A 55,414-nucleotide genomic window follows, 5' to 3' on the forward strand; every position below is an offset into this window, starting at 1 on the left:
TGTCGTGCGCCATGGTGGTCAGCCTCTCGTCCGGATGCCGCCAGCGTGCGCCGACGCACCGCCGTGGGGCCACTGTCCTTGCCGTAGCGGCAAAAGCGGAGCAGTGAAACGGCGGAGCGGTGAAGAGGGGGACCACTCGGCGGTGGGGGTCGCGACCCGCCGGGCCCGGCCCGGGAGGAGGGGCCGGGACCGGCGGGCGCGGATTGAGGGGGTCAGGACAACGGCGGGTACGCGTTCTGCATCAGCTGCTGGAACTGGGCGGAGAACCAGTGGCCGGACAGCGGGGCGTTCGGCAGGGCCCCGGACATGTTGTTGTTGTTGCGCGGGTTGCCCGTGTACGTCGGGTCGCACATCCGGTCGAAGCCCTTGCCCTCGTCGTTCGGGATGGCGCTGCTGGCGCCGTCCGACTCACCCGGGGGCTTGATCCACACGTAGGCGTCGATCCCGGCCGCCGGGCTGGCCTGCGGACGCTCGCCGAGGCCGGCGCCGGACTGGTTGCACCAGTTGCCGGTGTTGATGCGCCGGTCGATGCGACCGCCGTTGACGTAGGTGTCCACGTCCGTCATGGCGCCCGGACCGGTCGGCCGGGCGCTGCCGCCCCAGCCGTTGCGGGAGGTGTCGATCAGCATGCCGACGCCCGAGGGGAAGCCCTGGTTCACGGCCTCCGCCCGGAAGGCCTGGGCGTAGGAGAGCTCGTCGACGTAGCGGTTCCAGTCCACCCACTTCGACTCGCGCACGGACTTGCCGTTCACGGAGTCGTTGATGGTGAAGTACTGCTCCTTGAGCGCGCTGTAGTTGGCGGTGTTGGTGATGAAGCCGGCCACGTCGTTGACCGTGGCGCCCTCGGCGGTCGCCGCCTGCTTGATCGTCTGGATGCTCGGCTTGAAGTTGTCGTCCCAGCCGAGCCAGCCGTGGTGCCCGGCGTCCACGTAGTTGTAGACGTTGGGGACGTCACCGAGCTTGTTCAGCGCGTAGCCGACACCCTTGATGTAGTTGCCGTTGGCCTTCATCGTGTCGCAGTTCGGGGTGGCGGTGACCCGCGGCGAGACGTTGGTGACCAGGTTCGGCAGTGAGTCGAGTTCGACCGTGTTGACGATCCGCAGCGAGGCGTACTTGGGATCGGCGAGGATCGCGGCGATCGGGTCGATGTACTGCGTCTTGTACTTGTCGATCTCCGTCGGCCCGAGCTCACCGTTGGAGGCGAGCGCGGAGCAGTCGCGGCCCGGCAGGTTGTAGATCACCAGCTGGACGACGAGCTCGCCGCTGCCCTTCTGCTTCAGGGCCTCGTCGAGGTGGGCGCGCAGGCCCATCTTGCCGCCGGCGCCGTTGATCGCGGCGATCCGGTCCAGCCACACGCCGGTGGGCTGGTTGGCGATGCGGCTGCCGCCCGGCTCGGCGGCGGCGTTGGCGGACCACTCCGGGTTCACGTACACCTTGGCGCCGGAGTAGGGGTTGTCGGCCTTGGGGCCGGTCGGGTCGGGGTCCGGCGGATCCGTGGGGCCGCCGCTGCCGTCGTCGACGTTGCAGGTCACGCCGTCGAGGGTGAAGGTGGCGGGGACGGCGTTGGTGCCGCTGTAGGACGCCTGGAAGCCGAAGCTGACCGAACCGCCGGTCGACAGCGTCCCGTTGTAGGTCTCGTTGGCCGCGGTGACGGCCGTGCCGCTCTGGCTGATCTTCGCGTTCCAGCCGTTGGTCACCTTCTGGTTCCCGGCGTACGACCACTTCACCGACCAGTTCGACTTGGCGGCGCCCTGGTTGGTGACCGTCACGGCGGCGGTGAAGCCGGTGTCCCACTGGTTCTGCACCTTGTAGTCGACGGTGCAGGGCACGGCGGCGGTGCCGATCGCGTCGGGATCCGCGGCGAGCGCGGTCCCCGAGGCCCCGGCGACCAGCGCCGCGGCGGCAAGCATCGCTGTTCTGGTACGACTCATGAGTGGGGGTGTCCTATCCGTCGAGGGCGCGCAGGTGATCGCGCAGCCCGATGCCGTACGACGTGGGGGTTCCGTCGTAGTGCGAGATCAGGGACGGCCCGGACGAGCAGTCCCAGGTGTTCCAGGTCCAGCCGAGGTAGGAGAGGTCGCGCGCGTCGAACCACGTCATCACGCGGTCGACGAAGGAGTGCGAGCAGGTGTTCTCGCCGATCTCCCCGGCCACCAGCGGCACTTGGGCCGCGACGGGGGCGAGCGTGGAGTCCCAGCAGCTCTCGTTCGCGCAGGTGTTGAAGTTGTAGACATGCCAGGCGGCGGCGAGATTGCCCGCCGGGTCGGTGGGCCTGTACGCCGGCCACTGGCTCAGGTCGTTCGAGTACGCGAGCCCGCCGAGCAGGATGAGGTTCGTGGCGCCGGTGTCCCGTACGGTGTCGACGAGATCCTGCATACCGGCGACCTCGTACCCGATGCCGGGACAGGTGCCGCCGTCCCGCCAGCACTGCCACGCCTGGGTGGTCGTGGCGGTCGCGCGGTCGGGGTAGGGCTCGTTGAACAGGTCGAAGACGACGGTGGGGTCGTCCTTGAAGGTGCCGGCCACCGACGCCCAGAAGGCCGGCGCGTACCGCATGTCGGGCATCGGCTTCTGACAGGTGGCGTGCACGTCGGAGCAGCCCGCGGAGTTGCCGGTGTACTGGCCCCAGGACCAGTGGAGTTCGAGCATCGGCGTCATGCCGTGCGCCTTCACCCGGGCCACCAGCTCCTTGACGGCACCGATGTAGTTCGCGCCGCCGTACTCCGGCCTGACGTTGGACAGGCCGAGCCAGCACTCCTCGTTCAGCGGGATGCGCACGGTGTTGGCGTCCCAGTCGGCGATCGCCTCGACCGCGGCGTCGTCGACCGGCCCGTCGAAGATGCCGCGCCCCTGGACGCACATGAACTCGCCCCCGGAACGGTTGACGCCGAGCAGGCGGCGGGTCTTGCCGTCGGCGTCCACGAGCTTGTTCCCCAAGACGTGCAGGGCCGGCACCGTGCCGTCACCGGGACCGTGCGGATCCGTCGGGTCGGTCGGCGTCGGCTCGGTGCCGGCGTTACAGGTCGTGCCGTTGAGCTTGAACACCGCCGGTACGGCGTTGCTCCCCGACGACGAGGCGATGAACCCGGCGCTGACGCTCGCGCCGGTTCCCAGGGAGCCGTTCCAGCTCTCGTTGACCGCGGTCACCGTCGCACCGGACTGGGACCACTTGGCGTTCCAGCCCTGGGTGACCTTCTGGCCGCCCGCGAAGTCGAAACTCAGACTCCAACTGCTCACGGCGGCAGCGTTGTTGGTGATCTCCACGGCACCCTGGAAGCCGCTGTCCCACTGACCGGTGACGGAATACTCCACCGTGCAGGCGGGCGTGGCTCCCTGCGCCGTGACCACCGGCACCGTCACGGCCGCGAGGAGGGCGACCGCGCCGGTGACGGCTAAAAGTACTGAACGCGGGGGGTGTCGCATGAGCGACTCCTTGCAGATCAGGCGCGCCGTGACGGACGCGCCGACTGATGGAATCGCTCCCACTGGTGTCCATGAAGCTAGCGCCAAGTGACGGTAAAGGACAGAGGAGTTGCTGACTTTCCCTCAACCGACGGCGTCGAATCTTTTCGACTCTTCAAGCGTCTTGACCCCTTGCACCCCCATCCCCACTATGGGAGCGCTCCCACTGGTTCAAGCCTTGACTTCTCCGAGCCGCAAGGAGGAACCAGCACGTGCATCCCCCACGCAGACGCAAAGCCGTACGGCGGTTGTGGACGGCCGTCGTCGCGGTCCTGGCGCTTCCTCTCACCATGTTGAGTACGGGTTCGACTACCGCCCAGGCAGCCGCACTTCAGTGCAGTGTCGACTACAAGACCAATGACTGGGGCTCCGGCTTCACCGCGGATCTGACGATCACCAACCGCGGCACGGACGCGATCGACGGCTGGACCCTGACATACGACTACGCGGGCAACCAGAAGCTCAGCAACGGCTGGAACGGCACCTGGTCGCAGTCCGGCCAGGCGATCACCGTGAAGGACGCCGGCTACAACGGGCGGATCGCCGCCGGCGCCGCCGTGTCGACCGGCGCGCAGTTCACCTACAGCGGCACCAACGCCGCCCCCGCGAACTTCGCGATCAACGGCACCAGCTGCACGGGCGCCCACCAACCCCCCATCACCGTGCTGACCAGCCCGGCGGCGGGCGCCGTCTACTCACAGGGCGACGCGGTCCCCCTCGCGGCCACCGCCGCGGCCGCGGACAACGCCACCATCAGCAAGGTCGAGTTCTACGACGACACCACACTGCTGGGCACGGACACGACGGCGCCGTACTCGCTCTCGGTCTCAAGTTTGACCGTGGGCAGTCATTCGCTGCTCGCCAAGGCCTACGACAGCCTGGGCGCGTCCGCGGAGTCGACGCCGGTCGGCATCAGGGTCGCCTCGGGTCCCGCCGTGGTGGCCTCGCCGACGCAACTCCCCGTCCAGCAGGGCAAGACGGCCACGTACGACGTCAAACTGTCGACCCAGCCGTCGGCCGACGTGACCGTCACCACCGCCCGGACGAGCGGCAATTCGGGCCTGTCGGTGACGGGTGGCGCCTCGCTCACCTTCACCCCGTCGAACTGGAACACCGCCCAGAAGGTGACCATCACCGCCGACAGCTCGGGCACCGGCGCGGCGACCTTCGAGTCGACGGCCACCGGCCACGCGAAGGCCTCGGTGACGGTGACCCAGATCGCGGCGACGAAGGCGTACGACGCCCGCTTCCTGGAGCTGTACGGCAAGATCACCAACCCGGCGAACGGCTACTTCTCGCCCGAGGGCATCCCCTACCACTCGGTGGAGACGCTGATCGTCGAGGCTCCGGACCACGGCCACGAGACGACCTCGGAGGCCTACAGCTACCTCCTGTGGCTGCAGGCGATGTACGGCAAGGTGACGGGTGACTGGTCGAAGTTCAACGGGGCCTGGGATCTGATGGAGAAGTACATGATCCCCACCCACGCCGACCAGCCGACGAACTCCTTCTACAACGCCTCCAAGCCGGCGACGTACGCGCCCGAGCTGGACACCCCGAACGAGTACCCGGCGAAGCTCGACACGTCGGTCTCGGTCGGCTCGGATCCGATCGCCGGTGAGCTGAAGAGCGCATACGGTACGGACGATGTCTACGGCATGCACTGGCTGCAGGACGTCGACAACGTCTACGGCTACGGCAACGAGCCCGGCAAGTGCGAGGCGGGCCCGACGGCCACGGGTCCGTCGTACATCAACACCTTCCAGCGCGGCGCGCAGGAGTCGGTGTGGGAGACGGTGCCGCAGCCGACCTGCGACCAGTTCAAGTACGGCGGCAGGAACGGGTACTTGGACCTCTTCACCGGTGACGCCTCGTACGCCAAGCAGTGGAAGTTCACCAACGCCCCGGACGCCGACGCGCGTGCGGTGCAGGCCGCGTACTGGGCCGACAAGTGGGCCGACGAGCAGGGCAAGGGCAGTGCCGTCTCCGCGACGGTCGCCAAGGCCGCGAAGATGGGCGACTACCTGCGGTACGCGATGTACGACAAGTACTTCAAGAAGATCGGCAACTGCGTCGGCCCGTCCACCTGCCCGGCCGGCACGGGCAAGGACGCCTCGGCGTACCTGCTGTCCTGGTACTACGCCTGGGGCGGCGCCACCGACACCTCGGCCGGCTGGGCCTGGCGCATCGGCTCCAGCCACTCCCACAGCGGCTACCAGAACCCCCTGGCCGCCTACGCGCTCAGCTCCTACGCCGACCTGAAGCCCAAGTCGGCGACGGGACAGGCGGACTGGGCCAAGTCGCTCGGGCGGCAGCTGGAGTTCTACCGCTGGCTGCAGTCGAACGAGGGTGCCATCGCGGGCGGTGCCACCAACAGCTGGGCCGGCCGCTACGCGACCCCGCCGGCCGGGAAGTCGACGTTCTACGGCATGTACTACGACGAGCAGCCCGTCTACCACGACCCGCCGTCCAACCAGTGGTTCGGCTTCCAGGCGTGGTCGATGGAGCGGGTCGCCGAGTACTACCAGCAGACGGGGAACGCCTCCGCGAAGGCGATCCTCGACAAGTGGGTCAAGTGGGCGCTGTCCCAGACGACCATCAACCCGGACGGCACCTACCGGATCCCGTCGACGCTCCAGTGGTCGGGCCAGCCCGACACCTGGAACGCGTCAAGTCCCGGCGCCAACAGCGGGCTTCACGTCACCGTCGCCGACTACACCGACGACGTCGGTGTGGCGGCCGCGTACGCCAAGACCCTGACGTACTACGCCGACCGCTCCGGTGACAGCGCTGCCGCGACGACGGCGAAGGCTCTGCTGGACGGCATGTGGAGCAATTACCAGGACAGCCTGGGCATCGCCGTGCCGGAGACCCGCGCCGACTACAACCGCTTCGACGACGCGGTCTACATCCCGAGCGGGTGGACGGGGACGATGCCGAACGGTGACGCGATCAGCTCGGCGTCGACGTTCGAGTCGATCCGCTCCTTCTACAAGAACGACCCGGCCTGGTCGAAGATCGAGGCGTATCTGAAGGGCGGGGCCGTGCCCTCGTTCACCTATCACCGGTTCTGGGCTCAGGCGGACATCGCCTTGGCCATGGGTTCGTACGCGGAGCTTCTCGAATAGTCCCCGCCAAGCGCTCCGCGGGTTGGGCCGTGTTCTGACTGCGGGTCCGTTGTGGCTGGTCGCGCAGTTCCCCGCGCCCCTCAGGGCGCTCCCCCGCACGGCGTTTCCTCGGAACCGCTTGAAAGCTCCGCGTGCGTGGCCTCGTCACCTGACGACGGGGCCAACCACCGGGCGGCCCCCACCCGCACGGGGGCCGCCCGGTCGTCGCGCTTTCCTCTTCCAGGAAGGACCCCACCGTGCGAAGAACCCGCATCCTTACGGCCGTACTGGCGCTCGCCGCAGGCCTCCTCGCGGGCACCCCGCCCGCACTCGCCGCCGGCGATGCCCCGGCCAAGGTGTCGATCGCCGCCGACACCTACACCTGGAAGAACGCCCGCATCGACGGCGGCGGTTTCGTCCCCGGCATCGTCTTCAACCGCAAGGAGAAGAACCTCGCCTACGCCCGTACCGACATCGGCGGCGCCTATCGCTGGCAGCAGTCGTCGAAGACGTGGACGCCGTTGCTGGACTCGGTGGGGTGGGACGACTGGGGGCACACGGGCGTGGTGAGCGTGGCGTCCGACTCCGTCGATCCGAACAAGGTGTACGCGGCCGTCGGGACGTACACCAACGGCTGGGACCCGAAGAACGGCGCGGTCATGCGTTCCTCCGACCGGGGCGCCAGCTGGCAGAAGACGGACCTGCCGTTCAAGCTGGGCGGCAACATGCCCGGCCGTGGGATGGGTGAGCGGCTCGCGGTCGACCCGAACAAGAACAGTGTGCTGTATCTGGGCGCGCCCAGCGGCAAGGGGTTGTGGCGGTCGACGGACTCCGGGGTGACCTGGTCACAGGTCGCCGACTTCCCCAACGTCGGTAATTACGTGCAGGACCCGAGCGACACCAGCGGGTACGCCAGCGACAACCAGGGGATCGTTTGGGTCACCTTCGACGAGTCGACGGGGAGCTCCGGGAACGCGACGAAGACGATCTACGTGGGGGTCGCCGACAAGGACAACGCCGTGTACCGGTCCACGGACGCGGGCGCGACCTGGTCGCGGGTCGCCGGACAGCCGACGGGCTACCTGGCCCACAAGGGCGTGCTGGACGCGGCGAACGGCTATCTCTACCTCGCCTACAGCGACAAGGGCGGCCCGTACGACGGTGGCAAGGGCCGGCTGTGGCGCTACGCGACGGCGACCGGCACCTGGACGGACATCAGCCCGGTGGCGGAGGCCGACACGTACTACGGCTTCAGCGGGCTGACGGTCGACCGGCAGAAGCCCGGCACGGTCATGGCCACGGCGTACAGCTCCTGGTGGCCGGACACGCAGATCTTCCGTTCCACGGACAGCGGCGGCACCTGGACGAAGGCGTGGGAGTACACGTCGTATCCCAACCGCTCGAACCGCTACACGATGGACGTCTCGTCCTCGCCGTGGCTGACGTGGGGCGCGAACCCGTCGCCGCCCGAACAGACACCGAAGCTGGGCTGGATGACCGAGGCGCTGGAGATCGACCCGTTCGACTCGGGACGGATGATGTACGGCACGGGCGCGACGATCTACGGCACCGAGAACCTCACGAACTGGGACAGCGGCAGCCAGTTCACCATCAAACCGATGGTGCAGGGGCTGGAGGAGACGGCGGTCAACGACCTCGCCTCTCCCCCGTCGGGCGCCCCGCTCCTGAGCGCCCTCGGTGATGTGGGCGGCTTCCGGCACACGGACCTCGCCAAGGTGCCGTCGACGATGTTCACGCAGCCGACCTTCACCACGACCACCAGCCTGGACTTCGCCGAGACGAACCCGAACACGGTCGTCCGTGTCGGCAACCTGGACTCCGGCCCGCACGTCGCGTTCTCGACGGACAACGGCGCCAACTGGTTCGCGGGGACCGACCCTTCGGGCGTGAGCGGCGGCGGTACGGTCGCGGCGGCGTCGGACGGCGGCCGGTTCGTGTGGAGCCCCGCCGGTACGGGCGTGCAGTACACGACCGGCTTCGGCACCTCCTGGTCCGCGTCGAGCGGCATCCCGGCGGGGGCGGTCGTCGAATCCGACCGGGTCGACCCGAAGGTCTTCTACGGCTTCAAGTCCGGGAAGTTCTACGTCAGTACGGACGGCGGCGCGACCTTCACCGCGTCCTCGGCGACCGGGCTGCCGAGCGGGGACAGCGTCCGGTTCAAGGCGCTGCCCGGCGCGAAGGGGGACGTGTGGCTGGCGGGCGGCGCGCCGGACGGCGCGTACGGTCTGTGGCACTCGACGGACGGCGGCGCGAGCTTCACGAAACTCTCCGACGTCGAGCAGGCCGACACGATCGGCTTCGGCAAGGCGGCGCCGGGAGCCTCGTACCAGACGCTGTACACCAGCGCGAAGATCGGCGGCGTACGCGGCATCTTCCGGTCGACGGACAAGGGCGCGACCTGGACCCGCATCAACGACGACGCCCACCAGTGGGGTTGGACGGGCGGTGCGATCACGGGTGACCCGCGGGTGTACGGCAGGGTGTACGTCTCCACGAACGGCCGCGGGGTGATCTACGGCGACACCTCCGACACCGGCGGCGGGGGCGGCGGAGGGGGTACGGACCCCACCCCCACCCCGACCGCCGCCTGCACGGTGTCGTACAAGATCACCAACCAGTGGTCGGGCGGCTTCCAGGCGGACGTCCAGCTGGCCAACACCGGCACCGGCGCCTGGAGCGGCTGGTCCCTCGGCTGGACCTTCGCGGACGGCCAGAAGATCACCCAGGCGTGGAACGCCGACCACACCCAGTCGGGCGCGGCGGTGACCGCGAAGAACGTCGGCTGGAACGCCAACGTGGCGGCGGGCTCCTCCGTGAGCTTCGGGTTCACGGGGAGCTGGTCGGGGTCGAACACGAAACCGACGGCTTTCAAGCTGGGCGACCAGAGCTGCACCGTGAGCTGAACGAGCCCGAGGGCGCGTGCCGTCGCCGGTACGCGCCCTCTGTGCTTCCTACAGCTTCCACTCCCCGATCTGCTCGGCGAAGCCGGAGTCCATGCCGAACGTGACGGTGGCCGCCTTCGACGCCTTCGGCACCTCGAAGACGATCCAGCCGAGCGCCTTCCCGCCGGGCTTCAGCCGGACGTCGGACGACATCGACGGGCCGGCCGTGATGTCGGCGATCATGGTCCCGAACTGCTGCCCCTGGTCGTCGGCCATCTTCGCCCCGTTCATGGGAGCGTCGGAGTAGACCTTGGTGCCGGTGTTGACGAGCTGGAACTGCACGCCGATCCACCGGTTGCCGGACTCGGGGGCGAAGAACTCGTCGCTGGACTTGGCGTTGTCGACGACCTTGAGGACGGTGACGTCGAGCTCGCTGCCCGGCTCCATGCCCTTGAGGCCGAGCGTGTCGCCGACCTTGGCGACGTCGGGCGCGGCGCTGCTCTTCTCGGCGGCGGGCTCCTTGTCGCTGCCGCTGTCGGCCTTGGCGGAGGCGGTCGCCTTGGGCTTGTCGACGATCTCGTCGCCCGAGCCGGCGCCACAGGCGGTCAGGGCCATCGCGGCCACGGCGACGGCCGCGGTGGCGGCGAGGCGTATGCGGGTGTGGTGAAGCATGTTCTCCCCAGGTGTTCGGTGGTACGCGTGTGAATGACCTGTGAAGAACCTGCATGGTTGTACGGCTCACCGAAAAAAGTCCGCGCCTTGAAGCAACCTGGCAGCCCGTCATGACGTCAGGGCTGCCGGGCCGGACGAGGTGGTCGCCGATGCTCAGGGCGTGTACACGGTCGGGCGGGGCGCCGTCGCCATGCCGTCGCCGATGAAGAAGCTCGGGTGGGGCGGCTGGTTGTAGGCGGTGTTCTGCCATGCGAGGCCCGTGCGGTACATCGTGTCGTGCAGCAGGGTCGTGATCCTGGTGTTCGTCTCGTACGGCGTGGAGTAGATCCGCAGTGCCGTGTTGTTCGACGTCGGCCAGATGACCTCCTCGCGCCAGTCGCCGAGGATGTCGCCGGACAGGGACGGCGTCGCCTTGGTGCCGTTGTTGGAGTGGACCGACGCGCCGGTCAGCAGCCGGGTGTCGGAGGACGTGCCGTACTTGTCGATGTGGGTGCCGTCCAGGAGTTCACGGACGGGGTCGCCGTCCCACCAGGACAGGAAGTTGACGGAGGACGGCTCGCGGCCCTTGGTGGCGCCGGCCTCGTCGCGGATGGAGGAGTCGGACGCCGACCAGACCTCGGCGCCGTCGTTGCCCGCCCAGATGTCGCCGGCGACACCGCGGCCGTTGTCGCAGCAGGCGGCGAGCTTCCAGTTCACCGTGCCGTCGGCCGGGTTGATGTACAGCTCGGCAGGCTGTGACGTGGACTCGGAGACCTTGAAGTACTCCAGGCCCGCGTGCGAGGGGTCCAGGTCACCCAGGTGCTGGGCGTCGCCGTGGCCGGTCTTCGTCGTCCACAGGCCGGAGCCGTTGTCGTCGACGGCCATCGCGCCGTAGACGATCTCGTCCTTGCCGTCGCTGTCGACGTCGCCGACGGACAGGCTGTGCGAGCCCTGACCGTCGTACCCCTTGCCGGAGTTGGTGGAGGAGTTGGTGTCGAAGGTCCAGCGGCGGGTGAAGGCGCCGCCTCGCCAGTCCCAGGCGGCGACGACCGTACGGGTGTAGTAGCCGCGGGCCATGATCAGGGACGGGCGGGAGCCGTCCAGGTACGCGGTGCCCGCGAGGAACCGGTCGACGCGGTTGCCGTAGGAGTCGCCCCAGGACGAGACCGTGCCCCGGGCGGGGACGTAGTCGACCGTCCCCATCGCCTTGCCGGTCTGCCCGTTGAACATGGTCAGGTACTCGGGGCCGGACAGGATGTACCCGCTCGAATTGCGGTAGTCGGCGGACGAACTGCCGATCACCGCGCCCGTCCCGTCGACGGTGCCGTCGGCGGTCTTCATGGCGACCTCGGCCTTGCCGTCGCCGTCGTAGTCGTACACCTGGAACTGCGTGTAGTGCGCGCCGGAGCGGATGTTGCGGCCCAGGTCGATGCGCCACAGCCGGGTGCCGTCGAGTTTGATGCCGTCGATGACCGTGTTGCCGGTGTGGCCGGACTGGGAGTTGTCCTTGGCGTTGGTGGGATACCACTTCAGGACGATGTCGAGGGCGCCGTCGCCGTCGAGGTCGCCGACGGAGGCGTCGTTGGCCTCGTAGGTGTACGCCACGCCGTCCGGGGTCGTGCCGCCGGCCGGCGGGCTGATCGGGACGTCCTTGTAGCCGGGGCGGAACTGGACGGCGTGCACGGAATCGCCCTGTTCGACGCCGTTCACGATCGCGCGGACGGTGTAGTCGGCCTGTTCGGGGGCGCCGGAGTGGAAGTAGTTCGTGGTGCCCGTGATCGGGGTCGGGTTGACCTTCGTGCCGGCCCGGTAGACGTTGAAGGAGACGTCGTTCGGGTCGGTGCCGAGCCACCTCCAGCCGACCAGGTTGCCGGCGGCCGTGTGGACGCTGACCACGCCCCGGTCGAGCTTCTCGACCTGGCGGGCGGTGGCGGCCATGGGGGCCCCTCCCGCGCGAGTGAGTTCGAGCGTGGGGGAAGTTCCGGCGCCGTTCATGGTGGTGATGCCGGCGGCGACCAGGGCGGTGACGGCGACGGTCGCGGCGAGGGCGGCCCGGCGTCTGCGGTGCTTGCGCGGGTGCTGCACGTGACGTACCTCCTCGGGAGGACGGACGGGTTCCGCTCCCTCAGTGGCCGCCGTGTGTCGCCGCGTTGCCGTATCTTTCGGCCAGTTCGGCCACCGTGCGGGCGATCCTCTCGCGCAGTTCCGGCGGTTCGAGCACCTCGATGCCGCTGCCCAGGCGCAGGAACTCGGCGTGGGCATGGTCGACGGACTCGATGGGGACGGTGGCCCGGGTCCAGCCGTCCTGCTCCGTGCGGTGCCCGGTCGTCCGGTCGAGGGTCACGCCGGGCGCCAGCCGGACCACCGCCTCGGCGGGCCGGAGCCGGTCGTGAAAGTCGCGCTGGTACGCCGCCCAGTAGGCGGCCAGGTCGAAGCCGTCGGGACGGGTGAACTCCTCGTCGGTGACGGCGAGTCGGAGGATCTGGTCCACGCGGAACGTACGGGGCCCGGGGCCCGCGATCACGTACCAGCGGCCCGCCTTGAGGACCAGTCCGTACGGCTCCAGGCGGCGCTCCACGTCGGTGGGCTCACGCCAGCGGCGGTACAGGATGTGCAGCACACGGCTGTTCCAGACGGCGTCGGCCACCGCGGTGAGGTACGGCGTCTCGTCGGCCTCGGCGTACCAGCCGGGGGCGTCCAGGTGGAAGCGGCCGCCGACCCGGTCGGCATGGGCGCGCAGTTCCGGGGGCAGGGCGGCGCGGACCTTGAGCTGGGCGGCGGCGAGCACCGAGCCGAGGCCGAGCTCGGCGGCCGGTCCCGGGACCCCCGCAAGGAACAGGGCCTCGGCCTCGTCGGCGGTCAGTCCGGTGAGGCGGGTGCGGTAGCCGTCCAGCAGGCGGTAGCCCCCGGCGTGACCGGCGTCGCCGTACAGCGGGACCCCGGCCGCGCTCAGCGCCTCCACGTCCCGGTAGACGGTGCGGACGGACACCTCCAGCTCCTCGGCGAGCTGGGCGGCGGTCATCCGGCCGCGGGTCTGGAGGAGGAGCAGGATCGACACCAGTCGGCTGGACTTCACTGACACATGGTGTCAGTGAAGCGGGCCTAGCGTCCTGCCATGAGCTTCACCGAGAAACTGCTGACCGTGCCGCCGCCGATCGAGGTGGCCGGGCGCTGGATCAAGCGCTACCACGTCACCGCCGACCCGGCGGGCATCGCGCCCGAGGTGGAGAAGGCGGCGTACGCGATCCTGCCGGACCTGCTGCCGGAGCCGGACGGCACGCCCCCGGCGACCTTCGTCGTACTGCACCGGGGCGGTGACGACGGCGCCTACCTCAACGCCTACAGCTGGGTGTGGGACAACGTCCTGCACTTCAAGGGCGCCTCGGCGGGCCAGCCGGTGCTGGGCTGCCCGGACGACGACCCCACGCACTTCATCACCCCCGACCTGCCGTGGATCGGCTGTGTCTGGGAACTCCCGCCGATCCTGCACGAACGGGACGCCTGGGTACGGCACCTGCTCACACCCCAAGTCCCCGATCTCGACGCCTACTTGGCCGATTCCCTGCCCGAAGGAACCACTGGAGACCGCACATGAGCAGCCCGCACGACTTCGACTTCTTCCATGGCGACTGGGAGGTCCTCCACCGCCGCCGCACCGACTTCCTCGACCCCGACAGCGACTGGGAGGAATTCCCGGCGACCAACCGCTGCTGGCCGCTGTTCGACGGGGCCGCGAACATCGACGAGATCGACATTCCCCGCCTGTCGGCGAAGGGGGCGACCCTGCGGCTCTTCGACCGGGAGACCGAGCAGTGGTCGCTGAACTGGGCCTCCAGCATCAGCGGGACGCTGTTCCCCCCGGTCGTCGGCCGGTTCGAGGGCGGACGCGGGGAGTTCTACGGCGACGACACGCACGACGGCAAGGACGTGCGCGTGCGGTTCGTCTGGTCGGGTGTGTCCGCGACGTCGGCCCGCTGGGAGCAGGCGTTCTCCGTCGACGAGGGACAGACCTGGCTGACCAACTGGACCATGGACTTCACCCGGGCTTCCGGAACGCCCGCAGGGTGAACACCGGGTCGGGGCGGGGTCGGTCCTGGTCCGGGAGTTGCGCCAGGCGGGCGGCGAAGGCGTCGGCGAGCGCGCCGCCGGGCGGCAGGGTGACGAACCAGCCGCGGCGCAGGTCGGCGATGGTGCGGCGGGGGCTGCGGCCCTGGCCGCGGCCCGTGAAGCGGGCCTGGTCGGCCGGGACGAGGCCGTGGTCCAGGGCGTACGACTCGACGAGCGTCGCCTCGTCCCGGGCCGGGCGGCGCGGGCGGGAGGCCAGGACGGCATCGATGTCACTGCCCACGTTGTGCGCGGCGGCCTTGTCGACGGTGGTGACGTAGACCCCGCCGGGCCGCAGCACGCGAGCGCACTCGGCGACGGTGGTGCGCACGTCGGCGTCCGTCCGGGCCAGGTGCAGCAGCCACACGCTGCTGACGGCGTCGAACCGGCCGCCTGAAAACGGCAGCCGGCGGCTGTCGGCGCGCACGACGGCGCCGGGCAACCGGGCGGCGGCCTGACGGGCCATGGCGGGGGCGAGGTCGACGCCGGTCACGCACAGGCCGTCCCGTCCGGCGGCGAGCCGCCGTGTCACGATGCCGGTGCCGCAGGCGACGTCGAGCAGGCGGCGCGTCCCGTCCGGCAGGAGCGCCAGCACCGCCTCCGCCGCGGCCTCGGCCCTGGGCTCCCCGCCGCGGGAGGCGTCGTACCGCTCCGCTTCCTTGTCGTAGTCCAGCACACGCGTCAGTGTGCCCCGTGGCCCGGGGCGAGCTCCTCGATTTTCTGCGCGAGGGCGAAGTCGCGCTCGGTCACACCGCCGACGGTGTGGGTGTTCACCGTGAGGGACACCGTGTTGTAGCCGAGGGTGAGGTCGGAGTGGTGATCGAGCTCCTCCTGGACCTGGGCGATGTGCACGACCATCGCCGTGGCCGCGAAGTGCGAGGGGAGCCGGTAGGAGCGGGCGATGCGGTCGCCGTCCAGCGACCAGCCCGGCAGCTCCGCGAGCCGGTCCTCGATCTCCTTCTGCGACAGCGGTTCGAGGGGCATGGGCCTCGGTCCTTCCTGCAGTGGGGGGTTCGTCTTCAGCCTGCCACAGGCTGGGCGTCGCGGCCCTGATCAGACGGGTTCCCCGCGGGTCAGCGGCGCACGCTTTCGGCCGCCAGGTCGTCGGCGAGCGCGGCGATCTGCGGCCGTCCCTCGACCCGCTCCACCCAGTCGTGCGGGAGACCGTGGTCGCCGTACCGGGCGCCGAGGAGGTTGCCGCAGACGGAGCCGGTGGAGTCGCTGTCACCGGAGTGGTTGACCGCGAGCAGCAGCGCGTCCCGCACCGAGGGCGCCACGAGCGCGCAGTAGACGCCGATGGCGAGGGCCTGCTCGGCGACCCAGCCTTCGCCCAGGGACTCGACCTTTTCGGCGCTGGGTGAGCCCTGCTCGGCCAGGTCGAGGGCCTCGGTGAGCGCGGCCGAGGTCTCCTCGTGACCGGGGTGGCGCCGCAGCAGTCGTAGGGTGCGCAGGACCGCCCCTTCCAGGGACTCACCCTCGACGACGTGCGCCACGATCGCGGCCAGCGCGCCCGCCGCGTAGTAGCCGGTCGGGTGACCGTGGGTGATCTGGGCGGCCCGGGCGGCCATGGCGAACGCGGCGTCGGCGGGGTTCACCAGGCCGAAGGGCGCCGAGCGCATCACCGCGCCGCAGCCCTTGGAGTCGGGGTTGACCTCACCGGGCCTGCCGTCGAGGGCGAGGCTCGGGTCGGGGGCGTACATCTGGGCGATGCCGGACACGCAGGCGTTGCCGGGGGCGCGGCGGGCGTAGAGCCAGGCCTGGGTGATCAAGCCGCCCTCGGGGGCGCCGCTCTGCGGGGGCGCGGCATGCTCCGGGCCGGGGTGACGCTGGGTCTCCAGCCAGCGCTCGTACGCCCAGCGCACCAGCAGGGCCCACCCGCCTCCGATGCCCTTGAGCCGCTCGCGCCGGTGGGCCTGGATGAGAGCCTCGGCGGTGAAGAGGGTCATCTGCGTGTCGTCGCTGACCCGGGCCACCTCGCTGTCGCCGACGAAGAGCAGTCCGGTCACCCCGCGCTCACCGTGCGCGGCGCGGATCCGCTCCAGCGAGCTGAACTCGACCGGGTACCCGAGGGCCCCGCCCAGGAGACAGCCACGCACCCGGGCGCGGTACACGGCCTCGCCCGCCAGGGACGACGTCCACGGGTCGTTCATTGCACGCGCTCCTCGACTACGGTCGTACACATGACCATTGTCCCGTCGGAGCACACCGCGCCCGCCACCACCCCCAACGACCAGGGCGTAGGTCCCCTTCTGCGGGCCTGGCGGGAGCAACGGCGGGTCAGCCAGCTGGAGTTGGCGCTGCGGGCCGATTCCTCGGCGCGGCACATCAGCTTCATCGAGACGGGACGTTCACGGCCGAGCGAGGAGATGGTGCTGCGGCTGGCCGAGCATTTGGACGTGCCGGTGCGCGAGCGCAACGCGCTGCTGCTGGCGGCCGGTTACGCCCCGCGCTACCCGGAGACCCCGCTGGACGATCCGGCGCTGGACGCGCTGCGCGCGGGCATGGAGCGGCTGATCCAGGGCTACGAGCCCTACCCGGCCCTCGTCGTGGACGCGATGTACACCGTCCACGCCGCCAACCGGGGCATCCTGATGCTGCTCGACGGCATCCCCGGGCACCTCCTCGAGCCGCCGCTGAACGCGATGCGCCTGACCCTGCACCCCGAGGGTCTCGCGCCGCGCATCCGCAACCTGCGGGAGTGGCGCGGGCATCTGCTCGCCCAGATGGACCGGCAGATCGCGCTGCGCCGCTCGGAGCCGCTGCGCCGGCTGTACGAGGAGGTGGCGGCGTACCCGGTGCCGGAGGAGACGACGCCCGCCGAACCGGCCGAGGACGTCCCCCACTTCGCGCTGCCGTTGCAGATCGAGCACGAGGGCCGCGTCCTGTCCTTCATCTCCTCCATCTCCACCTTCAACACCCCGATGGACGTGACCGTCGCCGAGCTGGCCATCGAGACACTCCTCCCGGCCGACCCCGCGACGGTCAAGTACCTTCAGTCACTGCTGCCCTGACGTGCCCTCAGGGCCGCCCACTGCAACCCGGCGAAACCGGCCACGGTGAGCGCCTGGAGCACGGTCCACACCGCGCCCGCCGCCGTCGGCGACAGCCACACCGCGAGGGCGACGACACTCAGCGCGGCCCAGGCGAGGTTGGCCTCGATCACGGCACGCACCGGGAACGCGGCGGGGCGGGCGCGGGACGCGAGCAGGCCGACGCCGGCCGCGTACACCGCAAGGAACACCCCGAGCCCGAGCAGCAGCGCCGGGCCGACACCGAGCAGACGCCCCAGCGGGCCGGAGGCGGCGAGGTAGGCGAGCCCGTTCACCCCGGTCACCACCGCGTCCAGGGCCAGAAAGCGGCGCAGCACGGTCTGCGGGTCGGTGGTCCGGGCAAGCGCGGCGAGCGAGGTGGCGGACATGGTGAATCACCCTCCGTCGAGGTCGAGTTGCGGTGCGGCGGGACCCGGGCCCGGAACGGAGTGCGCCGCCCGGACCCGGTACTTCAACGGTCTCTTGGTCTGGCGGTCCCGTCGATTACTCCGGAGGTAATACACGTCCCCAGGGGCGCGGGGCTGTATCGATGTGCGGCTCCGCCGCGTGGGCGCGACCAGCCACAACGGACCCGCAGACCGCATACAACAGTGGCCACCCCATCGGCACCCTGAACATGACACACTGCCCCCGTACTTTCGGCGCGTAGGGGAGGCCTGGCGTGAGTGAGCGGCGGCCGGCCCCCACCGTGGGCCAGGTGGTGCTCGGAAAGCGTCTGCAGGAGCTGCGGGAGACAGCGGGCCTGGGCCGCGACGAGGCCGCCCGCGTGCTGCGGGTGGCGTCGGCGACCGTACGGCGGATGGAGACGGCCGAGGTCGCGCTGAAGATCCCGTACGTACAGGTGCTGCTGGAGACGTACGGCCTGTCCGAGGACGACGCGGCCGCGTTCGTCGCCTTGGCCGAGGAGGCCAATCAGCCGGGCTGGTGGCAGCGGTTCCACGACGTGCTGCCGGACTGGTTCAGCCTGTACGTGAGCCTGGAGGGCGCCGCCCGCATCATCCGTTCCTACGAGCCGCACTTCGTGCCCGGGCTGCTGCAGACCGAGGAGTACGCGCGTGCCGTGATGGAGGCCGGGACGATCGGGCAGACGGGGCCGGAGACCATCGAGCGGCATGTGTCGCTGCGCATGGAACGGCAGCGGCTGCTGGAGCGTCCGGACCCGCCGCACCTGTGGGTGATCATGGACGAGACGGTGCTGCGGCGTCCGGTGAGCATCCGCGGCGAGGTCATGCGCGACCAGGTGGACAAGCTTCTGGAGTTCGCCGAGCGCGACCGGGTCACCTTGCAGATCGCCGAGTTCGCGTCGGGCCCGCACCCGGGGACGTACGCGCCGTTCGCGCTGTTCCGTTTCGCCGAGCCCGAGCTGCCCGACATGGTCTACACGGAGTACCTGACCGGCGCCCTGTACCTGGACTCCCGCAAGGAGGTCGCCACGCACCTGGAGGTCCTGGACCACATGTCGACGGCCGCCGCGTCGGCCGAGCGCACGAAGAGGATTCTGCGGGAGCACCGCGACGACGTCTGAACCGCGAAGACCGCTGAGCCGCGCGGACCGCTGTGTGGCGTACGGCGACCGAGCCCCGAGGAGAACACACCGCATGACCGGATCCGAAGCCGCGCCGACCCGCGTCGACACCAGCCGGCCGCACCCGGCCCGCGTCTACGACTGGTGGCTGGGCGGCAAGGACAACTACCCGGTGGACGAGGAGCTGGCCCGGAAGATCCTCGCCGTGGACGGCACGGTCCTGCGCGGTGCGCGCGCCAACCGCCGGTTCATGCACCGGGCCGTGCGGACGGCCGCCGAGGCCGGGATACGCCAGTTCCTGGACATCGGCACGGGCATCCCCACCGAACCCAACCTGCACCAGGTGGCGCAGGGCGTCGCCCCGGAGGCCAGGGTCGTGTACGCGGACAACGACCCGATCGTGCTGCGCCACGCTCAGGCTCTGCTGCACGGCACCGCCGAGGGCAGCACCGACTATGTGCACGCCGACGTCCGGGACATCGACGCCCTGCTGGGCCGGGCCGGCGAGACCCTGGACTTCGGCGCTCCGGTCGCGCTGTCCCTGGTCGCGCTCACCCACTACCTGGGTGACGACCCCGACGGCGACGACGTGTACGGCCTGCTGCAGAAGTACGTCGCCGCGCTCGCCCCGGGCAGCCACCTGATCCTGTCCCAGGTCACCCCGGACCTGAGCCCGGAGGCCATCGAGAAGGCGGCGAACCAGTTCCGGCGCAGCGGCACGCCCTTCTTCCCCCGGTCGCTGGCCGGGTTCTCCCGCTTCTTCGACGGCCTTGAGCTGCTCGGACCGGGTGTCATCCCGGTCTACGGCTGGCGTCCGGAGCCGGAGGACGTGGCGGCCCAGGCGGAGGGCATCGTGCCGGTGTACGCGGGGGTCGCCCGCAAGCCCTGACCCGTACGGGGCCGTGCGGGGACCCGTACGGGTGCCGTGAAGGGGTGCGCTCTCGCGCTCCGCCCTAGGTTCGGGACCAGGGCAAGCAAGGGAGCGCCTGTGACCGACACGGAGATACCGCCCACCCCGCCCGCCGAGCCGCCCCCCGAACCGGGCGCGGTGCTGCTGAAGGCCGGCAGGTTCTTCCGGCCGGGCACGCCCGCGCCCGATCTGCACAGCGTGGAGCTGACCGGCGGGCGGGAGGCGGACGCGTTCTACCGGGACCGGTGGAGCCACGACAAGGTCGTGACCTCCACGCACGGGGTGAACTGCACGGGCTCCTGCCGCTGGAACGTGTACGTCAAGGACGGCATCATCACGTGGGAGACCCAGCGGACGGACTATCCGAGCGTCGGACCCGACCGCCCCGAGTACGAGCCCCGGGGCTGCCCGCGCGGCGCCGCCTTCTCCTGGTACACCTACTCCCCCACCCGGATCCGCCACCCGTATGTCCGCGGTGTTCTGCTGGAGATGTACCGGGAGGCAAAAGACCGCACACTGGATCCCGTCGACGCCTGGGCGGACCTCCAGAGCGACCCCGAGCGCCGCCGCCGCTACCAGCGGGCCCGCGGCAAGGGCGGCCTGGTGCGGGTGAGTTGGGACGAGGCGATCGAGCTGGTCGCCGCCGCTCACGTCCACACCATCAAGACGTACGGCCCCGACCGCATCGCCGGTTTCTCGCCCATCCCCGCGATGTCGATGGTGTCGCACGCGGCGGGCGCCCGCTTCCACTCCCTGATCGGCGCCCCGATGCTGTCGTTCTACGACTGGTACGCCGACCTGCCGGTGGCCTCCCCGCAGGTGTTCGGCGACCAGACCGATGTGCCGGAGTCCGGCGACTGGTGGGACGCGGCGTATCTGCTGATGTGGGGCTCGAACGTCCCGGTGACCCGCACGCCCGACGCGCACTGGATGGCGGAGGCCCGCTACCGGGGCCAAAAGGTGGTGGTGGTCGCCCCGGACTACGCCGACAACGCCAAGTTCGCCGACGAGTGGCTCCACCCGCATCCCGGCACGGACGGCGCGCTGGCCCTCGCGATGGGCCACGTCGTCCTCAAGGAGTTCTTCGTCGACCGCGAGACACCTTTCTTCACGGACTACGTACGGAAGTTCACCGACCTGCCGTTCCTGGTCACCTTGGAGGAACGGGACGGCGCGCACGTCCCGGCGAAGTTCCTGCGCGCCACGGACCTGGGCCGGGCGGGCGAGGGCGCCGAGTGGAAGACGGTCGTGCTGGACGAGGTGTCGGGCCGCGCGGTCGTCCCGAACGGCTCCCTGGGCTTTCGCTGGACCCAATCGGGGAAGGGCAAGTGGAACCTCGAACTCGGGGACGTGCGACCGCAGTTGAGCCTGTACGGCAGTGAGGTCGCCGCCGGTGTGGAGGTGCTGCTGCCCCGCTTCGACACCGAGGGAGGGGCGCACGGGCAGGGGCGCGGGGACGTCGTACGGCGTGGTGTTCCGGCGACCAGGCTCGGCGGTGCGCGCGGGCCGCTGGTGACGACGGTCTTCGATCTCCTGCTCGCCCAGTACGGGGTCGCGCGGCCCGGGCTGCCGGGTCGCTGGCCGGTGTCGTACGACGACGCCGACGCGCCCGGCACGCCCGCCTGGCAGGAGGCGCACACCTCCGTCCCGGCGGCGAAGTGCGTGCGGATCGCGCGCGAGTTCGCGCGGACCGCCGAGCAGTCGCACGGCCGCTGCATGATCCTGATGGGCGCCGGCACCAACCACTGGTTCCACTCCGAGACGATCTACCGTGCCTTCCTCGCCCTGCTCCAGCTCACCGGCTGCCAGGGCCGCAACGGCGGCGGCTGGGCGCACTACGTGGGCCAGGAGAAGTGCCGTCCGGCGACCGGCTGGGCGACGCTCGCGGCCGCGTCGGACTGGTCGCGGCCACCGCGCCAGATGATCGGCACGGCGTACTGGTACCTCAACACCGATCAGTGGCGATACGACGGGTTCACGGCGGACGTGCTGGCCTCGCCGCTCGGTGCGGGCCGGTTCCGGGGCATGACGGGCGCGGACTGTCTCGCGCTGTCGACGCGTGCGGGGTGGATGCCGTCGTATCCGACCTTCGACCGCAATCCGCTGGAGCTGGGCGAGGTGTTCGGCGATCCGGTGGCGCGGGTGGTGGCCGAACTGCGCGCGGGCACCCTGAAGTTCGCCTGCGAGGACCCCGACGCGCCGGAGAACTGGCCGCGGGTGCTGACGCTGTGGCGGGCCAACCTGTTCGGCTCGTCGGCGAAGGGCGCCGAGTACTTCACCCGGCACCTGCTGGGCACGCACTCGTCCCTGCAGGCGCAGGAGGCGTCCGAGGACGTACGGCCGCGGGAGGTGACCTGGCGCGACGAGGCGCCCGAGGGCAAGCTCGACCTGCTGCTGTCGCTGGACTTCCGGCAGACCACGTCCACGCTGCTGTCGGACGTCGTCCTGCCCGCCGCGACCTGGTACGAGAAGCACGACCTGTCCAGCACGGACATGCACCCCTACGTCCACTCCTTCACGCCGGCCGTGGATCCGCCGTGGCAGGCACGCTCCGACTTCGACGCGTTCAAGGCGCTGGCGGAGCGGCTCAGCGAGCTGGCCGTCGGCCATCTGGGGGTGCGCAAGGACCTCGTGGCGACGCCGCTCCAGCACGACACGCCGGACGAGACGGCCCAACCGGGCGGAGTCGTCCTGGACTGGAAGCGCAAGGAGTGCGCCCCCGTGCCCGGGAGGACCATGCCGCATCTGACCGTCGTGGAACGCGACTACACGGCGATCGGCGCCAAGTTCGCCGCTCTCGGTCCGCTGGTGGAGCAGCTCGGCCTGCCCGCCAAGGGCATCACGCTGAAACCGGACGCGGAGGTCGAGGACCTGCGGCTCCTGAACGGCGGCACACCCGACGGCCGCCCTCTGCTCGACACGGCCGTGAAGGCGGCGAACACCATCCTCGCCCTCTCCGGCACCACCAACGGCCGTCTCGCCACCCAGGGCTTCCGTACCCTTCAGGTCCGCACCGGGCGGGAGATGGCGCATCTGGCGGCCGACCACGAGGGCAGACGGGTCACGTACGCGGGCACCCAGGCCGCACCCGTGCCGGTGATCACCTCGCCGGAATGGTCGGGCAGCGAGGCCGGCGGGCGGCGCTACACCGCCTTCACGCTCAACACCGAGCACCTCAAGCCCTGGCACACCCTCACCGGCCGCCAGCACTTCTTCCTCGACCACGACTGGATCCACGAGCTCGGCGAGGCCCTCCCGGTCTACCGGCCGCCGCTGGACATGAACAAGCTGTTCGGCGAGCCGCGCCTCGGCCCGGACGGGCAACGGGAGGTGACGGTCCGTTACCTCACCCCGCACAGCAAGTGGTCCATCCACTCCGAGTACCAGGACAACCTGTTCATGCTGGCGCTCTCCCGCGGCGGCCAGAACATCTGGATGTCCCCGCAGGACGCCGACGCGATCGGCGTCGTCGACAACGACTGGGTCGAGGCCGTCAACCGCAACGGCGTGGTCGTCGCCCGGGCCGTCGTCTCGCACCGTATGCCGGCCGGCACGGTCTACATGCACCACGCGCAGGAACGCACGATCGCCGTCCCGAAGTCCGAGACCACCGGCAGACGCGGCGGCATCCACAACTCGCTGACCCGGCTGATCATCAAGCCGTCCCATCTCGTCGGCGGCTACGCCCAGTTGTCCTGGGCGTTCAACTACCTGGGCCCGACGGGCAACCAGCGTGACGAGGTGACGGTGATCCGCCGCCGCAGCCAGGAGGTCGAGTACTGATGCGCCCGATGGCCCAGATAGCGATGGTGATGAACCTCGACAAGTGCATCGGCTGCCACACCTGTTCGGTGACCTGCAAGCAGGCGTGGACCAACCGGCGGGGCATGGAGTACGTCTGGTTCAACAACGTCGAGACCCGCCCCGGCCAGGGCTATCCACGCCGCTACGAGGACCAGGAGCGCTGGCGCGGCGGCTGGGAGCTGAACCGGCGCGGCGCGCTGAAGCTGAAGGCGGGCGGCCGGCTGCGCAAGCTCGCCGGGATCTTCTCCAACCCCGAACTCCCGGAGATCAAGGACTACTACGAGCCCTGGACGTACGACTACAGGAACCTCACCGACGCCCCGCTGGGCGACGACTTCCCGGTCGCGGAGCCGGTATCGCAGCTCGACGGCAAACCGATGAAGATCGAGTGGTCGTCGAACTGGGACGACAACCTCGCGGGCGCCCCGGCTCACGGCGACCTGGATCCCATGGTCGAGCGGGCCCGCCGGCACGCCGCGGACAAGGTGCGGTTCGAGTTCGAGCAGACCTTCATGTTCTATCTGCCGCGCATCTGCGAGCACTGCCTCAACCCGTCCTGCGTGGCCTCGTGCCCCTCCGGCGCGATGTACAAGCGGGCGGAGGACGGCATCGTCCTCGTCGACCAGGACCGCTGCCGCGGCTGGCGGATGTGCGTGACGGGATGCCCGTACAAGAAGGTGTACTTCAACCACCGCACCGGCAAGGCCGAGAAGTGCACGCTGTGCTATCCGCGCGTCGAGGTCGGCATGCCGACGGTCTGCTCGGAGACGTGCGTGGGGCGGCTGCGCTATCTCGGGGTGATGCTGTACGACGCCGACAAGGTGACGGCGGCCGCCTCGGTCCGGGACGAACAGGCCTTGTACGAGGCACAGTTGGGCGTCTTCCTCGATCCCGAGGACTCCGGGGTGCGGCGGGCGTGCGAGGAGGCGGGGATCCCGGACGACTGGGTGGAGGCGGCCCGCCGCTCCCCCGTGCACGCGCTGATCAGCAAGTACCGGGTGGCGCTCCCGCTGCATCCGGAGTACCGGACGATGCCGATGGTCTGGTACATCCCGCCGCTGTCGCCGGTGGTGGACGCGCTGACGGAGAGCGGGCACGACGGTGAGGACGCGCGGAACCTGTTCGGGGCGATCGACAGCCTGCGCATCCCGCTGGAGTACCTGGCGGAGCTGTTCACCGCCGGTGACGTCGCCCCGGTCCGGTCCTCGCTGGAGAGGCTCGCCGCGATGCGCGCCCACATGCGGGCGGTCAACCTCGGTGAGGAGCCGGATCCCTCGGTGCCGGCCGCCGTGGGCATGGGGGTCTACGAGATCGAACAGATGTACCGGCTGCTGGCGATCGCCAAGTACGAGGACCGCTACGTGATCCCGACGGCGGCCGTCGGGGACGCCCGGCACTTGGAGGAGTCGGCGCTCCCGCAGGGGTGCAGCCTCGACTACGACGGCGGGCCCGGGATGGGCGGGGACGGCCCCTTCGGCCGGGACTCGGGCCGCAAGCTGTTGCCCCTGGTGCCGGTGGAGAACTTCCACATCCTGCGCAGACGGCAGACCGCGGACGAGACCGACCCGGCCGCCGTGACCCACACCCCCGAGGCCGAGGAGGCCTGATGCCCTCCTACGAAGTGCTCTACCAGGCGGCCGCGCTCTGCCTGACCTACCCGGACGAAGACTTCCGCGCCCGCCTGCCGCTCCTGCGTGAAGCCGCCCCGCAGCTGCGGGAGTTCACCGACCACGCGGCGGTCACGCCCCCGCAGGAGCTGGCCGCGCACTACGTCGAGGTCTTCGACTTCACCGACCGTCACAGCCTGTACCTGAGCTGGTGGCACGACGGGGACACCCGTCGGCGCGGCATGTCGCTGGTCCGCTTCAAGGACCTCTATCGCGCGCACGGCCTGGAGCTGAGCGGCGAGGAGCTGCCGGACTTCCTGCCCGCGGTACTGGAGTTCGCGGCCCGCACCGGCAACACCGACCTCCTGCTGGACTACCGGGACGCCCTGGAACAGCTCCGCTGTCGGCTCACCGACTTCGGCACACCGTACGCAGCGGTCCTGGACGCCGTATGCGCCACCCTGCCGACCGAGCACTCGGGGGTGCGCTCATGACCGCGTTTCTGTGGGGCGTCCTGCCGTACGTCACCTTCGCCCTGCTGGTCGCCGGCCTGATCTGGCGCCACCGCTACGACCGGTTCGGCTGGACCACCCGCTCGTCGCAGATCTACGAGTCGAAGCTGCTGAACATCGCCTCGCCCGCCTTCCACTACGGCATCCTGTTCGTGCTGGTCGGCCATCTGGTGGGGCTGTTCGTGCCGGAGTCGTGGACGGCCGCGCTGGGCGTGAGCGAGCACACCTATCACCTGTTCTCCCTCTACGGCGGCACGGCGGCCGGCGTGCTCACGGTCGCCGGGATCGTGCTGCTGATCTACCGGCGCCGCACCAACGCCCCCGTGTTCCGCGCGACGACCGCCAACGACAAGGTCATGTACGTCGTCCTGCTCGCGGCGATCGTGCTGGGCATGGTCGCCAAGCTGGCCCACACCTCCGGCGACGGCTACGACTACCGCCGCTCCCTCGCCCCCTGGGCGCGCAGTCTGTTCACCCTGCAGCCGGACATCGACCGCATGGCCTCGGTGCCGGTGCTGTACGAGGTGCACGCGGTGATCGGCATGGTGCTGATCGCGCTGGTGCCGTACACCCGGCTGGTGCACATGTTCAGCGCGCCGGTGCAGTATCTGTTCCGGCCCTATGTGGTGTACCGGACGCGTGACCCCCGGCAGCTGGGACCGCGCCCGGACAAACCGGGCTGGGAGACGAGCCGTCGTTAGGCCGCCCCGCCCTTCTGCTCCTTCTCGTCGTCGACGATCTCCGCGTCCACCACGCCCTCGTCGTCCTGCGGTGCGGTCTGCTCGGTGCCCGTGCCGGTGGCGCTGTCCGTGGGGGTCTGCTGGGTCTGGGCGTACATCGCCTGGCCCATCTTCTGGCTGACGGTGGCGAGTTTCTCGATGCCGGTGCGCAGAGTGCTCGTCTCCGCGTTCTGCTCCAGTTGCTGCTTCAGCTCGGTGATCGCCGACTCGACCTCCGACTTGGTGTCCGCCGGGACCTTGTCCTCGTTGTCGCGGATGAACTTCTCGGTCTGGTAGACGAGCTGTTCGGCCTGGTTGCGGGTCTCGGCGGCCTCGCGCCGCTTGCGGTCCTCGTCGGCGTACTGCTCCGCCTCCCGCATCATGCGGTCGATGTCGTCCTTCGGGAGGGCCGAGCCGCCGGTGACCGTCATCTTCTGTTCCCGGCCGGTGGCCAGGTCCTTGGCGGAGACGTGCATGATCCCGTTGGCGTCGATGTCGAACGCGACCTCGATCTGCGGCACCCCGCGCGGCGCGGGCGGCAGACCGGTGAGGTCGAAGACGCCGAGCTTCTTGTTGTACGCCGCGATCTCACGTTCGCCCTGGTAGACCTGGATGCCGACGGAGGGCTGGTTGTCGGTGGCGGTGGTGAAGATCTCCGAACGCCGGGTGGGAATGGTCGTGTTGCGTTCGATGAGCTTGGTCATGATGCCGCCCTTGGTCTCGATGCCGAGGGACAGCGGGGTGACGTCGAGCAGAAGGACGTCCTTGACGTCGCCGCGGATGACGCCCGCCTGGAGGGCCGCGCCGACGGCCACGACCTCGTCGGGGTTGACGCCCTTGTGCGGGTCCTTGCCGGTGAGTTCCTTCACCAGGTCGGTGACGGCGGGCATGCGGGTGGAACCGCCCACGAGGATGACGTGGTCGACCGCGGAGAGTTTGATGCCGGCGTCCTTGACCGCCTGGTGGAAGGGGGTCTTGCAGCGGTCGAGGAGGTCGGCGGTGAGCTCCTGGAACTGGGCGCGGGTCATCTTCTCGTCGAGGTGGAGGGGGCCCTCGGCGGACGCGGTGATGTAGGGCAGGTTGATCGTCGTCTCGGAGGAGGAGGACAGCTCGATCTTGGCCTTCTCGGCGCCCTCGCGCAGCCGCTGCACCGCCATCTTGTCGCTCGCGAGGTCGATGCCGTTCTGCCCCTTGAACTTCTTGACGAGGTGCTCGACGATCCGCTGGTCCCAGTCGTCGCCGCCCAGGTGGGTGTCGCCGTTGGTGGCCTTGACCTCGATGACGCCGTCGCCGATCTCCAGCAGCGAGACGTCGAAGGTGCCGCCGCCGAGGTCGAAGACGAGGACGGTCTGCTCCTCGCCCCGGTCGAGGCCGTAGGCGAGGGCGGCGGCCGTGGGCTCGTTGATGATCCTGAGGACCTTCAAGCCCGCGATCTCCCCGGCCTCTTTGGTGGCCTGCCGCTGGGAGTCGTCGAAGTACGCGGGGACGGTGATCACCGCGTCGGTGACGTCCTCGCCCAGGTAGGACTCGGCGTCCCGCTTCAGCTTCTGCAGTACCCGGGCCGACAGTTCCTGGGCCCGGTAGCGGGTGCCGTCGATGTCGCCCTGATCGGGGAAGCGCCAGTTGGCGTCGCCCATGTGCCGCTTCACCGAGCGGGCCGTGCGCTCGACGTTCGTCACCGCCTGCCGCTTGGCCACCTCACCCACGAGGACCTCGCCGTTCTTGGCGAAGGCCACGACCGACGGTGTGGTCCTGGCCCCTTCCGCGTTGGCGACGACCGTGGGTTCGCCGCCCTCCAGGACGGCCACCACCGAGTTCGTGGTCCCGAGATCGATCCCGACCGCGCGTGCCATCGTTGTCCCCTTCCGCCAGGGCACCCCTTCGAACTCCAGCACAAAACTTGAGTGGGTTCTTGTCAATGGGGCGAGTGACCGGGGGGACGGATACCAAACGGGAGCTGAGCACCCGCTCAGGGGGGGTGGGGGGCGGCCCGAAGGGCCGCACCCCCAGGGGCGCGGGGAACTGCGCGCCAAGCCACGACGGCGCCGCACCCGAAAGGCGGCACCCGGGGCACTTTCTCTCGCGGCTCCCCCAGCGGAGCGTCTACGTGAGCTTGGCCGACAGCGTGATCGGGACCGCCTTCAGCGCCTGGCTGACCGGGCAGCCCACCTTGGCCTCCTCGGCCCTGGCGAGGAAGTCCTCCTCGGACAGGCCCGGAACCGTGCCCTCGACGGTGATGTGGATGCCGGTGATCCCCTCACCGGGCTGGAAGGTCACGTCGGCGGACGTGGTCAGCCTGGTCGGCGGGGTGCCGGCCTTGTCGAGGATGTTGGAGAAGGCCATGGAGTAGCAGCTGGAGTGGGCGGCGGCGATCAGCTCCTCCGGGCTGGTCTTGCCGTTCGCCTCCTCGGCGCGCGACGCCCACGTCACCGGCTGCTGGGCGATGCTGCCGGAGGAGTCGAAGGAGACGACGCCATTGCCCTGGAACAGGTTTCCTTCCCACACGGTGTGTGCGGAGCGCGTGGTTGCCACGATGAATCCCTTCGCCTGCTTACGGTGAGGTCCCGAGTCGGGTTCCGTGTCCCCCATCCGATCACACTCGCCCTCATTACACCCGGAAGAACGGCCCACGCGGGGTGAACGGCAGACGGCCACCTCGTGGAATCAGGTACGCGTGCTCGCACCGCACCCGCAGCGCATCGCACCAGCCGTCCGTGATGACCAGGACCGGCGCAACCGGCGGAAAGTCGTCCGCGCGCTGCAGCAGGTCGATCCCGGGCTGCAGGACCGTACCGCCCCGCCCGTGCACCCGCCCGGCGATCTCCGTCACCGGCACATACCCCGCGTCGTGCGGTGCCGCGTCGCAGAACACCACCCGCGCCGCCGGTACGTCCCGGGCCTCGGCGTAGGAGGCGATCGCGCCGAGCGCCTTGCCGAGCAGGCTCACGCACGTAAGGCCGAGCGACTCGGCGAACTCCCTGACGAGGGAGGACTTTCCGATGCCGGGAGCGCCCCAGATGAAGACCGGCCGCACGGTGGCGAGGCCGAGCAGCAGGTCGGGGATACGGGCGGGCGTGACGGTTACGGCTGCCTGCAAAGCAGCGGCTCCTTGGGGTGTTCGAGAAGGGCGCGCAGGTCTGCGGCGCCCGATACGAACGGTTTGTGTGCCGCGCGGGGCAGGTGCAGCCCATTTTCCGTTGACCGGAATGTGCCCTGGGCAAGACCGACCGGTGGTGACACGTTGAAGCACGGTCCTCCGTGAAGGCCGCTCCTTCGGTGATGGGGGTACGAAGGAGCGGCACCCCCAGCCGGACGATCAGGCCGCGCGCTGGTCCTGACGCCGCGGCACCGGCACCTGAGGGCCGTCCGACTCGCGCAGCCAGCGGCGCAGCACGCGGTGTACGTGCTCGGCGCCGACGACGTCCTCCCCGTGGTCGGCCGGCGCGGAGAAGGCGAGGGGCGACAGCAGGAACGCCTTGCCTTGCGCGCCGCCGAGTCCGCCGTGCGAGCCGATCTGCTCCTCGAAGGCGAGGACCTCTCCGTCGGCCGGCTCGTACGCGGAGTTGACCATGATGTCGGCGGCGTTCGGGAACGAGTGGGTGCGGCGTACGGCGTCGGCGGCGCTCGGCCCGAAGACCTCCAGCGGCCCCGGATCGTCGTCCAGCCGGTCCACGGGTATCTCGGCGCCGTACGCGCCGAGCACGACTCCGCCGTACCGCTCGCTGCGTACCAGCAGGAAGCCGACGCCGGGGTGGTTGGCGAGGGTGGTGAGCAGGGCCGGGTGGCGGGCGTCGATCTCCTCCTTGGTCATCCGGTGCGGCACGTCCGGGAAGGAGACCAGGCCGAGGTTGCCGGAGGCCAGCACGATCGGCTCGGAGCTGCGGCGCGAGGGGCGGTGCCGCTCGCCGCCCTCCTCGACGGGGATGCGCAGCGCCGCGCGGACGGCCGCGCGGGCCTCGGCGCCGCTGCGGGTGCGCTGTGCCCTGCGCGGCACGGGCAGCCCGCAGCCGGCCCGCACCAGGTCGCCGAGGCCGAGGCCGTAGCGGGCGCGGAAGGTCTCGCCGGGGCTCTGGCCGTGGTCCGACAGCACGACGATGCGGTACGGCCGCGGGGCGTGCTCGGCGACGTTCTCGATCAACGCCAGCGCCCGGTCGAGGCGTTCGAGGACCTTCTCGGCGTCGCGGCTGAACGGTCCCGAGTGGTGGGCGACTTCGTCGTACGCCACCAGGTCGGCGTACACGGAGGTGCGGCCGGCGAGCATGTCGCCCATCACCGCGGCGACCACGACGTCCCGTTCCACGACGGTCGCGAAGGCGCGGACGAACGGGTAGAGGCCGCCGCGGGACACCCTCGGCCGTGCCTTGCGGACGCGGGCCCGGGTGGACTGGCCGATCTCGCGGCCGGCCTCGGCGACGAAGGACAGGGCGGTGCGCACGGCGTTGGCCGGGTCGGAGAAGTAGGCGAAGTAGCCGGCCCGGGAGCGGTTCTCCCGGCCGCGGCGTCTGGTCGCGATGGACAGCACGAGGGCCTGCTCGTCGGCGCCGCCGCTGAAGAGGTTGCCGCGGCTGGCGCCGTCGGCGGTGAGCAGTCCGCCGTCGCCGGTGCGCTCGATGGCTCGGCGCTGGAGTTCGGCGGCGCTGGTGGGGCGGTTGCAGACCATCACCTCGCGGCCGGCCTTCTCGTACCAGCGGAAGGCGGGCACGTCGTGGTTGCTGCCGTGCAGGATGCCGAGCTGGCTGGCGCCGGTCTGGCTGGACCAGTCGGTGCGCCAGGGGGTGAGCCGGTGGGTGGGGCGGGCGGTGCCTCCCGGGCCGTTGCCGTTGCTCTTGCCGTTGCCGTTGCTCTTGCCGTTGCCGTCGCTGTTGCCGAGCCAGCGGGCGACGGTGGGCATCAGGTCCTTGCCGACGGCGTCGAGGAGGACGTCGTGACCGACGCCGTCGAGCTGGACGAAGACCGTGCCGGGGCTGGACGGGCCGGGCGGCAGGGCTCTGCGGCGGCGGTCGGCGAGGCGGTACAGGCGGCGCCGGTACGCGTCGTCGTCGCGTACGGCCAGGGCGGCGCCCGTGCCGGAGGCGACGGCGGACATCACGGCGGCGACGATGACCGCGGTCTCGGGGGCGGCCTCGCTGTCGCCGGAGGGGACGAGGCGCAGGGCGACGATGAGCAGCGAGCCGTTGAGGAAGAAGACGAGGGTGCCGAGCACCAGAGCGGGCACCAGCAGCAGGAGTCGCACGAGGAGGGGCCAGACCAGCGCCGAGAGCAGGCCGAAGGCGCCGGCGCCGAGGGCCGCGGTGACGGCGATGCTGGTGGCGCTGTCGCCGTCCGCCGACTGGAGGTGGAAGTCGGGCAGGATGCCGGCGAGCACGAGCATGGTGACGGTGGAGACCGCCCACACGGCGATGCTCCGACCGACCTGACTGGCGACCCGCCGCCAACGCCGTCCACGCACGCCCAGCCCACCTCACGTCCCGGCTCGCCGCCCCGAACGAGCCTTCAGGACCCCAGCGTGACATACGGCTCCGACAGCGGCCGGGGCCGAACTTCGGCCCCTGTTTTCCCGCCCCCGGCGTCAGCGGCCGTCGTAGCCGGCCGTCGGCATCGACAGCCTCCGGTGTACCCGTGCCTTCATCTGGGCGTCGTACAACGGCTCCGCGCGTCCCACCGTCTCCACCCGGACCCCGCGCCGGGCGCACTCCGCGGTGAACTCCTCGACGGAGGACAGCGCGCTCTCCAGGACTCTCCGGCTGGGGGCCACGAACAGGTCGAGGCCGGGGCGGACGCCCTCCCACAGGACGCTGTGGTCGGGCCGCAGGCGGCGTACCAGGAGCTCGCGCGCGACGACGTACCCGTGCTCGGCGGCCCAGTGCGCGCACATCGCGTGCTGGCTGCGGGAGTCCACCAGGAAGGGGTCGGCGTCCAGCTCTTCGAGCGGCGTCAGACTGGCGATCGCCGTCACGCGCACAACGGATGACCCCATGGCGTCCCCCTCACCTCCGGGTTTCGCCGCCGACCCTACTCCAGCCCGTACGCTTCGGGGAGTCGCGCGAAGGAGGCAAAGAAGGTGCCGGTGGAGATCACCTGGTGGGGTCACGCCACTTGCACGGTCGAGGACTCGGACGTACGCGTCCTGACCGATCCTCTGTTCGCGCGCCGGCTCGCACACCTGCGTCGCCGCCGGGGCGCCCTGCCGCCGCCCGACGCCCGGCGCGCGGACGTCGCCGTCGTCTCCCACCTCCACGCCGACCACCTGCACGTTCCGTCCCTGGCGAGGCTGGCGAAGGGCACCCGCCTGCTCGTACCCAGCGGCGCACCCCGCGCGGTGCCGGGCCTGCGCCGCCTCACCCAGCTGCGGGTGACCGAGATGGCGCCGGGGGACGTGACGTCGGTGGGCGGACTGACCGTACGGGCCGTGCCCGCGCGGCACGACGGACGGCGGCTGCCCGTCGGCCCGCACCGCTCCCCCGCCCTCGGCTATGTCCTGGAGGGCGAGGGGCGCACGTACTTCGCCGGGGACACCGGGCTGTTCGACGCGATGGCGAAGGAGGTCGGGCCGGTCGATGTGACGCTGCTGCCGGTGGGCGGCTGGGGGCCGTATCTCGGGGAAGGCCACCTGGACGCGGGGCGGGCGGCCGAGGCACTGGCCCGTCTCTCGCCGCGCAGTGCCGTGCCGGTGCACTACGGCACGTACTGGCCGATCGGCATGGACGCCGTGCGCCCCCATGAATTCCACTCTCCCGGCGACGAGTTCGCGCGGCTCGCGGCCGAGCGCGCGCCGGGCGTGTCGGTGCACCGGCTCGCGCACGGGGAGAGCGTGCGCCTGGAGGTGGCCCGGTGACGGTCCTGGCCGCCACGGCGACCGTGGTGCCGACCGAGTCCACGCAGCAGGCGATCGGCTATCCGTCGCTGTTCCTGCTGGTGCTGATCGGGGCGCTGGTGCCGATCGTGCCGACGGGGGCGCTGGTGAGTTCGGCGGCGGTGGTGGCGTTCCACCAGACGGCACCGTTCGCGCTGGCGCTGGTCTTCGCGACGGCGTCGACGGCCGCGTTCCTGGGCGACGTCACGCTGTACTGGCTGGGGCGGCGCGGTATGCGCTCGAGGAACGGCTCGCGCTGGCTGGAGGCGATCCGCTCGCGCGCACCGGAGGACCGGCTCACGCAGGCGCAGCGCAAGCTGTCCGAGCATGGGGTGGCCGTACTGGTGCTGTCCCGGCTGGTGCCGGCCGGCCGCATTCCGGTGATGCTGGCCTGCCTGATGGCGAAGTGGCCCATGCGGCGGTTCGCCCGGGGCAACTTTCCGGCCTGCCTGGCGTGGGCGGTGACGTATCAGCTGATCGGGATCCTGGGCGGCTCCCTGTTCCCGGAGCCGTGGGAGGGCGTGGTCGCGGCGATCGCGGTGACCCTGCTGATCAGCGCGGCGCCGAGCGTGTGGCGCCGCATCCGGAAGACCGGCGCCGCCTCCTAGTCCAGACCGCTCCTGTCCCGGGCGGCCACCTGGTCCAGGACGCGTGACCCTCCCACCGGCAGATCCCACAGGTCCTCCCGGTCCAGCCCCGCCTTCTCCCAGGCCGTCCGCACGCGCGTGAGCGGTTCCATGACCGGCTCCGCCGACAGGACGAAGGTCGCCCAGTGCATCGGTGCCATCCGGCGGGCGCCGAGGTCCTGGGCGGCGCGGACCGCCTCCTCGGGGTCGCAGTGGACGTCGCTGAGCCACCAGCGGGGGTCGTAGGCGCCGATGGGGAGGAGGGCGAGGTCGATGCCGGGGTAGCGCTCGCCGATGCGGGTGAACCAGTGGCCGTAGCCGGTGTCGCCCGCGAAGTACACGCGCTGTCCGTCCGGGGCGGTGAGGACCCAGCCGCCCCACAGGCTGCGGCAGGTGTCGGTGAGGGTGCGCTTGGACCAGTGGTGGGCGGGGACGAAGTCGAAGCGGACGCCGGACAGTTCGGCGGCCTCCCACCAGTCCAGCTCGGTGATCCGGGTGAACCGGCGGCGGCGGAACCAGACGGCGAGGCCGGCCGGCACGAACACGGGGGTGTCGCGCGGGAGTCGGCGCAGGGTGGGGGCGTCCAGGTGGTCGTAGTGGTTGTGACTGACGACGACCGCGTCGACGCGCGGCAGCGCGCTCCAGGCGACGCCTACGGGGGTGACACGGGCCGGGGTGCCGAGGATGCGGCGCGACCAGACCGGGTCGGTGAGGACGGTCAGTCCGCCGATCTGCACGACCCAACTGGCGTGTCCCGCCCAGGAGACGGCGACCGTGCGGGCGTCGACGCGGGGCAGCGGGGCCGGCTCGAAGGGCAGCCGCGGGATGTCGGCGAGGCCTTCGCGGCCGGGGCGTACGGCGCCCTCCCGGGCGAAGCGGGCGAGGGCCTTGATGCCGGGCAGCGGGGCGGTGAGGCGGTCGTGGAAGCTCCGCGGCCACACCCGGCGTTCGCCCAGCGGACGGGGGGCGGCGAGCGGCGGGAACGGGGGCGCGAAGAGGGACGGATCCGCCGGGGCGTCGGCCTCCTGCGCGGGCGAGGTGGTGCTCGTGGTGGTCGTACGCCTGGTGGTCGACTCGGACTGCTGCGTCATCGAGGAGGCTCCCATCGCTGAGCGTCGTCACGGAGATCGTCGAAGACCGTCTTCAAGTGGATCAACGCACGTTGCACGTGTGGCAGTTCCAACGGCGCGGGTGAACTGATGCATTCCGCGCGTTCCTCGTCGGTGCCGTCCAGCAGCGCTCCGGTGGACAGCCGCACCCGCAGCGCGCCGAGGTCGTCGCCGAAGCGGTGGCCGCCCGGCGCGGGCATGCCGAGCCGGGCGGCGAGGAAGTCCTCCAGGTCCTGCGCGTCCCCGACGCCCTGCGCGGACAGCCCGGCGCGCAGCGGGCCGAGGTCGACGTACAGGTGCCGCCCGGCCTGCGGGGGCCGGGCCAGGGCGCCCGCCTTCACGGCGGCGGTGTGCGCCGCGGCGGCCACGCGCGCGTGCAGGCGTACGGCGAGGGTGGCTCGTGCGGCGACCGGTTCGGGCTCCGCGAGCGCGTAGCCGGCCGCGAGGGCGACCGGGCCGGCGACGCGGGCGCCGAGCGCGGTGAGCACGTCGAGCACGCGCGCGTGGAGGCCCCCTCCGGCCTCGCCCGCGGGGAACCGGGCGACCGCGGCCGGCCAGCCCGGCGGGAGGTGGGCGCCGGCCAGGTCGGTGACGACGGTGACCTGCTCGGGCAGCATCTCGGCAGGGCTGAGCAGCACGGTGTCGTGCGGGGCGTGCACGGTGTCGCGCCAGGTCTCGTCGCTGACCAGGTGCAGCCCCTCACCGGTGGCGGCCTCCAGGGTCTCGTGCAGCACCTCGGGCGGGGCGACCGTGGCGGTCGGGTCGTCGGCGACCGACAGGACGAGCAGACGCGGGTCACCGCCCTCGTCGCGCACCCGGCGGACGGTCTCCAGAAGGGCGTACGGATCCGGGACGCCGCCGCACTCGGCCGGCGTCGCCACGTGGAAGACGGGTCTGCCCAACAGGCGCGCGTACGGCGCCCACCAGGCTGCACAGGGCCGGGGCACCAGGACGTCGCCGCCGAGCGCGAAGGTCAGGGCGAGCAGCAGGGCGGGCGCACCGTTGGCGGCCACCGCCTGCTCGGGCCGGGTCGGCAGCCCGCGCCGGTCCCAGTAGCCGCACGCGGCCTCCAGGAGCGCGGCGCCGCCGCCGACCGGTTCGCTGTCGGACCGCCCCGCGGCCGCGGCGAGCACGGCGGCCAGTTCGGGCAGCACGGGCAGCCCGTCGTCCGGGAGCGGCGGCCCGTAACGGACGGGGCCGTGGCCTTCGGGGTCCGTCCGGCGCATCGGTGCCTCCGCGCTGTGCCTGGTGCCGTGGTGGTTCGTCGTCCTGTGCTCCGTGCGGGTCGGTGTTCGGTGGTGCGGTCCTTGTGGTGGGTACGACGCGAGGGCCGTACGGTGCGTTGCGCGTCCCTCGCGCTCCGAGTACCCACCGGGGTGCCACCCCATGGGCGCCGGTCCGGGTCGCGTCCGTCACGGCGTCGGTGGTTCCGGTGCCGTACCCATCAGTCCTCCATGGGAGGCGTCTTGCGGCGCAGCCGGTACACCGCGCCCCCGACCGCGCCCGCGATCAGGATTCCGCCGGCGGCCAGCGCGGGGACGGAGCCGGTGAAGGCACCGCCCGCACCGGCCTGCACGCCGTGCTCGACGGCCTCGCCACCGCAGTCCTCCGCCTCGCTCCTGCCGGAGTGGAGCCCGGATTCCTCCCAGGCGGAGCCGGCCGGCTCGGACGCCGCCGTGTCCCAGCCCGAGCCGGTCCCGCCCGAGCCGGTCCCGGTCCCGCCCGATTCGGATCCGGTCTCGTCCCGGTCGGACTCTGCCTCACCGGGCCCGGTCGGGTCCGTATCCGTCTTGTCGGAGCCGGCCCCGGTCCCGTCCCAGCCGGGCTCGGTGCTGCCCGAGTGGGACCCGCTGCAGGACCGGCTGCCGCCACCGGTTCCCTCCCCGGTGCCTGCCGTAACGCCCCCGCCGTCCTTGCCGGTTCCCTCACCGCCCGTACCGTCTTCGCCGCCCGTACCGCCTCCACCCTCCTGGCCGGCCCCGCCGTCTGTGCCACCTCCGCCGTCCTTGCCACCCTCGCCGTCCTCGCCGACCCCGCCTTCCTCGCCACCTTCACCGCCACCTCGACCGGCGCCGTCCCGAGCCACCGTGAACTTCGCGCTCCACTCCTTGCCCTCCCCGCCGGACGCCGCCGGGCACGTGCCGTCGACGGTCCACGAGGAGTCGGATCCGGCCGCGTCCGGGTCGCCCTCGAAGTTCTCGGCCTGGGGAATCCTGGCGGTGCCGCGGTAGGCGGGGCCCGCCGCCTGCTCGTCGTTGCCGGCGACCCGCTTCAGCTGGACGGTGCCCTCCTCGAACGCCTGGGAGGTGGCGTCGAGGGTGGCGGGCGCGGAGGCCCCGTCCAGGGCGTCGCAGGAGACCGAGACGGTGAGGGTGCCGCCCGGAGAGACGGAGCCGGGACTGACCTCCGCGGCCGGGTCCGCCGAGGCGGCCGAGGCGGCGAAGCCCAGGACGGCACCGGCCAGCGAGGCGACGGACAGGGCACAGGCGGGGCGGCGCATGGGACGCACTCCTTCGGCCGACGGCTGCGGGGCACGGCGGTCATGCCCCCGCAGCCATGACAGCCCGCCCGGCGCCCGGGCGCGCGCGGCCGGGCACCATTCGCGGGACGGTGAGGGCCGAGCGGGTGACGCCGTGGTGGCCCGCCCCCGTCAGTTCATCAGCGCCGCCAGGTCCCGTTCCAGCCCCCGCCCCCGCCTGCTGACAACACCCGACGCGACGTCCGCCAGCTTGCGGTTGGTGCCCTGGGAGATGCGGCGCAGTACGCCGAAGGCGGCGTCGGCGTCGCAGCCGAGGACGTGCATGACGATGCCGCACGCCTGGTCGACGACGGGCCGGGAGCGCAGGGCGGTGCCGAGGTGGTCGAGCTCGGTGAGCGCGGCGCGGTAGGAGCGGTCGCGAACCAGGCAGTTGGCGGCGAGTTCGCCCAGGGCGTGCACGGGCCCGTGCGAGGCGTTCTCCAGGGCGCCCGGCCGGAAGCTGTAGAGACTGAGCGTCACCATGAGCCCGGAGCGGCGGAACGGAAGCGTGACGGTGGACCGCAGCCCCGAGTCGAGCGCCATGGCGCGGTACTCCGGCCAGCGCTCGTCGTGCAGCAGGTCGGTCGAGTCGACGGGCCGGCCGCCTTCCAGGGCGTCCGGTATGGGCCCGTCCCCGGAGCGGAGCTGCACGGCGACGAGTCCGGCGAGGTCGGGATGGGTGACGGCGGCGGGCCGCTCGGCACCCGCCTCGGACACCATGCTGCTCGCCCCGCAGCAGTCGACGGTGCAGCGCACGGCCTGTTCGGCCAGTTCGGACAGCCTGCGCCCCGGAAGGGCGGCCTCGGCCGACTCGGCACCCAAGTGATCCACGTGTTCCTGAGCGGGCATTCGTCAACTCCTCCTCTTGGGTGCGCGTTCCCGGTCCCGGCCGGGGAAAACAGCGGGGAAACAGACGGACCCGGTGGACCACCCGCCTCCCCGCGACGTGCTGCCGGGAGCTAGGTTCGTTCCCATGGCGCAGACGACGGACGAATTCGGTGAAGAGCTCGCGGATTTCGTGCGCCGCGTTGCGGAGCTCAAGGCGGCACGGTCCGTGTCGGAGGGAAACCTGCCGACGGTACTGGACGCGGCCATCTTCGAACTCGACCATGTGGCCGACCAGTTGTGGCCCTGGTACGAGCGGCTGTCCTCGGCCCAACCACCCCGTACGGCGTCCGCCGACCGCCAGGAGCAGCACCTGCTGCGCGCCGTGTTCCAGCGGTTTCCGCTGCCGGTGGCGCTGGTGGACCGGGAGGCGGTGGTGCGCCGGCTGAACTTCGCGGCGACGTCGTTCACGGGCGTGCGGGCGGGCTACGCGACGGGCCGGCCGCTGACCGGTTTCCTCGCCCATGCCGACCGGGCGGCGTTCCGCTCACAGGCCGCGGCGGTCGCGCGGGGCGAGGGCGACCGCAGCCTCACCGTGCACCTCCAGCAGCGCCCGTCCGCGCCGGTCCACGCGACCCTGGCCGCCGTACGCCCGAGCGGGGAGCCGCACCCCACCGTGCTGGTGGTGCTGCAGCCCGGCGAACTCAGGGCACCCGGCGCACCGCCCCCGACCGCCGCCCCGCCGACCCAGGTCCCCGACCTCACCGAGACGACCCGGCACGCGGCCCTGACGGACCTCCAGGACGAGATGACCACGGCCTTGCTGACCGCACCGCGCGGCGACCGCGAGGCAGTCGTCCGCCGGGCGGCCCGGGTTCTGCACGGCCGCTTCGCCGACTGGGTGATCGCCGACACGGGCACCGACCGGTTGTCCCGTACGACGGTGCTGGCCCCCTCGGAGAAGGAGGCGGCAGCCCTCACCGAACAGGACCCGGCCACGTGCCCGCTGGTCGCGGAGACGACGCGCACCGCGTCCCCGTCCCTGCAGATACGCCCGGAGAACCCGGACGCCTTCGGCAAGGACAAGGAGGGCGCCCCCGTCCTCGTACAGGCAAATGTCACATCACTGCTGTGCGTTCCCCTGTCGGTCGACGGCGCGGTGCACGGCGTCCTGACGTTGTTCAGATGCGGAGCCCGCCTGGCGTTCTCCATGGCAGAGGCGAAGGCGATGGACACCATGTCCCGCCACGTGTCGCTGGCGGCACGAGCAACGCCCTGAAGCAGACACACCGCGCCCCTACGCGCTACCCGGCGCTGAGGACCTGCTCCCGCACCCGGCTGCAGCACCGGCTGATCAGCCGGGACACATGCATCTGCGAGATGCCCAGCTGTTCGGCGATCCGGCTCTGCGTCATGTCCCCGAAGAACCGCATGTACAAAATGGCCCGCTCCCGCTCGGGCAGCGCGGCGAGCCGCGGTGCGACGGCCTCACGGTCCACGACCGTGTCCAGCGCGGGGTCCACGGAGCCCAGCGCGTCGCTCAACGAGTACCCGTCGTCGCTGCCGGGCAGTTCCGCGTCCAGCGACAGGGCGGTGAAACTCTCCAGCGCCTCCAGGCCGACCTTGACGTCGGCCTCGTCCATGTCGGCGTGCTCGGCGATCTCGGCGACCGTGGGCCGACGGCCCGAGACGGTCTGGAGGTCCTGCACGGCGAACCGCACACGGTTGCGCAGGTCCTGCACCCGGCGCGGCACATGCAGCGTCCACATGTGGTCACGGAAGTGCCGCTTGATCTCGCCGGTGATGGTGGGCACGGCATAACTCTCGAAGGCGTTGCCGCGCTCGGGGTCGTACCGGTCGACGGCCTTGACCAGCCCGAGGGCGGCGACCTGCCGCAGGTCCTCGAAGCTCTCCCCGCGGCTGCGGAACCGGCCGGCGAGCCGGTCGGCCATGGGCAGCCATGCCTCGACGATCCTCTCGCGGATGGTGTCGCGCTGCGGCCCGTCGGGCAGCGAGGCGAGCTTGCGGAAGTCCTCCGCGGTGTCGGGGGCGTCGTCGTGCGGGTGGTGCTTCGCGCTCACTGAAGTGGGCATGGTGCGTCGCAACTCCCTTTGCTGTGCTCTGGGTTGGACGGTCACCGTGGGAGATGCGGGCGCGCACCGGAGCCGGACACACCCGTGGCGGCTGATACGCCGATTCCGCGGCTGATACGCCGCTCCCACGGACGTGCCTCCTGTCCGAAGCACTGTCCTTCGCCTGCCCTCACTCCCGGCCCGCAAACACCGGTCAGGTTTTCCGCTCACCCGCAGGGTCACTCGTAGCGGTGCCGCGCAGTACCCCGAAAAGGCCAGGAGGTCCCGCATGAGCACCAAGGTCGCCGACCACGTCCTGCAGCGCCTGCGCGAGTGGGGTGTGGAGCACGTCTTCGGCTATCCCGGCGACGGCATCAACGGCCTGCTCGCCGCCTGGGGCCGGGCCGAGAACGAGCCCCGTTTCATCCAGTCCCGGCACGAGGAGATGTCCGCGTTCCAAGCGGTCGGTTACGCCAAGTTCAGCGGCCGTCTCGGCGTGTGCGCGGCGACGTCCGGACCCGGCGCGATCCATCTGCTGAACGGCCTGTACGACGCCAAGCTCGACCATGTCCCGGTCCTGGCGATCGTCGGCCAGACGCACCGCACCGCGATGGGCGGCTCGTACCAGCAGGAGGTGGACCTGCACACGCTGTTCAAGGACGTCGCCTCGGACTTCGTGGAGACGGTGACGGTCCCCGAGCAGCTGCCGAACGTCCTGGACCGGGCGATCCGGACCGCGTACGCGCGCCGCGCCCCCACGGCGATCATCATCCCGGGCGATGTGCAGGAACTGGACTACTCGCCGCCCACGCACGAGTTCAAGATGGTGCCCTCCAGCCTGGACCGCAGCGGCTGGACGGCGATCCCGTCGGAGGACTCGGTGCGCAGGGCGGCGGAGATCCTCAACGCCGGCGACAAGGTGGCGATCCTGGTCGGCCAGGGCGCGGCGGGCGCGCGGGCCGAGGTGGAGCGGATCGCCGAACTGCTCGGCGCCGGCGTGGCCAAGGCGCTGCTCGGCAAGGACGTCCTGAGCGACGAACTGCCGTACGTCACCGGCTCGATCGGCCTGCTGGGCACCCGCCCGTCGTACGAACTCATGCGGGACTGCGACACCCTGCTGACCATCGGGTCGTCCTTCCCGTACACGCAGTTCCTGCCGGACTTCGGCAAGGCGCGGGGCGTGCAGATCGACATCGATCCGCACATGGTCGGGATGCGGTATCCGTACGAGGTGAATCTCGTCGGCGACGCGAAGGCGACCCTGGAGCGGCTGATCCCGCTGATCGCATCGGAGGAGCGCGGCCGCGAGTGGTACGACACCGTGTGCGACAACGTCACGCGCTGGCGCGAGGTCATGGAGCGGCGCGCGCACCTGTCGGCCGACCCGATCAACCCGGAGTACGTCGCCCGCGCCCTGGACCCGCTGCTGCCCGGCAACGCCATCGTCAGCTCCGACTCGGGCTCGGCGGCCAACTGGTACGCCCGCCATCTGACGATGCGGCCCGGCATGCGCGCGTCGCTGTCCGGGACGCTGGCGACGATGGGCTGCGGGGTGCCGTACGCGATCGGCGCCAAGTTCGCCCATCCGAACCGTCCGGCGATCGCACTGGTCGGGGACGGGGCGATGCAGATGAACGGCCTGGCCGAGCTGATCACGGCCGCGAAGTACAAGGACCAGTGGGACGATCCGCGCCTGGTCGTGGGCGTGTTCAACAACCATGACCTCAACCAGGTCACCTGGGAGATGCGGGCCATGGAGGGCGCGCCGTCCTTCCTGCCCTCCCAGGAGATCCCGGACGTCCAGTACGCCGCCTTCGCCCGCTCCCTGGGCCTGACCGGCATCCGGGTGGAGAAGCCCGAGGACGTCGAGGCGGGCTGGCGCGCGGGCCTGGACGCGGACGGCCCCGCGGTGATCGAGTTCCTGACCGACCCGGCCGTACCGCCGATCCCGCCGCACGCCACCTGGGACCAGATGGAGGCGACGGCCGCGTCGATCCTGAAGGGCGACGCGGACCGGGGGTCGATGGTCAGGCAGGGGTTCAAGGCGAAGGTGCAGGAGTTCTTGCCGGGGCGGGAGAAGCGGCACGGCTGACGACGCGGAGTTCGCAAACGCGAGCGACGGCCCCTGGGTGCCTGTCGGCACCCAGGGGCCGTCTGTGCGGCTCAGTGACCCAGCGCCGCCCCCTCCGGCCGGTTCTCGTCCTGCTCCCTCGGCAGGAGCAGTTCCTCGTAACGGCCCAGTGCCAGCACCACACCGAGCATGAGCAGCGGAAGCAGCACAGCGAGTAGTGCCATGGCCCGGTCCTTCCCCAGAACGTGCGTGGGGGGTGAAAGGGCCGGGTCTCCCGCCTTCCGGGGCGCAAACCCTGTGTCGGCCCCCTCTCATCGGGTACGCGGTGCGCACCCCCGAAGATCTGGAGGGAGTCATGCAGCGAGGCAGTGACCGGCTGAGCGTTCACCGTGACGACGAGATGAAGCACGAACTGCAGGGACTTCTGCGGTCCGGGCACCCCACACGGACCGAGGAGTGGCACGACCCGGAGCCGTTCGCCGACGACGACCCGGAGGTCGCGCACGGGCCGGTGGGCTGGCCGGGACCCCAGGCGGCGTCCCTGGAGACGGTCCGACTGGAGCTGGCGCGGATATTGGGCCGTAGCTCCTTCCCGGCGAGTCCCCGGGATCTGGCCAGCGCCCTGCGCCGCGAATACGCGCCCGACGCCCTGATCGAGCCGTTGGAGCGGCTGCCGCGCTCGGCGCGCTACGCCAACGTCCAGGAGCTGGCCGAGGCCCTGACCGGGGCCGATCGGTCCACGCGCCGCAGGAACGCATAGGGGGCCGGTGGCCGGGTACTGCGGGCGGGGTCACGCCGACACGACCGCGGCACCCGGACCGGCCGGGTATCGCAGGAAGGGCCAGGGATGGCTGATTTCGTGAGGGACGTCATGACTCCGGGCGTGGTCGCCGTCCGCCCGGACGCCTCGCTCGTCGAGGCGGCGCAGCTGATGCGGGCGCAGGACATCGGCGATGTGGTGGTGGCCGACGGACAGGACGTCGTGGGCGTGCTCACCGACCGTGACATCACGGTGCGGGCGGTCGCCGACGGCGCCGATCCGCTGACGGTGAGCGCCGAGTCGGTGTGCAGCCGGGACCCGGTGGTGGTCGAACCGGGCGAGCGGGTGTCGGTCGCCGTCGCGCTGATGCGCGAGCATGCCGTACGGCGGCTGCCGGTCGTCGAGGACGGCCTGCCGGTCGGCGTCGTCAGCCTCGGTGACCTGGCCGAGACGCAGGATCCCGACTCGGCGCTGGCGGAGATCAGCCGTGCCGCTCCGGACGAGTGAGGCCCATGGGACGGGACCAGGCAGCCGAGATCAGCTCCTCCGGCGTCACCGTGGACGTCGGTGACGCCACCGTCCGCTATCTGCTGTACGGGCTGCTGCCCAGCTGGTTCGTGCCGGGCCTCGCCGACTGGTGGATGCACCGGCGGACCCGCATCGAGGAGACGGCGGGCACCAGGGAGTCGCTGATCCACGCGCTGATGATGACCGAGGTGGGCATCCCCATCGCGCTGACCCTGCGCTACGAGGTCAACCCGCTGCTGCTCAGTGTGCAGCTCGGCGCGACCGCGGCGCACGAGGCGACCGCGCTGTGGGACGTGCGCACGGCCGTCGACAGCGACCGCGAGGTCAAGCCGGTCGAGCAGCACATCCACAGCTTCCTGGAATCGTTGCCGTTCGGCGGGCTGGCCGCACTGATGTGTCTGCACGCCGACCAGGTGAAGTCGCTGGTGCGGGGCGGCCGGGGCGATCCGGACGCCTGGCGTCTGGTGCCGCGCCGGCGCCCGCTGTCCCGCGGCTATCTCGCGGGCATCGCGGCCGCGATCGGCACCTGTGTGCTGCTGCCGTACGGCGAGGAGCTGCTGCGCTGTGTGCGCACGGCCGGGCGCGACAGGAAACGCGACCGGAAACGCGGGAGCGACGAGGCCCGCTTCCGGGCCACGGAAGGACGTTGAACCATCATGCGCATCGCATTTCTGACCGCACCCGAGGGCGTCGAGCAGGTCGAGCTCACCGATCCGTGGCAGGCGGCGGTGGACGCGGGCCACGAGCCGGTGCTGGTGTCGACGAAGCCGGGCACGATCCAGGCGTTCCACCATCTCGACAAGGCGGACAAGTTCCCCGTGCAGGCGGTCGTCGGGGACATCTCGGCCGACTCCTTCGACGGGCTGGTCCTGCCGGGCGGGGTCGCCAACCCGGACTACCTGCGGATGAACCGCAAGGCCGTCGCGTTCGTGCGGGACTTCTTCGAGAAGGGCCGGCCGGTCGCCGCGATCTGCCACGCGCCGTGGACTCTGGTGGAGGCGGACGTCGTACGCGGCCGGGTGCTGACCTCCTGGCCGAGCCTGCAGACGGACCTCCGCAACGCGGGCGCCACCTGGGTCGACGAGCAGGTGCGGATCTGCGACCACGGCCCGAACAAGCTGGTCACCAGCCGTAAGCCGGACGACCTGAAGGCGTTCTGCGAGACGTTCCTCGAGGTGTTCGCCCGGGAATCCAAGGAGGCCGCCTGATGGGAGACCGCAAGCAGGAGCAGCGGGAGGCCTTCCGGGCGGACGACCCCGCGGCCGGGCCGCTCACCACCGACCAGGGAGTCGAGGTCGACCACACCGACGACTCGCTGGCCGTCGGCGAGCGCGGTCCGACGCTGATGGAGGACTTCCACTTCCGGGAGAAGCTCACCCACTTCGACCACGAGCGGATCCCGGAGCGGGTGGTGCACGCGCGCGGCGCGGGCGCCTACGGCTACTTCGAACCGTACGAGTCCTGCGCGGAGTTCACCCGCGCGGCCTTCCTCCAGGACCCGTCCGTGCAGACGCCGGTGTTCGTGCGGTTCTCCACGGTCCAGGGCCCGAAGGGCTCGGCGGACACCGTGCGGGACGTACGCGGCTTCGCGACCAAGTTCTACACTTCGGAGGGGAATTACGACCTGGTCGGGAACAACTTCCCGGTCTTCTTCATCCAGGACGGCATCAAGTTCCCCGACTTCGTGCACGCGGTGAAGCCGGAGCCGCACAACGACATCCCCACGGGCGCCTCGGCCCACGACACCCTGTGGGACTTCGTGTCGCTGCAGCCGGAGACGCTGCACGCGATCATGTGGCTGATGTCGGACCGGGCGATCCCCCGCAGCTACCGCATGATGCAGGGCTTCGGCGTGCACACCTTCCGGTTCGTGAACGCCGAAGGCCGTGGCACGTTCGTGAAGTTCCACTGGAAGCCGAAGCTGGGTGTGCAGTCGCTGGTGTGGGACGAGGCGCAGGAGTGCCAAGGCCGTGACCCGGACTTCAACCGGCGCGACCTGTGGGACGCGATCGAGGCGGGCGAGTACCCCGAGTGGGAGCTGGGCGTCCAGCTCGTGCCGGAGGAGGACGAGTTCGCCTTCGACTTCGATCTGCTCGACGCCACGAAGATCATCCCGGAGGAGCAGGTGCCGGTACGGCCGATCGGCCGGATGGTGCTCAACCGCAACCCGGAGAATTTCTTCGCGGAGACCGAGCAGGTCGCCTTCCACACGGCGAACGTCGTCCCCGGCATCGACTTCACCAACGACCCGCTGCTCCAGGCCCGCAACTTCTCCTACCTGGACACCCAGTTGATCCGCCTGGGCGGCCCCAACTTCACGCAGATCCCGGTCAACCGCCCGCTGGCACCCGTGCGCACCAACCAGCGCGACGGCTACCACCAGAGCGCGATCCACCGCGGCACCAACTACTTCCCGAACTCCCTGGGCGGTGGCTGCCCCGCGCACGCCGGTGCCGACGGGCACGCGTACACGCACTGTGCCGAACGCGTCGACGGCGCCAAGATCCGCCGCCGCAGCGCGAGTTTCCAGGACCACTACACCCAGCCCGCGATGTTCTGGAACAGCATGGCCGACTGGGAACAGCAGCACATCGTCGAGGCGTTCCGCTTCGAGCTGGGCAAGGTCGGGGCCAGGGAGGTACGGGCCCGTACGGTCGAGCATCTCGCCGAGGTGAACGGCGACCTGGCGACCCGGGTGGCGCGCGGCATCGGCGTTCCGGATCCCTCGGGTACTCAGGCCGCGGACAAACTCTCCTCCCCCGCGCTCAGCCTGGAGTCACTGCGCGGCGACGGCTCGATCCGCACCCGGCAGATCGCGGTCCTCGTCCACGACGGCGTCGACACCGCCCAGGTCACGTCGGTGCGCGAGGCGCTCACGGCCGAGGGGGCGATCGTCGAGGCGCTGGCGCCGACGGACGGCGCGGTCACCGGGGCCGACGGGGAACCGTTCGCGGTCGACCGCGCGCTGCCGACCGTCGCCTCCGTCCTGTACGACGCCGTACTGCTCCCCGGCGGCCCCGTCGGCACCCCGCCGACGGCCGCCGACCAGGACGCGATGCGCTTCGTTCGGAGCGCCTACCGGCACGGCAAACCGGTGGGCGCGCTCGGCTCCGGCGTGGGCGTCCTGTCCTCCCTCGAGCCGGAGGGCGTACGCCTGTCCGCCGAGTTCCACCACACGGTGGCCGACCAGGGCGTGGTGACGGACACCTCGCCGGGACCGGCGAGCGAGGAGTTCCTGCGGGCCTTCGCTGCCGCGGTGGCGGCGCATCGCCATTGGGGGCGGCCGCCGGTGCGCTGCTGAGACCGCACGACCAGGTGCGCCGGGACGAGGGACTGACGGGGTCCTCCCGGCGCACCGACGTGGAGAGGCCGCGCAGGAACCGCGGGGAGGCCGGAGCGGTGGTAGCGGTGGTAGCGGTGGTTCAGGCGCGGTTCATCGGCCCGCGGGCCCGCAGGGATCGTGCACCCGCAGGTTCGTCCATTCGTCCAGGCGTGTGACCCACGGCCGTGCGTCACACCGCCCTGCGTCACATCGGTGGAACCGTCGGTGCCTCGCTGGTCCCGGTGCGGTCGCGGGCGCCCTCACGGGTTCGGCCGGAGGCCACCGTGCGGCGTGGATTGCGGCGCAGGTATTCGCCCTCCAGCTGCGCCATGCGTTCGTTGTGGGCCCGCAGCGCGTCGTTCGAGCCGTAGAGCAGCGTGTCGTGGCGCGTCCGGTGGATGGTCTCCAGCTCCTTCATGAGCTGCTGGTCGTCCAGCCGGCCGGGGTCGACTCCGGTCATGGTCGTGTCCCGCTCGTCGTGTTCAGTCATGCGGTCCGGGTACCCGCCCGTGGAGCACACAGCCCCCGACAGGTGTACGGGAGAGAACCATGGATCTCGCTTTTCTGCATCCACTGTACGAACACCCCGGTCCCTGGGCCTCCGTGTACGTCGACACCTCACGGCACACGGAGGACACACCCCACGAACGACACCTGACGGCTCAGGCCCTGTCCCGGGAGCTGGCCGAGCAGGGCGCCGACGACGCGACCTGCCGGGCCGTGCGGGCCGCGCTGGAGGAGCTGGAGCACTCCTCCGAGCCCCACGGACGCGCGATCTTCGCCTGTGCGGGTGAGGTGGTCCTGGATCCGCCGCTGGCCCGCGCCCCGCTGCGCGACAGCGCCCACTGGGCGCCGCTGCCGCACACCGCGCCGCTGCTGGAGCTGGCGGGTGAGGACCCGGTCTGCGTGGTGGCCTACGTCGACCGCAAGGGCGCCGCCTTCGAGCTGCGTACCGCGCTGGGCCGGCAGGACGTCGGCTCGGTCACCGGCCGGCAGCATCCGATCCACCGGACGAGCACGGTCGACTGGTCCGAGCGGCACTTCCAGCTCAAGGTGGAGAACACCTGGGAGCACAATGCCGCCGAGATCGCCGACGCGCTCACCGTCTGCCAGGAGGAGACCCGCGCCGACCTGCTGATTCTCGTCGGTGACGATCGGGAGCGGCGAACCGTGCACGATCGGCTGCCGCAGCGGCTGCAGGACCTCGTGGTCGAGGCGCCGCACGGCACCGGCAGCAGGCTGCTCGACGAGGACGTCGAACAGGCCCGTGAGCAGCATGTACGGCAGCGGGCGGAGCGTGAGCTGGGGCGGTTCCTGGCGGCCCGCGAGCCGGATCCCGAGGGGCGTTCCGGGGCGGTGGAGGGGGTGCCCGCGCTGATCGAGGCCGCCCGTGAGCACCGGATCGACGAGTTGCTGATCCGCCCGGACGCTCCGGACGCGCATCGTGAGGTGTGGATCGGCGAGGATCCGGACCAGGTGGCCGTGCGCCGTACGGATCTGAAGATCCTCGGCGAGCAGCGGGCGTGGTCGGCCCGCGCGGACGACGCGCTGATCCGCTCCGCGGTGGCCACGGGCGCCGCGGCCCTGTCGGTGACCCCGGCGGCCCCGGAGAGGGAGCCGGCGGGCGGGTTGGGGGCATTGCTGCGCTGGACGTGACCATGCGCGGGGGTGCGGGCCCGGCATTCCTCGCCCCCGCCGCCCCTACCCGTCCCATCCCTGGGGGCTGCCGCCCCCGGACCCCCGCTTCGGCCCTGAAAGGGCCTCGTCCTCAAACGCCGGACGGGCTGGTCTATCGGGCCCGTTCCACCCGGCGTTCGTCCCACACCGGTTCCGGCGTCTCACGGACGCGACCGTCGCTGCCGAAGACCAGATAGCGGTCGAAGGAGCGGGCGAACCACCGGTCGTGCGTGACCGCCAGCACCGTGCCCTCGAAGGCCTCCAGCCCCTCCTGAAGCGCCTCCGCGGACTCCAGATCGAGGTTGTCGGTCGGCTCGTCGAGAAGCAGCGCCGTCACGCCCTCCAGCTCCAGCAGGAGAATCTGGAAGCGCGCCTGCTGACCTCCGGAGAGCCGGTCGAAGGTCTGCTCGGCCTGCTGGGTCAGCTCATAGCGCCGCAGCCGTGACATCGCCGCACCCCGGTCCTGGGCATGCTCCTTCCACAGGATGTCGAGGAGCGTCCGCCCCATCAGCTCGGGATGCGCGTGCGTCTGCGCGAAGTGCCCGGGCACCACACGCGCACCCAGCCTCCACTCCCCCGTGTGCGCCACGTCCTCGCCGGCCAGCAGCCGCAGGAAGTGCGACTTGCCGGAGCCGTTGGAGCCGAGCACGGCGACGCGTTCGCCGTAGAAGACCTCCAGGGAGAACGGCTTCATCAGGCCGGTCAGCTCCAGCCCCTCGCAGGTGACGGCCCGCACCCCGGTACGCCCGCCCTTCAACCGCATCCTGATGTCCTGCTCACGCGGCGGCTCCGGCGGCGGCCCGGCCTCCTCGAACTTGCGCAGGCGGGTGAGGGCGGCGCGGTAGCGGGAGGCCATGTCGGGGCTGTTCTCGGCGGCTTGACGGAGTGTCAGTACCAGTTTCTTCAGCTGTGCGTGCTTCTCGTCCCAGCGCTTGCGCAACTCCTCGAAGCGGGCGAAGCGGGCCCGCCGCGCCTCGTGGTACGTCGCGAAGCCACCCCCGTGGACCCACGCGTCCGCGCCGGCCGGCGAGGGCTCCACCGACACGATCTTCTCGGCGGCACGGGCGAGGAGTTCGCGGTCGTGGGAGACGAAGAGGACCGTTTTGCGGGTCTCCTTCAGGCGCTCCTCCAGCCAGCGCTTGCCGGGCACGTCGAGGTAGTTGTCGGGCTCGTCGAGCAGCAGCACCTCGTCCGTGCCGCGCAGCAGCGCCTCCAGCACCAGCCGCTTCTGCTCGCCGCCGGACAGGGTCCGCACCTGCCGCCACTGCGCCTTCTCGTACGGCACACCGAGCGCGGCCGTGGTGCAGATGTCCCACAGCGTCTCGGCCTCGTACCCGTGCGCCTCGGCCCAGTCGGCGAGCGCCTGCGCGTACCTCAGCTGGGCGGCCTCGTCGTCGACGGTCATGATGGCGTGCTCGGCGGCGTCGACGGCCTTCGCCGCCTCGCGGATCCGGGGCGGTGCGACCGACACCAGCAGGTCGCGTACGGTCGTCTCGTCCCGTACGGACCCCACGAACTGCCGCATCACCCCGAGGCCGCCACTGACGGTGACCGTGCCGCCGTGCGGCTTCAGCTCACCGGAGATCAGCCGCAGCAGGGTCGTCTTCCCGGCCCCGTTGGGCCCGACCAGCGCGACGACGGCCCCTTCCCCCACCCGGAAGGACACGTCGCCGAGCAACGCCCTCCCGTCGGGGAGGTAGTACTCGAGGTGCGCGGCTTCCAGATGTCCCATGGAGCCGAATTCTGCGGGTCAGCGCAGAGCCCAGGCAAACGCTTATCCAAAACGCCGGACGCGGAGACGCGCCCTGAAGGGGGGCGGGGAACTGCGCGACCAGCCCACGACAACCGGCACCCGGCACCGGACAGACACCCCTACGGCGCATCCCCGACAACAGGCCACCCCGCAGGTCCGCCCTCCCCGGCGGGAGACACCACGGCCCCCGCCCACGACACCGCTTTCCACCCCTCCGCAGGCGCCCCCTCCAAAACCACCACACCGGTGTTCTCCAGCGGATGCGCCGCGGCAAAGGCAACGTCCACGTTGTCCGCCCGGGCAGCCGTCCACATACGGATCGCCGCACCATGACTGACCATCGCCACGGTCCCGGCCCCACTCTCAGCGGCCTCGCCCACCACGGTGTCATACCGCGCCAGTGCCTCCGCACCGCTCTCGCCGCCCGGCATCCGCAGCGCCGTGTCACCGGCCGCCCACGCGAACACCGTCTTCATGTAGAGCGCCCCCTGCTCGGAGTCCCCGGGCAGCATCTCCAGGTCGCCCGCGGACAGCTCGCGGACACCGTCGCGGACCAGCACGTCGAGGCCGCGGGCGGCGGCCAGCGGGGCGGCGGTGAGCTGGGTGCGGGTGAGAGTGGAGGCGTACACGGCCTCGATGTCCTCGTCGGCCAGCGCCGCGGGCAGCGCGGCGGCCTGCTTCTCGCCGAGTGCGGTCAGGCCCGGGCCGGGGACGGCCGTGTCCAGCAGATGGTGCAGGTTGGACGGGGTCTGGCCGTGGCGTATGAGGAGCAGGCGCATGCGCGGGTTCCTTCGTGTGTCGGTCACTGCCGGGCGGACAGCAATCGGCCACTTCAGGGTACCCAGCCCTGTATGAGCCCAGACGTCGACCTCACCATGCCCACCCCCGGCCGGCACGCCCTGCGCGACCGGCTCCTCGCCCTCGACTCCCGGCTGTTCGAGTTCGCCGCCGAGCGGCACTGGCCGTACGCCGAGCCGGTGCTGCCGCGGCTGAGCCGGAGCGCGAACCACGGGGTGCTGTGGTTCGCGACGGCCGCCGCCATCGCCGCCAGCCGGACGCCGAGGGGCCGCCGGGCGGCGGCCCGGGGCCTCGCCTCGCTGAGCCTCGCCTCGCTGACCATCAACACGCTCGGGAAGAGGTCGGTGCGCCGTCCCCGCCCCGTGCTGGACCCCGTACCGCTGGTCCGGCAGCTGAAGCGGCAGCCGATCACCACCTCGTTCCCGTCCGGTCACTCCGCGTCGGCGGCCGCTTTCGCGACCGGTGTCGCCCTGGAGTCGCCGGGGTGGGGCCTGGCCGTGGCCCCGATCGCCTGGTCGGTCGCGCTGTCCCGGGTGTACACGGGCGTCCACTTCCCGAGCGACGTGCTGGCGGGGGCAGCCCTGGGCGCGGGCGCCGCGTTCGCCGTACGGGGCATGGTACCGACGCGTGACCGGCTGGTCCCGCCGGCCCGGCCTCGTACGGACGTGCCGGCGCTGCCGGACGGGGAGGGCCTGGTCGTGGTGGCCAACAAGGGGTCGGGCACCGCCGACCGGGTGCACGCCCTGCTGGACACGCTGCCGCGCGCCGAGGTCGTCGAGTGCGAATCGTCCGAGACTCGCGCCGAGTTGCGCAAGGCGGCGGCGCGGGCCCGGGTGCTCGGCGTGTGCGGTGGCGACGGCACGGTGAACGCCGCCGCCGAGGTGGCGCTGCGGCACGGTCTGCCGCTCGCGGTGCTGCCCGGCGGCACGATGAACCACTTCGCCCATGACCTGGGCGTGGAGGACGCGCACGATCTGAGCCGGGCCGTGCAGCGGGGCCAGGCCGTGCGCGTGGACGTGGGCCGGTTCACCTGCGACGGACGGCAGGGCCTGTTCCTCAATACCTGCAGCCTGGGCGTGTATCCGCAACTGGTGCGCGTGCGGGACCACTTCTCGCCCCGGATCGGGGCCTGGCCGGCCGGGGTGCTGGCCGCCCTGCGCGTCCTGCGCACCGAACGCCACCCCCTGCACGCCGAAGTCGCCGGCCGCGCCCACCCGTTGTGGCTGCTGTTCGCCGGGAACGGCACCTACCACCGGGTGGGCCTGGTGCCCGCTCGGCGCCTGGACCTCGCGGACGGCGTGCTGGACGTGCGCGTGGTGCACGGTGGGCGCCGACCCGCCCTGCGCCTGCTCGCGGCCGCCATCGCGGGCCCCCTGACCCGCTCTCCGGCGCACGCGGCGGTCCAGGTGGGCCGACTGCGCCTGTCGGGTGTCACCCCGGGCGCGCTCCTCGCGTACGACGGTGAAGTCACCGAGGTGGGCGGCGAGGTGACGCTGGAGAAGCTGCCGGAGGCGCTCACGGTGTACCGTCCGCTCCCCGGCCCCTGACTCTCCGTCAGTCCACATAGCAAAACGCGTATCTCAATATTCGGCATGCGGGCATACGGTGTCGCGTACCGCCCGACGGGGTTCCGTGCCCCGTGAGCCGGTACGACGAGACGAGGGGACAGCCATGTCGAAGGCACAGGAGACCGCCGTCTACACGCACGGACACCACGAGTCCGTACTGCGTTCGCACACCTGGCGCACCGCCGCCAACTCCGCCGCCTACCTGCTGGGATCGCTGAAGCCGCACATGCGGATCCTGGACGTCGGCTGCGGCCCCGGCACGATCACGGCCGATCTGGCGGCCCTGGTCCCCGACGGCCACGTCACCGGCGTGGACCGGGCGGCGGAGATCCTGGAGCAGGCCCGGGACACGGCCGCCGGACGCGGTCTGACGAACGCCGACTTCACGGTCGCGGACGTGCACGCGCTGGACTTCCCGGACGACACGTTCTGCGTCGTCCACGCCCACCAGGTGCTGCAGCACGTCGGTGATCCGGTGGGGGCGCTGCGCGAGATGAAGCGGGTGACCAGGCCGGGCGGTTTCATCGCCGTCCGCGACTCGGACTACGCGGCGATGACGTGGTATCCGGCGTCCCAGGGCATGGACGCCTGGCTGGACCTGTACCGCCGGGTCGCCCGCGCCAACGGCGGCGAGCCGGACGCCGGGCGGCGGCTGAAGTCCTGGGCGCTGCGGGCGGGGTTCACGGACATCACGGCCACGTCCAGCACGTGGACCTACTCGACGCCGGACGAGCGGTCCTGGTGGAGCGGCCTGTGGGCGGACCGCACGCTGGCCTCGGCCTATGCCGAGCGGGCCACGGAGGGCGGACACGCGACCCCGGAGCAGCTGCGGGCGGTGGCGGAGGCCTGGCGTGAGTGGGGGCGGCAGGAGGACGGCTGGTTCAGCGTGCTGCACGGGGAGATTCTGTGCCGTAAGGAAGCCTGAATCGCGAATTTCTGGAAACCCGGCGAGCAGGAGGTCGAATTATGGTTCCTATTCTGCTCGTGCTGCTACTGGCTCTGATTCTCTTCGGTGCCGGATTCGCACTGAAGGCGCTGTGGTGGATCGCGCTGGCGGTTCTCGTGGTGTGGCTTCTGGGTTTCCTGATGCGTGGCACGACCACGGCGGGAGGCAGGGGCCGCTGGTACCGGTGGTGAGGTGACCTCACTCCCGGGGAAGCAGAGGGCCCAGCGGCCCGAGGTCCAGATTCAGGTCCTCGGGCCGCAGCCCGTAGCGCTCGCGCAGTTCGGTCATGCGCTCTTCGAGGAGCATCAGGGTCAGACCGATCCGCTCCTCCTGCTCCTCGCTCAGGTCGCCCGTGTCGAAGCGGCGCAGCGCCTGGCGCTCCATGAGCTGGCGCAGCAGCTCCACGACCGTCAGGACGAGTTTCACCAGGTCGCGTTCCACGGTGTCGGGTTCGAGGTCCAGCCGGCCCCGGCGTGCCGTCATGTCAACTCCCCCCAGGGTGACGGGACCTGCTCGTTGACGGAGCTGATCAGCGCGTTCAGGTCGATACGGACGAGGTCGACGTCCGCGATCCGCAGGGTGATGTCCCCCGTGACGACGACGCCCCCGGCGAGCAGCCGGTCGAGCAGGTCCACGAGGGCGATCTCGCGGCGTTCGACGACGGTCACGGCCTCTCCTCCGGCTCCTGCGCGAACTCACCCGTGAAGGAATAGGCCGCCCAGGGTCCGGTGAGTTCCACCCGGATTCCGGGGGCGTCGTCCTTCTCCCGGTCCACGAGTTCCACGAATTCCTCGGAATCCGCGCGCGGTACCAGATAGGCGGCGTTCAGCATATTCTGCCCGGACGCCCTGGAAAGCGTGGCGCTCTGCGGGGCGTGCAGCCGGGAATCCTCGGCGAACGCGGAAAGCTTTTCGTGCAGTCGGCCGGCGAATGCGGTGGCCGCCTGCCACACGTCTTCGCGGGCCCGTGTCTGCATGCGGCGCTGCCGCAGATAGTCGCGGCCGGACAGGGCGGCCTTCGACTCCGGCCGGCCGGACTCCGCCGGAGCGGCCGGGGCCGCGGGGGCCGCCGACGCCGCGGACTCCGTCTCGGCGTACACCTTGACCCCCCACTCCACCCGCCCGTCCAGCCGGTCCAGCACGCGCCGGAAGTCCTCCTCGCGGGCCTCCATCATGGTCCGTACGCCGCTGTCGTCCCGGAAGACGGTGGCGAGCCGCAGCGGCAGCGGGGTGGTGACGGCGGTGAGCGCGTCGATGACCTGCTGGTGGGCGCGGGCCGTCGCGGTGAGCCAGTCCAGGTCCTCCAGGTGTGCGCGCAGCGGCTCCTCGGCGAAGTCCGCCTCGGGCACCGTGCTGACGACGGCGATCAGACCGTGGTGCGTCAGCTGCTTCGGCGGCGCTCCGGCCACGCCCGTCAGCTGGGACTGAAGGGCGGAACGAAAGGGGCGGCAGACGGCGTAGACATAGCGCAGTGCGGTCATCGGGCCTCCTCCTCTCCCCGGGCGGGCTCTCCCCGGGCCGGCTCCGCGAGCTCCAGCTGGGCCAGGCGCTCGCGCAACTCGGCGTTCTCCCGGGCCAGTTCGTTGCGGCGGGCCCGGGAGGACAACGCCGGGTCGTCCTCCCACCAGTCGATGC

Annotated in this window: 51 protein-coding genes and 1 pseudogene (2 of these 52 only partly in view); 24 read left to right on the forward strand and 28 right to left on the reverse strand. The window is 71.3% G+C overall.

Features of this window, described 5'->3' with window-relative positions; genetic code table 11:
- The 3 genes from ACIBU0_RS24815 to ACIBU0_RS24825 form a co-directional block, all read right to left on the reverse strand.
- A protein-coding gene (locus tag ACIBU0_RS24815; protein ID WP_398821910.1) for a class I SAM-dependent methyltransferase crosses the window boundary here: on the reverse strand, nucleotides 1-13 show its start. It extends 878 nt beyond the left edge of the window; only the first 13 of its 891 coding nucleotides appear in the window; its start codon is at nucleotides 11-13; the stop codon falls past the left edge of the window.
- A gap of 199 nt (nucleotides 14-212) precedes the next feature.
- Nucleotides 213-1,931, reverse strand: coding sequence for a glycoside hydrolase family 6 protein (locus tag ACIBU0_RS24820; protein ID WP_398821912.1), 1,719 nt, complete (start codon nucleotides 1,929-1,931; stop codon nucleotides 213-215).
- Between the two features lie 13 nt (nucleotides 1,932-1,944).
- Nucleotides 1,945-3,423 carry a cellulose binding domain-containing protein gene (locus tag ACIBU0_RS24825; protein ID WP_398821914.1) on the reverse strand — a complete coding sequence of 493 codons (1,479 nt, stop codon included), beginning with the start codon at nucleotides 3,421-3,423 and terminating at the stop codon, nucleotides 1,945-1,947.
- Nucleotides 3,424-3,674: 251 nt separating this feature from the next.
- On the opposite strand from ACIBU0_RS24825, the gene ACIBU0_RS24830 reads away from it, so the two are divergent.
- Both ACIBU0_RS24830 and ACIBU0_RS24835 read left to right on the forward strand, forming a co-directional pair.
- A complete protein-coding gene (locus ACIBU0_RS24830; protein ID WP_398821916.1) occupies nucleotides 3,675-6,590 on the forward strand; it encodes a glycoside hydrolase family 48 protein in 2,916 nt (971 codons plus the stop codon).
- Nucleotides 6,591-6,826: 236 nt separating this feature from the next.
- Complete coding sequence (locus ACIBU0_RS24835; RefSeq protein WP_398821918.1) at nucleotides 6,827-9,493, forward strand: cellulose binding domain-containing protein; 2,667 nt, start codon at nucleotides 6,827-6,829, stop codon at nucleotides 9,491-9,493.
- A 48-nt stretch (nucleotides 9,494-9,541) separates the two neighbouring features.
- Here the strand turns inward: ACIBU0_RS24835 and ACIBU0_RS24840 are convergent, their stop codons facing one another.
- The 3 genes from ACIBU0_RS24840 to ACIBU0_RS24850 all read right to left on the reverse strand — a co-directional run bounded on the left by ACIBU0_RS24840 (nucleotide 9,542) and on the right by ACIBU0_RS24850 (nucleotide 13,199).
- On the reverse strand, nucleotides 9,542-10,144 hold the full coding sequence (locus ACIBU0_RS24840; RefSeq protein ID WP_398821920.1) for a DUF4352 domain-containing protein: 603 nt from the start codon (nucleotides 10,142-10,144) through the stop codon (nucleotides 9,542-9,544).
- 153 nt (nucleotides 10,145-10,297) lie between these two features.
- The gene (locus ACIBU0_RS24845) at nucleotides 10,298-12,208 is read right to left on the reverse strand and encodes a rhamnogalacturonan lyase (RefSeq protein ID WP_398821922.1); all 1,911 of its coding nucleotides are present in this window, start codon (nucleotides 12,206-12,208) and stop codon (nucleotides 10,298-10,300) included.
- Between the two features lie 40 nt (nucleotides 12,209-12,248).
- A complete protein-coding gene (locus ACIBU0_RS24850; protein WP_398821924.1) occupies nucleotides 12,249-13,199 on the reverse strand; it encodes a helix-turn-helix transcriptional regulator in 951 nt (316 codons plus the stop codon).
- Nucleotides 13,200-13,238: 39 nt separating this feature from the next.
- Here ACIBU0_RS24850 and ACIBU0_RS24855 point away from each other — a divergent pair, with 39 nt between their 5' ends.
- Both ACIBU0_RS24855 and ACIBU0_RS24860 read left to right on the forward strand, forming a co-directional pair.
- Nucleotides 13,239-13,718, forward strand: coding sequence for a hypothetical protein (locus ACIBU0_RS24855; protein ID WP_398821926.1), 480 nt, complete (start codon nucleotides 13,239-13,241; stop codon nucleotides 13,716-13,718).
- The gene (locus tag ACIBU0_RS24860; RefSeq protein WP_398821928.1) at nucleotides 13,715-14,191 is read left to right on the forward strand and encodes a hypothetical protein; all 477 of its coding nucleotides are present in this window, start codon (nucleotides 13,715-13,717) and stop codon (nucleotides 14,189-14,191) included. The genes ACIBU0_RS24855 and ACIBU0_RS24860 overlap by 4 nt, the downstream gene beginning before the upstream one ends.
- Here the strand turns inward: ACIBU0_RS24860 and ACIBU0_RS24865 are convergent.
- The 3 genes from ACIBU0_RS24865 to ACIBU0_RS24875 all read right to left on the reverse strand — a co-directional run bounded on the left by ACIBU0_RS24865 (nucleotide 14,160) and on the right by ACIBU0_RS24875 (nucleotide 16,377).
- Entirely contained in the window at nucleotides 14,160-14,903 is a 744-nt protein-coding gene (locus ACIBU0_RS24865) for a class I SAM-dependent methyltransferase (protein WP_398821930.1), read from the reverse strand. The two genes, ACIBU0_RS24860 and ACIBU0_RS24865, sit on opposite strands and share 32 nt — an antisense overlap.
- 5 nt (nucleotides 14,904-14,908) lie before the next feature.
- A complete protein-coding gene (locus ACIBU0_RS24870) occupies nucleotides 14,909-15,211 on the reverse strand; it encodes a 4a-hydroxytetrahydrobiopterin dehydratase (RefSeq protein ID WP_398821932.1) in 303 nt (100 codons plus the stop codon).
- 89 nt (nucleotides 15,212-15,300) lie between these two features.
- Nucleotides 15,301-16,377: an ADP-ribosylglycohydrolase family protein gene (locus tag ACIBU0_RS24875; RefSeq protein ID WP_398821933.1), complete on the reverse strand. Its 1,077-nt coding sequence runs from the start codon at nucleotides 16,375-16,377 to the stop codon at nucleotides 15,301-15,303.
- Between the two features lie 30 nt (nucleotides 16,378-16,407).
- Between ACIBU0_RS24875 and ACIBU0_RS24880 the strand changes: the two genes are divergently transcribed.
- Entirely contained in the window at nucleotides 16,408-17,238 is an 831-nt protein-coding gene (locus ACIBU0_RS24880) for a helix-turn-helix domain-containing protein (protein WP_398821934.1), read from the forward strand.
- Here ACIBU0_RS24880 and ACIBU0_RS24885 read toward each other — a convergent pair.
- Nucleotides 17,220-17,645: a hypothetical protein gene (locus ACIBU0_RS24885; RefSeq protein ID WP_398821936.1), complete on the reverse strand. Its 426-nt coding sequence runs from the start codon at nucleotides 17,643-17,645 to the stop codon at nucleotides 17,220-17,222. The two genes, ACIBU0_RS24880 and ACIBU0_RS24885, sit on opposite strands and share 19 nt — an antisense overlap.
- 293 nt (nucleotides 17,646-17,938) lie before the next feature.
- On the opposite strand from ACIBU0_RS24885, the gene ACIBU0_RS24890 reads away from it, so the two are divergent.
- The 6 genes from ACIBU0_RS24890 (at nucleotide 17,939) to narI (ending at nucleotide 26,336) form a co-directional block, all read left to right on the forward strand.
- Complete coding sequence (locus ACIBU0_RS24890) at nucleotides 17,939-18,802, forward strand: helix-turn-helix domain-containing protein (protein WP_398821938.1); 864 nt, start codon at nucleotides 17,939-17,941, stop codon at nucleotides 18,800-18,802.
- A 73-nt stretch (nucleotides 18,803-18,875) separates the two neighbouring features.
- Nucleotides 18,876-19,691: an SAM-dependent methyltransferase gene (locus tag ACIBU0_RS24895; protein WP_398821939.1), complete on the forward strand. Its 816-nt coding sequence runs from the start codon at nucleotides 18,876-18,878 to the stop codon at nucleotides 19,689-19,691.
- A gap of 99 nt (nucleotides 19,692-19,790) precedes the next feature.
- Nucleotides 19,791-23,495 carry a nitrate reductase subunit alpha gene (locus tag ACIBU0_RS24900; protein ID WP_398821941.1) on the forward strand — a complete coding sequence of 1,235 codons (3,705 nt, stop codon included), beginning with the start codon at nucleotides 19,791-19,793 and terminating at the stop codon, nucleotides 23,493-23,495.
- The gene (gene narH, locus ACIBU0_RS24905; RefSeq protein WP_398821943.1) at nucleotides 23,495-25,123 is read left to right on the forward strand and encodes a nitrate reductase subunit beta; all 1,629 of its coding nucleotides are present in this window, start codon (nucleotides 23,495-23,497) and stop codon (nucleotides 25,121-25,123) included. Before ACIBU0_RS24900 ends, narH begins: the two co-directional genes overlap by 1 nt.
- Nucleotides 25,123-25,617, forward strand: coding sequence for a nitrate reductase molybdenum cofactor assembly chaperone (narJ, locus tag ACIBU0_RS24910; protein ID WP_398821945.1), 495 nt, complete (start codon nucleotides 25,123-25,125; stop codon nucleotides 25,615-25,617). Before narH ends, narJ begins: the two co-directional genes overlap by 1 nt.
- Nucleotides 25,614-26,336: a respiratory nitrate reductase subunit gamma gene (gene narI / locus ACIBU0_RS24915; protein ID WP_398821947.1), complete on the forward strand. Its 723-nt coding sequence runs from the start codon at nucleotides 25,614-25,616 to the stop codon at nucleotides 26,334-26,336. Before narJ ends, narI begins: the two co-directional genes overlap by 4 nt.
- On the opposite strand, the gene dnaK is transcribed toward narI, so the two are convergent.
- The 5 genes and pseudogenes from dnaK to ACIBU0_RS24940 all read right to left on the reverse strand — a co-directional run bounded on the left by dnaK (nucleotide 26,333) and on the right by ACIBU0_RS24940 (nucleotide 32,331).
- Nucleotides 26,333-28,207 (reverse strand): molecular chaperone DnaK, encoded by a 1,875-nt coding sequence (gene dnaK / locus ACIBU0_RS24920; RefSeq protein WP_398821949.1) that lies wholly within the window; start codon nucleotides 28,205-28,207, stop codon nucleotides 26,333-26,335. The genes narI and dnaK overlap by 4 nt on opposite strands.
- A gap of 250 nt (nucleotides 28,208-28,457) precedes the next feature.
- Nucleotides 28,458-28,886: an OsmC family protein gene (locus tag ACIBU0_RS24925; RefSeq protein ID WP_398821951.1), complete on the reverse strand. Its 429-nt coding sequence runs from the start codon at nucleotides 28,884-28,886 to the stop codon at nucleotides 28,458-28,460.
- 76 nt (nucleotides 28,887-28,962) lie between these two features.
- Nucleotides 28,963-29,298 (reverse strand): annotated as a pseudogene (locus ACIBU0_RS24930) (hypothetical protein); the annotation flags it as partial.
- Nucleotides 29,299-29,670: 372 nt separating this feature from the next.
- Nucleotides 29,671-31,803: a phage holin family protein gene (locus ACIBU0_RS24935; protein WP_398821953.1), complete on the reverse strand. Its 2,133-nt coding sequence runs from the start codon at nucleotides 31,801-31,803 to the stop codon at nucleotides 29,671-29,673.
- A 120-nt stretch (nucleotides 31,804-31,923) separates the two neighbouring features.
- Nucleotides 31,924-32,331: a hypothetical protein gene (locus ACIBU0_RS24940; protein ID WP_398821955.1), complete on the reverse strand. Its 408-nt coding sequence runs from the start codon at nucleotides 32,329-32,331 to the stop codon at nucleotides 31,924-31,926.
- A gap of 84 nt (nucleotides 32,332-32,415) precedes the next feature.
- Between ACIBU0_RS24940 and ACIBU0_RS24945 the strand changes: the two genes are divergently transcribed.
- Both ACIBU0_RS24945 and ACIBU0_RS24950 read left to right on the forward strand, forming a co-directional pair.
- Nucleotides 32,416-33,189: an MBL fold metallo-hydrolase gene (locus ACIBU0_RS24945; RefSeq protein WP_398821957.1), complete on the forward strand. Its 774-nt coding sequence runs from the start codon at nucleotides 32,416-32,418 to the stop codon at nucleotides 33,187-33,189.
- Nucleotides 33,186-33,815, forward strand: a complete 630-nt coding sequence (locus ACIBU0_RS24950; RefSeq protein ID WP_398821959.1) for a DedA family protein — start codon at nucleotides 33,186-33,188, stop codon at nucleotides 33,813-33,815. The genes ACIBU0_RS24945 and ACIBU0_RS24950 overlap by 4 nt, the downstream gene beginning before the upstream one ends.
- Here ACIBU0_RS24950 and ACIBU0_RS24955 read toward each other — a convergent pair.
- The 4 genes from ACIBU0_RS24955 to ACIBU0_RS24970 form a co-directional block, all read right to left on the reverse strand.
- Nucleotides 33,812-34,924 carry an MBL fold metallo-hydrolase gene (locus ACIBU0_RS24955; protein WP_398821961.1) on the reverse strand — a complete coding sequence of 371 codons (1,113 nt, stop codon included), beginning with the start codon at nucleotides 34,922-34,924 and terminating at the stop codon, nucleotides 33,812-33,814. The genes ACIBU0_RS24950 and ACIBU0_RS24955 overlap by 4 nt on opposite strands.
- Entirely contained in the window at nucleotides 34,921-36,168 is a 1,248-nt protein-coding gene (locus tag ACIBU0_RS24960) for an aminotransferase class I/II-fold pyridoxal phosphate-dependent enzyme (protein ID WP_398821963.1), read from the reverse strand. The genes ACIBU0_RS24955 and ACIBU0_RS24960 overlap by 4 nt, the downstream gene beginning before the upstream one ends.
- Nucleotides 36,169-36,386: 218 nt before the next feature.
- Entirely contained in the window at nucleotides 36,387-37,442 is a 1,056-nt protein-coding gene (locus ACIBU0_RS24965; RefSeq protein WP_398821965.1) for a hypothetical protein, read from the reverse strand.
- A gap of 150 nt (nucleotides 37,443-37,592) precedes the next feature.
- Entirely contained in the window at nucleotides 37,593-38,309 is a 717-nt protein-coding gene (locus ACIBU0_RS24970) for an ANTAR domain-containing response regulator (RefSeq protein ID WP_398821967.1), read from the reverse strand.
- Nucleotides 38,310-38,433: 124 nt separating this feature from the next.
- Between ACIBU0_RS24970 and ACIBU0_RS24975 the strand changes: the two genes are divergently transcribed.
- Nucleotides 38,434-39,564, forward strand: a complete 1,131-nt coding sequence (locus tag ACIBU0_RS24975; RefSeq protein WP_398821969.1) for a PAS domain-containing protein — start codon at nucleotides 38,434-38,436, stop codon at nucleotides 39,562-39,564.
- Nucleotides 39,565-39,589: 25 nt separating this feature from the next.
- Here ACIBU0_RS24975 and ACIBU0_RS24980 read toward each other — a convergent pair whose 3' ends face one another.
- Nucleotides 39,590-40,378, reverse strand: coding sequence for an RNA polymerase sigma factor SigF (locus tag ACIBU0_RS24980; RefSeq protein ID WP_398821971.1), 789 nt, complete (start codon nucleotides 40,376-40,378; stop codon nucleotides 39,590-39,592).
- 268 nt (nucleotides 40,379-40,646) lie between these two features.
- Between ACIBU0_RS24980 and ACIBU0_RS24985 the strand changes: the two genes are divergently transcribed.
- Nucleotides 40,647-42,449: a thiamine pyrophosphate-requiring protein gene (locus ACIBU0_RS24985; RefSeq protein WP_398821973.1), complete on the forward strand. Its 1,803-nt coding sequence runs from the start codon at nucleotides 40,647-40,649 to the stop codon at nucleotides 42,447-42,449.
- A 71-nt stretch (nucleotides 42,450-42,520) separates the two neighbouring features.
- On the opposite strand, the gene ACIBU0_RS24990 is transcribed toward ACIBU0_RS24985, so the two are convergent.
- On the reverse strand, nucleotides 42,521-42,652 hold the full coding sequence (locus ACIBU0_RS24990; protein WP_398821975.1) for a hypothetical protein: 132 nt from the start codon (nucleotides 42,650-42,652) through the stop codon (nucleotides 42,521-42,523).
- A 131-nt stretch (nucleotides 42,653-42,783) separates the two neighbouring features.
- Between ACIBU0_RS24990 and ACIBU0_RS24995 the strand changes: the two genes are divergently transcribed.
- The 5 genes from ACIBU0_RS24995 to ACIBU0_RS25015 all read left to right on the forward strand — a co-directional run bounded on the left by ACIBU0_RS24995 (nucleotide 42,784) and on the right by ACIBU0_RS25015 (nucleotide 47,017).
- Nucleotides 42,784-43,188 (forward strand): DUF2795 domain-containing protein, encoded by a 405-nt coding sequence (locus ACIBU0_RS24995; protein WP_398821977.1) that lies wholly within the window; start codon nucleotides 42,784-42,786, stop codon nucleotides 43,186-43,188.
- A gap of 87 nt (nucleotides 43,189-43,275) precedes the next feature.
- Nucleotides 43,276-43,695 (forward strand): CBS domain-containing protein, encoded by a 420-nt coding sequence (locus ACIBU0_RS25000; RefSeq protein ID WP_398821979.1) that lies wholly within the window; start codon nucleotides 43,276-43,278, stop codon nucleotides 43,693-43,695.
- Between the two features lie 5 nt (nucleotides 43,696-43,700).
- Complete coding sequence (locus tag ACIBU0_RS25005; protein WP_398821981.1) at nucleotides 43,701-44,366, forward strand: diguanylate cyclase; 666 nt, start codon at nucleotides 43,701-43,703, stop codon at nucleotides 44,364-44,366.
- Nucleotides 44,367-44,372: 6 nt separating this feature from the next.
- The gene (locus tag ACIBU0_RS25010) at nucleotides 44,373-44,924 is read left to right on the forward strand and encodes a type 1 glutamine amidotransferase domain-containing protein (protein WP_398821983.1); all 552 of its coding nucleotides are present in this window, start codon (nucleotides 44,373-44,375) and stop codon (nucleotides 44,922-44,924) included.
- Nucleotides 44,924-47,017, forward strand: coding sequence for a catalase (locus ACIBU0_RS25015; protein ID WP_398821985.1), 2,094 nt, complete (start codon nucleotides 44,924-44,926; stop codon nucleotides 47,015-47,017). Before ACIBU0_RS25010 ends, ACIBU0_RS25015 begins: the two co-directional genes overlap by 1 nt.
- A gap of 226 nt (nucleotides 47,018-47,243) precedes the next feature.
- Here the strand turns inward: ACIBU0_RS25015 and ACIBU0_RS25020 are convergent, their stop codons facing one another.
- Nucleotides 47,244-47,528 (reverse strand): DUF6158 family protein, encoded by a 285-nt coding sequence (locus tag ACIBU0_RS25020; RefSeq protein ID WP_398821987.1) that lies wholly within the window; start codon nucleotides 47,526-47,528, stop codon nucleotides 47,244-47,246.
- 59 nt (nucleotides 47,529-47,587) lie between these two features.
- Between ACIBU0_RS25020 and ACIBU0_RS25025 the strand changes: the two genes are divergently transcribed.
- Nucleotides 47,588-48,694, forward strand: a complete 1,107-nt coding sequence (locus ACIBU0_RS25025; protein ID WP_398821988.1) for a Vms1/Ankzf1 family peptidyl-tRNA hydrolase — start codon at nucleotides 47,588-47,590, stop codon at nucleotides 48,692-48,694.
- Between the two features lie 133 nt (nucleotides 48,695-48,827).
- On the opposite strand, the gene ACIBU0_RS25030 is transcribed toward ACIBU0_RS25025, so the two are convergent.
- Both ACIBU0_RS25030 and ACIBU0_RS25035 read right to left on the reverse strand, forming a co-directional pair.
- Nucleotides 48,828-50,447, reverse strand: coding sequence for an ABC-F family ATP-binding cassette domain-containing protein (locus ACIBU0_RS25030; RefSeq protein WP_398821990.1), 1,620 nt, complete (start codon nucleotides 50,445-50,447; stop codon nucleotides 48,828-48,830).
- 140 nt (nucleotides 50,448-50,587) lie between these two features.
- On the reverse strand, nucleotides 50,588-51,247 hold the full coding sequence (locus ACIBU0_RS25035; RefSeq protein WP_398821992.1) for a histidine phosphatase family protein: 660 nt from the start codon (nucleotides 51,245-51,247) through the stop codon (nucleotides 50,588-50,590).
- Between the two features lie 72 nt (nucleotides 51,248-51,319).
- On the opposite strand from ACIBU0_RS25035, the gene ACIBU0_RS25040 reads away from it, so the two are divergent.
- From ACIBU0_RS25040 to ACIBU0_RS25050, 3 genes are all read left to right on the forward strand, one after another.
- The gene (locus tag ACIBU0_RS25040; protein WP_398821994.1) at nucleotides 51,320-52,813 is read left to right on the forward strand and encodes a bifunctional phosphatase PAP2/diacylglycerol kinase family protein; all 1,494 of its coding nucleotides are present in this window, start codon (nucleotides 51,320-51,322) and stop codon (nucleotides 52,811-52,813) included.
- Nucleotides 52,814-52,937: 124 nt separating this feature from the next.
- A complete protein-coding gene (locus ACIBU0_RS25045; RefSeq protein ID WP_398821996.1) occupies nucleotides 52,938-53,759 on the forward strand; it encodes a class I SAM-dependent methyltransferase in 822 nt (273 codons plus the stop codon).
- Nucleotides 53,760-53,800: 41 nt separating this feature from the next.
- A complete protein-coding gene (locus tag ACIBU0_RS25050; RefSeq protein WP_398821998.1) occupies nucleotides 53,801-53,971 on the forward strand; it encodes a hydrophobic protein in 171 nt (56 codons plus the stop codon).
- Nucleotides 53,972-53,978: 7 nt separating this feature from the next.
- Here the strand turns inward: ACIBU0_RS25050 and ACIBU0_RS25055 are convergent, their stop codons facing one another.
- The 4 genes in view from ACIBU0_RS25055 to ACIBU0_RS25070 are tightly spaced (each overlapping or abutting the next) and all read right to left on the reverse strand, a layout consistent with a single transcriptional unit that may run on beyond the window.
- Nucleotides 53,979-54,263, reverse strand: a complete 285-nt coding sequence (locus ACIBU0_RS25055) for a gas vesicle protein K (protein WP_398822000.1) — start codon at nucleotides 54,261-54,263, stop codon at nucleotides 53,979-53,981.
- The gene (locus tag ACIBU0_RS25060; protein WP_031475810.1) at nucleotides 54,260-54,448 is read right to left on the reverse strand and encodes a gas vesicle protein; all 189 of its coding nucleotides are present in this window, start codon (nucleotides 54,446-54,448) and stop codon (nucleotides 54,260-54,262) included. The genes ACIBU0_RS25055 and ACIBU0_RS25060 overlap by 4 nt, the downstream gene beginning before the upstream one ends.
- Nucleotides 54,445-55,260: a GvpL/GvpF family gas vesicle protein gene (locus ACIBU0_RS25065; protein WP_398822003.1), complete on the reverse strand. Its 816-nt coding sequence runs from the start codon at nucleotides 55,258-55,260 to the stop codon at nucleotides 54,445-54,447. The genes ACIBU0_RS25060 and ACIBU0_RS25065 overlap by 4 nt, the downstream gene beginning before the upstream one ends.
- Nucleotides 55,257-55,414: the 3' end of a gas vesicle protein gene (locus ACIBU0_RS25070; RefSeq protein WP_398822005.1), read on the reverse strand. It continues 193 nt past the right edge of the window; 158 of the gene's 351 nt are visible here — the last part of the coding sequence; the start codon falls outside the window, past its right edge; it ends in the stop codon at nucleotides 55,257-55,259. The genes ACIBU0_RS25065 and ACIBU0_RS25070 overlap by 4 nt, the downstream gene beginning before the upstream one ends.

It is taken from the genome of Streptomyces sp. NPDC049627 (assembly GCF_044465645.1).
Lineage (GTDB): Bacteria > Actinomycetota > Actinomycetes > Streptomycetales > Streptomycetaceae > Streptomyces.

Coding starts and splice junctions, on each gene's coding strand:
- ACIBU0_RS24825 (WP_398821914.1), bottom strand. CDS start 3,423: ATGCGACACCCCCCGCGTTCAGTACTTTTAGCCGTCACCGGCGCGGTC.
- ACIBU0_RS24855 (WP_398821926.1), top strand. CDS start 13,239: ATGAGCTTCACCGAGAAACTGCTGACCGTGCCGCCGCCGATCGAGGTG.
- ACIBU0_RS25010 (WP_398821983.1), top strand. CDS start 44,373: ATGCGCATCGCATTTCTGACCGCACCCGAGGGCGTCGAGCAGGTCGAG.
- ACIBU0_RS24870 (WP_398821932.1), bottom strand. CDS start 15,211: ATGCCCCTCGAACCGCTGTCGCAGAAGGAGATCGAGGACCGGCTCGCG.
- ACIBU0_RS25045 (WP_398821996.1), top strand. CDS start 52,938: ATGTCGAAGGCACAGGAGACCGCCGTCTACACGCACGGACACCACGAG.
- ACIBU0_RS24965 (WP_398821965.1), bottom strand. CDS start 37,442: ATGCGCCGCCCCGCCTGTGCCCTGTCCGTCGCCTCGCTGGCCGGTGCC.
- ACIBU0_RS24885 (WP_398821936.1), bottom strand. CDS start 17,645: ATGTCCGCCACCTCGCTCGCCGCGCTTGCCCGGACCACCGACCCGCAG.
- ACIBU0_RS25005 (WP_398821981.1), top strand. CDS start 43,701: ATGGGACGGGACCAGGCAGCCGAGATCAGCTCCTCCGGCGTCACCGTG.
- ACIBU0_RS24860 (WP_398821928.1), top strand. CDS start 13,715: ATGAGCAGCCCGCACGACTTCGACTTCTTCCATGGCGACTGGGAGGTC.
- ACIBU0_RS24975 (WP_398821969.1), top strand. CDS start 38,434: ATGGCGCAGACGACGGACGAATTCGGTGAAGAGCTCGCGGATTTCGTG.
- ACIBU0_RS25035 (WP_398821992.1), bottom strand. CDS start 51,247: ATGCGCCTGCTCCTCATACGCCACGGCCAGACCCCGTCCAACCTGCAC.
- ACIBU0_RS25050 (WP_398821998.1), top strand. CDS start 53,801: ATGGTTCCTATTCTGCTCGTGCTGCTACTGGCTCTGATTCTCTTCGGT.
- ACIBU0_RS24880 (WP_398821934.1), top strand. CDS start 16,408: ATGACCATTGTCCCGTCGGAGCACACCGCGCCCGCCACCACCCCCAAC.
- ACIBU0_RS25055 (WP_398822000.1), bottom strand. CDS start 54,263: ATGACGGCACGCCGGGGCCGGCTGGACCTCGAACCCGACACCGTGGAA.
- dnaK (WP_398821949.1), bottom strand. CDS start 28,207: ATGGCACGCGCGGTCGGGATCGATCTCGGGACCACGAACTCGGTGGTG.
- ACIBU0_RS25015 (WP_398821985.1), top strand. CDS start 44,924: ATGGGAGACCGCAAGCAGGAGCAGCGGGAGGCCTTCCGGGCGGACGAC.
- ACIBU0_RS24985 (WP_398821973.1), top strand. CDS start 40,647: ATGAGCACCAAGGTCGCCGACCACGTCCTGCAGCGCCTGCGCGAGTGG.
- ACIBU0_RS24895 (WP_398821939.1), top strand. CDS start 18,876: ATGACCGGATCCGAAGCCGCGCCGACCCGCGTCGACACCAGCCGGCCG.
- ACIBU0_RS24875 (WP_398821933.1), bottom strand. CDS start 16,377: ATGAACGACCCGTGGACGTCGTCCCTGGCGGGCGAGGCCGTGTACCGC.
- ACIBU0_RS24960 (WP_398821963.1), bottom strand. CDS start 36,168: ATGCGCCGGACGGACCCCGAAGGCCACGGCCCCGTCCGTTACGGGCCG.
- ACIBU0_RS24970 (WP_398821967.1), bottom strand. CDS start 38,309: ATGCCCGCTCAGGAACACGTGGATCACTTGGGTGCCGAGTCGGCCGAG.
- ACIBU0_RS24940 (WP_398821955.1), bottom strand. CDS start 32,331: ATGGGGTCATCCGTTGTGCGCGTGACGGCGATCGCCAGTCTGACGCCG.
- narH (WP_398821943.1), top strand. CDS start 23,495: ATGCGCCCGATGGCCCAGATAGCGATGGTGATGAACCTCGACAAGTGC.
- ACIBU0_RS25065 (WP_398822003.1), bottom strand. CDS start 55,260: ATGACCGCACTGCGCTATGTCTACGCCGTCTGCCGCCCCTTTCGTTCC.
- ACIBU0_RS24995 (WP_398821977.1), top strand. CDS start 42,784: ATGCAGCGAGGCAGTGACCGGCTGAGCGTTCACCGTGACGACGAGATG.
- ACIBU0_RS24840 (WP_398821920.1), bottom strand. CDS start 10,144: ATGCTTCACCACACCCGCATACGCCTCGCCGCCACCGCGGCCGTCGCC.
- ACIBU0_RS24955 (WP_398821961.1), bottom strand. CDS start 34,924: ATGACGCAGCAGTCCGAGTCGACCACCAGGCGTACGACCACCACGAGC.
- ACIBU0_RS25040 (WP_398821994.1), top strand. CDS start 51,320: ATGAGCCCAGACGTCGACCTCACCATGCCCACCCCCGGCCGGCACGCC.
- ACIBU0_RS25020 (WP_398821987.1), bottom strand. CDS start 47,528: ATGACTGAACACGACGAGCGGGACACGACCATGACCGGAGTCGACCCC.
- ACIBU0_RS25030 (WP_398821990.1), bottom strand. CDS start 50,447: ATGGGACATCTGGAAGCCGCGCACCTCGAGTACTACCTCCCCGACGGG.
- narI (WP_398821947.1), top strand. CDS start 25,614: ATGACCGCGTTTCTGTGGGGCGTCCTGCCGTACGTCACCTTCGCCCTG.
- ACIBU0_RS24820 (WP_398821912.1), bottom strand. CDS start 1,931: ATGAGTCGTACCAGAACAGCGATGCTTGCCGCCGCGGCGCTGGTCGCC.
- ACIBU0_RS24980 (WP_398821971.1), bottom strand. CDS start 40,378: ATGCCCACTTCAGTGAGCGCGAAGCACCACCCGCACGACGACGCCCCC.
- narJ (WP_398821945.1), top strand. CDS start 25,123: ATGCCCTCCTACGAAGTGCTCTACCAGGCGGCCGCGCTCTGCCTGACC.
- ACIBU0_RS24990 (WP_398821975.1), bottom strand. CDS start 42,652: ATGGCACTACTCGCTGTGCTGCTTCCGCTGCTCATGCTCGGTGTGGTG.
- ACIBU0_RS25025 (WP_398821988.1), top strand. CDS start 47,588: ATGGATCTCGCTTTTCTGCATCCACTGTACGAACACCCCGGTCCCTGG.
- ACIBU0_RS25000 (WP_398821979.1), top strand. CDS start 43,276: ATGGCTGATTTCGTGAGGGACGTCATGACTCCGGGCGTGGTCGCCGTC.